The 57,671-nt window shown below is 28.1% G+C and carries 50 protein-coding genes (1 of these 50 running past the window's edge); 16 read left to right on the top strand and 34 right to left on the bottom strand.

All coding sequences use genetic code 11. From position 1 onward, the window contains the following. On the bottom strand, window positions 1–356 hold the 5' portion of the coding sequence (locus ON24_RS08125; RefSeq protein WP_040682594.1) for an SIS domain-containing protein. Its footprint begins 661 nt before the window's first position; only the first 356 of its 1,017 coding nucleotides appear in the window; its start codon is at window positions 354–356; its stop codon lies beyond the left edge, outside the window. Between the two features lie 276 nt (window positions 357–632). Further along, window positions 633–1,535 (bottom strand): AEC family transporter, encoded by a 903-nt coding sequence (locus ON24_RS08120; protein WP_016358088.1) that lies wholly within the window; start codon window positions 1,533–1,535, stop codon window positions 633–635. Between the two features lie 361 nt (window positions 1,536–1,896). Between ON24_RS08120 and ON24_RS08115 the strand changes: the two genes are divergently transcribed. Then, window positions 1,897–2,532: a DUF447 domain-containing protein gene (locus tag ON24_RS08115; RefSeq protein WP_016358087.1), complete on the top strand. Its 636-nt coding sequence runs from the start codon at window positions 1,897–1,899 to the stop codon at window positions 2,530–2,532. 319 nt (window positions 2,533–2,851) lie between these two features. Here ON24_RS08115 and ON24_RS08110 read toward each other — a convergent pair whose 3' ends face one another. Beyond that, window positions 2,852–3,370 (bottom strand): GNAT family N-acetyltransferase, encoded by a 519-nt coding sequence (locus ON24_RS08110; protein ID WP_016358086.1) that lies wholly within the window; start codon window positions 3,368–3,370, stop codon window positions 2,852–2,854. 521 nt (window positions 3,371–3,891) lie between these two features. On the opposite strand from ON24_RS08110, the gene ON24_RS08105 reads away from it, so the two are divergent. The 5 genes from ON24_RS08105 to ON24_RS08085 all read left to right on the top strand — a co-directional run bounded on the left by ON24_RS08105 (window position 3,892) and on the right by ON24_RS08085 (window position 9,026). Beyond that, window positions 3,892–5,505 carry an ABC transporter substrate-binding protein gene (locus ON24_RS08105; protein WP_040682593.1) on the top strand — a complete coding sequence of 538 codons (1,614 nt, stop codon included), beginning with the start codon at window positions 3,892–3,894 and terminating at the stop codon, window positions 5,503–5,505. A gap of 166 nt (window positions 5,506–5,671) precedes the next feature. Beyond that, complete coding sequence (locus tag ON24_RS08100) at window positions 5,672–6,607, top strand: ABC transporter permease (RefSeq protein WP_369751283.1); 936 nt, start codon at window positions 5,672–5,674, stop codon at window positions 6,605–6,607. Next, window positions 6,594–7,451: an ABC transporter permease gene (locus tag ON24_RS08095; protein ID WP_016358083.1), complete on the top strand. Its 858-nt coding sequence runs from the start codon at window positions 6,594–6,596 to the stop codon at window positions 7,449–7,451. Before ON24_RS08100 ends, ON24_RS08095 begins: the two co-directional genes overlap by 14 nt. An 11-nt stretch (window positions 7,452–7,462) precedes the next feature. Further along, entirely contained in the window at window positions 7,463–8,413 is a 951-nt protein-coding gene (locus tag ON24_RS08090; RefSeq protein WP_016358082.1) for an oligopeptide/dipeptide ABC transporter ATP-binding protein, read from the top strand. 1 nt (window position 8,414) lies between these two features. Beyond that, window positions 8,415–9,026 (top strand): ABC transporter ATP-binding protein, encoded by a 612-nt coding sequence (locus ON24_RS08085; RefSeq protein ID WP_040682590.1) that lies wholly within the window; start codon window positions 8,415–8,417, stop codon window positions 9,024–9,026. Between the two features lie 333 nt (window positions 9,027–9,359). Here ON24_RS08085 and ade read toward each other — a convergent pair whose 3' ends face one another. From ade to ON24_RS08035, 10 genes are all read right to left on the bottom strand, one after another. Next, a complete protein-coding gene (gene ade / locus ON24_RS08080) occupies window positions 9,360–11,108 on the bottom strand; it encodes an adenine deaminase (protein ID WP_040682589.1) in 1,749 nt (582 codons plus the stop codon). 491 nt (window positions 11,109–11,599) lie between these two features. After that, the gene (locus ON24_RS08075) at window positions 11,600–12,829 is read right to left on the bottom strand and encodes an ornithine cyclodeaminase, nickel-pincer nucleotide-dependent (protein WP_040682588.1); all 1,230 of its coding nucleotides are present in this window, start codon (window positions 12,827–12,829) and stop codon (window positions 11,600–11,602) included. 308 nt (window positions 12,830–13,137) lie between these two features. After that, entirely contained in the window at window positions 13,138–13,668 is a 531-nt protein-coding gene (locus ON24_RS08070) for a beta-class carbonic anhydrase (RefSeq protein WP_040682587.1), read from the bottom strand. Between the two features lie 373 nt (window positions 13,669–14,041). Further along, the gene (locus tag ON24_RS08065) at window positions 14,042–15,232 is read right to left on the bottom strand and encodes a hypothetical protein (RefSeq protein ID WP_040682586.1); all 1,191 of its coding nucleotides are present in this window, start codon (window positions 15,230–15,232) and stop codon (window positions 14,042–14,044) included. 477 nt (window positions 15,233–15,709) lie between these two features. Then, the gene (locus ON24_RS08060) at window positions 15,710–17,623 is read right to left on the bottom strand and encodes a site-specific DNA-methyltransferase (protein ID WP_040682585.1); all 1,914 of its coding nucleotides are present in this window, start codon (window positions 17,621–17,623) and stop codon (window positions 15,710–15,712) included. Window positions 17,624–17,640: 17 nt separating this feature from the next. Further along, complete coding sequence (locus ON24_RS08055; RefSeq protein WP_040682584.1) at window positions 17,641–20,640, bottom strand: type III restriction-modification system endonuclease; 3,000 nt, start codon at window positions 20,638–20,640, stop codon at window positions 17,641–17,643. Between the two features lie 135 nt (window positions 20,641–20,775). Next, a complete protein-coding gene (locus ON24_RS08050; protein WP_040682583.1) occupies window positions 20,776–22,170 on the bottom strand; it encodes a site-specific DNA-methyltransferase in 1,395 nt (464 codons plus the stop codon). Window position 22,171: 1 nt separating this feature from the next. Continuing rightward, the gene (locus tag ON24_RS09430) at window positions 22,172–22,663 is read right to left on the bottom strand and encodes a DNA methyltransferase (RefSeq protein ID WP_040682582.1); all 492 of its coding nucleotides are present in this window, start codon (window positions 22,661–22,663) and stop codon (window positions 22,172–22,174) included. A 280-nt stretch (window positions 22,664–22,943) separates the two neighbouring features. Further along, window positions 22,944–23,750, bottom strand: a complete 807-nt coding sequence (locus tag ON24_RS08040) for a DUF4391 domain-containing protein (RefSeq protein WP_040682581.1) — start codon at window positions 23,748–23,750, stop codon at window positions 22,944–22,946. A 54-nt stretch (window positions 23,751–23,804) separates the two neighbouring features. Next, window positions 23,805–27,044 (bottom strand): helicase-related protein, encoded by a 3,240-nt coding sequence (locus ON24_RS08035; protein ID WP_040682603.1) that lies wholly within the window; start codon window positions 27,042–27,044, stop codon window positions 23,805–23,807. A gap of 838 nt (window positions 27,045–27,882) precedes the next feature. Here ON24_RS08035 and ON24_RS08030 point away from each other — a divergent pair. Further along, window positions 27,883–28,731 carry a pyridoxamine kinase gene (locus tag ON24_RS08030; RefSeq protein WP_040682580.1) on the top strand — a complete coding sequence of 283 codons (849 nt, stop codon included), beginning with the start codon at window positions 27,883–27,885 and terminating at the stop codon, window positions 28,729–28,731. Window positions 28,732–29,092: 361 nt separating this feature from the next. Here the strand turns inward: ON24_RS08030 and ON24_RS08025 are convergent, their stop codons facing one another. The 3 genes from ON24_RS08025 to ON24_RS08015 form a co-directional block, all read right to left on the bottom strand. After that, window positions 29,093–29,449, bottom strand: coding sequence for a DUF1304 domain-containing protein (locus tag ON24_RS08025; RefSeq protein ID WP_040682579.1), 357 nt, complete (start codon window positions 29,447–29,449; stop codon window positions 29,093–29,095). Between the two features lie 48 nt (window positions 29,450–29,497). Next, complete coding sequence (gene speB, locus ON24_RS08020; RefSeq protein ID WP_016358073.1) at window positions 29,498–30,403, bottom strand: agmatinase; 906 nt, start codon at window positions 30,401–30,403, stop codon at window positions 29,498–29,500. 313 nt (window positions 30,404–30,716) lie between these two features. After that, the gene (locus tag ON24_RS08015; protein WP_016358072.1) at window positions 30,717–31,124 is read right to left on the bottom strand and encodes a translation initiation factor IF-5A; all 408 of its coding nucleotides are present in this window, start codon (window positions 31,122–31,124) and stop codon (window positions 30,717–30,719) included. 458 nt (window positions 31,125–31,582) lie between these two features. Between ON24_RS08015 and ON24_RS08010 the strand changes: the two genes are divergently transcribed. From ON24_RS08010 to hemC, 4 genes are read left to right on the top strand one after another with little or no spacing between them, the layout of a single operon-like run. Continuing rightward, entirely contained in the window at window positions 31,583–32,056 is a 474-nt protein-coding gene (locus ON24_RS08010; RefSeq protein ID WP_016358071.1) for a pyruvoyl-dependent arginine decarboxylase, read from the top strand. 41 nt (window positions 32,057–32,097) lie between these two features. Then, window positions 32,098–33,939 carry a bifunctional NADP phosphatase/NAD kinase gene (locus tag ON24_RS08005; RefSeq protein ID WP_016358070.1) on the top strand — a complete coding sequence of 614 codons (1,842 nt, stop codon included), beginning with the start codon at window positions 32,098–32,100 and terminating at the stop codon, window positions 33,937–33,939. Between the two features lie 47 nt (window positions 33,940–33,986). Then, window positions 33,987–35,429 carry a coenzyme F430 synthase gene (cfbE, locus tag ON24_RS08000; RefSeq protein WP_040682578.1) on the top strand — a complete coding sequence of 481 codons (1,443 nt, stop codon included), beginning with the start codon at window positions 33,987–33,989 and terminating at the stop codon, window positions 35,427–35,429. 52 nt (window positions 35,430–35,481) lie between these two features. Further along, a complete protein-coding gene (gene hemC / locus ON24_RS07995) occupies window positions 35,482–36,357 on the top strand; it encodes a hydroxymethylbilane synthase (protein ID WP_016358068.1) in 876 nt (291 codons plus the stop codon). 424 nt (window positions 36,358–36,781) lie between these two features. On the opposite strand, the gene ON24_RS07990 is transcribed toward hemC, so the two are convergent. Together ON24_RS07990 and ON24_RS07985 are read right to left on the bottom strand one after the other, a co-directional pair. After that, window positions 36,782–37,396, bottom strand: coding sequence for an orotate phosphoribosyltransferase-like protein (locus ON24_RS07990; protein ID WP_016358067.1), 615 nt, complete (start codon window positions 37,394–37,396; stop codon window positions 36,782–36,784). A gap of 14 nt (window positions 37,397–37,410) precedes the next feature. Further along, window positions 37,411–38,373 (bottom strand): Gfo/Idh/MocA family protein, encoded by a 963-nt coding sequence (locus ON24_RS07985; RefSeq protein ID WP_016358066.1) that lies wholly within the window; start codon window positions 38,371–38,373, stop codon window positions 37,411–37,413. 696 nt (window positions 38,374–39,069) lie between these two features. On the opposite strand from ON24_RS07985, the gene ON24_RS07980 reads away from it, so the two are divergent. Continuing rightward, complete coding sequence (locus tag ON24_RS07980) at window positions 39,070–39,309, top strand: hypothetical protein (protein ID WP_016358065.1); 240 nt, start codon at window positions 39,070–39,072, stop codon at window positions 39,307–39,309. Between the two features lie 375 nt (window positions 39,310–39,684). On the opposite strand, the gene prf1 is transcribed toward ON24_RS07980, so the two are convergent. From prf1 to ON24_RS07920, 12 genes are all read right to left on the bottom strand, one after another. After that, complete coding sequence (gene prf1, locus ON24_RS07975) at window positions 39,685–40,920, bottom strand: peptide chain release factor aRF-1 (protein ID WP_040682577.1); 1,236 nt, start codon at window positions 40,918–40,920, stop codon at window positions 39,685–39,687. A 233-nt stretch (window positions 40,921–41,153) separates the two neighbouring features. Next, window positions 41,154–42,026, bottom strand: coding sequence for a heavy metal-binding domain-containing protein (locus ON24_RS07970; protein WP_040682576.1), 873 nt, complete (start codon window positions 42,024–42,026; stop codon window positions 41,154–41,156). 17 nt (window positions 42,027–42,043) lie between these two features. Then, window positions 42,044–42,367 (bottom strand): heavy metal-binding domain-containing protein, encoded by a 324-nt coding sequence (locus ON24_RS07965; RefSeq protein ID WP_016358062.1) that lies wholly within the window; start codon window positions 42,365–42,367, stop codon window positions 42,044–42,046. A gap of 47 nt (window positions 42,368–42,414) precedes the next feature. After that, complete coding sequence (locus tag ON24_RS07960; RefSeq protein WP_040682575.1) at window positions 42,415–42,606, bottom strand: DUF2116 family Zn-ribbon domain-containing protein; 192 nt, start codon at window positions 42,604–42,606, stop codon at window positions 42,415–42,417. A gap of 10 nt (window positions 42,607–42,616) precedes the next feature. Next, a complete protein-coding gene (gene pyrH, locus ON24_RS07955) occupies window positions 42,617–43,294 on the bottom strand; it encodes a UMP kinase (protein ID WP_040682574.1) in 678 nt (225 codons plus the stop codon). Between the two features lie 227 nt (window positions 43,295–43,521). Beyond that, the gene (locus ON24_RS09025; RefSeq protein WP_050553608.1) at window positions 43,522–44,145 is read right to left on the bottom strand and encodes a hypothetical protein; all 624 of its coding nucleotides are present in this window, start codon (window positions 44,143–44,145) and stop codon (window positions 43,522–43,524) included. A gap of 182 nt (window positions 44,146–44,327) precedes the next feature. Next, the gene (locus ON24_RS07945; RefSeq protein WP_040682573.1) at window positions 44,328–44,675 is read right to left on the bottom strand and encodes an XkdF-like putative serine protease domain-containing protein; all 348 of its coding nucleotides are present in this window, start codon (window positions 44,673–44,675) and stop codon (window positions 44,328–44,330) included. A 320-nt stretch (window positions 44,676–44,995) separates the two neighbouring features. Next, on the bottom strand, window positions 44,996–45,208 hold the full coding sequence (locus ON24_RS07940; protein WP_016358660.1) for a hypothetical protein: 213 nt from the start codon (window positions 45,206–45,208) through the stop codon (window positions 44,996–44,998). Then, on the bottom strand, window positions 45,205–45,555 hold the full coding sequence (locus tag ON24_RS07935; protein ID WP_040682572.1) for a hypothetical protein: 351 nt from the start codon (window positions 45,553–45,555) through the stop codon (window positions 45,205–45,207). The genes ON24_RS07940 and ON24_RS07935 overlap by 4 nt, the downstream gene beginning before the upstream one ends. 86 nt (window positions 45,556–45,641) lie before the next feature. Beyond that, window positions 45,642–45,854, bottom strand: coding sequence for a hypothetical protein (locus tag ON24_RS07930; protein ID WP_040682571.1), 213 nt, complete (start codon window positions 45,852–45,854; stop codon window positions 45,642–45,644). 39 nt (window positions 45,855–45,893) lie between these two features. Continuing rightward, window positions 45,894–47,894 (bottom strand): MJ1255/VC2487 family glycosyltransferase, encoded by a 2,001-nt coding sequence (locus ON24_RS07925; RefSeq protein WP_040682570.1) that lies wholly within the window; start codon window positions 47,892–47,894, stop codon window positions 45,894–45,896. A gap of 140 nt (window positions 47,895–48,034) precedes the next feature. Next, on the bottom strand, window positions 48,035–49,180 hold the full coding sequence (locus ON24_RS07920; protein ID WP_040682569.1) for a hypothetical protein: 1,146 nt from the start codon (window positions 49,178–49,180) through the stop codon (window positions 48,035–48,037). Between the two features lie 117 nt (window positions 49,181–49,297). On the opposite strand from ON24_RS07920, the gene ON24_RS07915 reads away from it, so the two are divergent. Beyond that, window positions 49,298–50,116 carry a sulfite exporter TauE/SafE family protein gene (locus ON24_RS07915; protein WP_040682568.1) on the top strand — a complete coding sequence of 273 codons (819 nt, stop codon included), beginning with the start codon at window positions 49,298–49,300 and terminating at the stop codon, window positions 50,114–50,116. Window positions 50,117–50,509: 393 nt separating this feature from the next. Here ON24_RS07915 and ON24_RS07910 read toward each other — a convergent pair whose 3' ends face one another. From ON24_RS07910 to dnaG, 4 genes are all read right to left on the bottom strand, one after another. Beyond that, on the bottom strand, window positions 50,510–51,442 hold the full coding sequence (locus tag ON24_RS07910) for a transcription initiation factor IIB (protein ID WP_016358054.1): 933 nt from the start codon (window positions 51,440–51,442) through the stop codon (window positions 50,510–50,512). Window positions 51,443–51,525: 83 nt separating this feature from the next. Then, complete coding sequence (locus ON24_RS07905) at window positions 51,526–51,807, bottom strand: Gar1/Naf1 family protein (protein ID WP_016358053.1); 282 nt, start codon at window positions 51,805–51,807, stop codon at window positions 51,526–51,528. A 266-nt stretch (window positions 51,808–52,073) separates the two neighbouring features. Beyond that, window positions 52,074–53,066, bottom strand: coding sequence for a site-specific tyrosine recombinase/integron integrase (xerA, locus tag ON24_RS07900; protein WP_076621417.1), 993 nt, complete (start codon window positions 53,064–53,066; stop codon window positions 52,074–52,076). 193 nt (window positions 53,067–53,259) lie between these two features. Then, window positions 53,260–54,543: a DNA primase DnaG gene (gene dnaG, locus ON24_RS07895; protein ID WP_016358051.1), complete on the bottom strand. Its 1,284-nt coding sequence runs from the start codon at window positions 54,541–54,543 to the stop codon at window positions 53,260–53,262. Between the two features lie 818 nt (window positions 54,544–55,361). Between dnaG and ON24_RS07890 the strand changes: the two genes are divergently transcribed. The 3 genes from ON24_RS07890 to ON24_RS07880 all read left to right on the top strand — a co-directional run bounded on the left by ON24_RS07890 (window position 55,362) and on the right by ON24_RS07880 (window position 57,450). After that, window positions 55,362–56,132 carry an RraA family protein gene (locus ON24_RS07890; protein ID WP_050553607.1) on the top strand — a complete coding sequence of 257 codons (771 nt, stop codon included), beginning with the start codon at window positions 55,362–55,364 and terminating at the stop codon, window positions 56,130–56,132. Window positions 56,133–56,376: 244 nt separating this feature from the next. Next, window positions 56,377–56,991: a biotin transporter BioY gene (locus ON24_RS07885; protein WP_016358049.1), complete on the top strand. Its 615-nt coding sequence runs from the start codon at window positions 56,377–56,379 to the stop codon at window positions 56,989–56,991. Window positions 56,992–57,054: 63 nt separating this feature from the next. Next, window positions 57,055–57,450: a DUF1284 domain-containing protein gene (locus ON24_RS07880; protein WP_160162424.1), complete on the top strand. Its 396-nt coding sequence runs from the start codon at window positions 57,055–57,057 to the stop codon at window positions 57,448–57,450. Window positions 57,451–57,671: the final 221 nt, after the last annotated feature.

The raw sequence follows: 57,671 nt of genomic DNA, 5'->3' as shown, positions 1-57,671 counted from the left end.
GAAATAGCTACAGTATCAATACCATATTCCTTTGCCCTTCTAAGTGATGATAGAGTATCACCAGTTTCCCCAGATTGTGAAGTTAAGATAACTATAGAATTCTCATCTTTAATCAATTTCTTATTATAATAAAATTCAAATCCTGTAAAAACTCGAACACTTAATGTTGAAACCATCTCTAAAGCATCTCTAACAGAATAACATGTTGAGATGGAACTTCCACAACCAACTAAATATATATTATCCTTCTCTAAAATTATTGATGAAACTTCATCCATTAAAGTTTTCTCTGAGTCAAAAGTTTTTCTTAAGGCTCCTGGTTGTTCCATTATTTCATCATACATTTTGTAAGCCATTATATCCCCAAAATTAATTATAAATAATAATAAATGAAAAAAATTTTAATAATTCGTAATATATTATAGGTAATAATCTCTAACCAATAATAAACATACTAAATATTTTTATAGATTATATTTAATTTGTCTTTAATAATATAAATAGTTTATAAAAATTACAAGATTAATTTATCTAATATTTAAATAGGAATTTATTTTATAAAAAAAGTTTTAAGATTTAGTTAAATAAATAAACCTCAATTCAAAATAAAAACCAAGTAAAAAAAAAGAAATTTAAATAAGGGATATTAAAATAGGAAGAGTTACTAAAGATATTAAAGTATCCAAAACAATGATACTTGATGTTAGCTCAGTGTCTAATTTAAATTCCATAACATATGAAATAGCCAACATTGCAGAAGGCATGGCAGATTCTACAAGAGCAATTGTACTATTAAAACCTGTTAATCCAAGTAGCTTTATGATAAAAAATGCTATAAATGGATATAAAAACAATTTTAATACGGTACCTGTTAATGTTAAACCTATCTTATCCCTTATATTATCAAATTTCATTGATAAACCTAATGACAAAATAATTAATGGTATTGTCATGTCTGCCAAGTACTTAATAACATTTGATAGGACAGGGCCTATTGAAACGTTATAAAATGAAAACACAACCCCTATAATTAAAGCCCATAAAACTGGAAACCTGATAATCCTTTCAATAGCTTTCCCATATGATCCGCCAAACTTAATTACAAACATTAAATAAACAACAACCATCATTAAAACATCAGTAATATTAAAAAAAATTGCCCTTAATAGACCGCTTGAACCAAAAACACCACTAATAACAGGAAAACCTACGAAACCAGTATTTCCCATAATAACAACAGATATTATTGCCCATTTCTGCTTGTCTGGTAAATCCATCAATGTTAAGATATAATATGAAATTATAAAACATATAAAAGCAGTGATAAAACCAACAATTGGAAATTTACCCAGTACTGGTAAAAGAGACATATTCTCAGAATACAATGAATTAAAAACAAGACATGGCATTGCTAAATTAACAACCACCTTATTAATGGTAACGCCTTCACTTTCACTTATAAAATCAGAGCGCTTAGCTATAAATCCTATTAATAATATTACAAAAATTGTTAAAAAGGTTGAAATTATATCCATTAAAAGCCTCATTATAAAAATAAAAACGATTCAAGTTTTAAAATAATCATATATACTTATTGAATAAACATATAAAGAATAAATGATAATCTCCATTAAAAAATAAACACCTTCAATCCTTAAAAGAATTTGAAAGATAAGGTTAATATCCTTAATATTATACTATATAAAAACTATAATTTAAAGGTAGCATTACTTTAAATATCAAATTTTTTAAAAGGGAATTACTTTCCAAAGTATTTTTAAAATGTATTATTTAAATTATAAATAATAATTGTTAAAGTTCCGGATTAAATAAAAAAGATTAAAACTTTTAAGAATTAAATATTTAATATAAATTTAAAAAAATACTGTGAATAATATGACTGTTAACATTAAAAGAGTTGGAATGGAAAAGGGAAGCCAATATGAAACGATAATAACAACCATATCCCCAGATGGCAAGAAGAATGCAGCACCAATAGGTACAATTGCATATAGTGAAAAGGAGGTTATGTGCAGAATATTCAAAACAAGCCATACAGCCCAAAATATTTCAAATCAGAAGGAGTTTATTGTAAATATTACAAGCAATCCGGTGATTTTCACTTTAGCCACCATAGGTAATCTTCCAAAGGAGTATTTTACAGATGATCAAGTTCCGATATTGAAGGACTGTGATGCATATCTTAAATGTAAGGTTAAAACATTAAAAGAAGCACGTAAAAAGAATGATCCTGTTAATTCTGATTCCATGTCATTAGTTATTAAAGCAGAGGTTTATGATATTGTTCTAAATAAGAAATGTCCCAAAATTGCAAATCGCGGATTTTATATGTTAATTGAATCCCTTGTAAACTACACACGTATCGACATAGTTAATGACAATATGAAAGAATATTATCTAGAAAGATTCCGTGAAGATGAAAGGGTTATAAAAAAGGTAGGTACTTCTGAAGATAAAAAGTCTATAGAGATACTTAAAAACCAGTTAAAAGATATGGGATATGATTTATAGCATATTATAAAAAAACTCAAAAATTAAAAAATGACAGAATTTATAGTCTATAACAAAAAATAAAGTCTTTAAAAATCTAAAAAAAAATGAATAAAAAAAGAAGTAAGAAAATGAATATTATTTATATTATAGAAAATCAAAAAAGGGAAGAATGAATATAAAATTCCAATTAAATAAAAGTTATAAAATACAATATTAAGATTTTTTATGATGAACTTTAATCTTCAATTAGGTAACAATTTTTTTAAATTTTTTAATTTAATACATAAAATGTATAGGTTTTAGAGAAAATGTTATTTCAAAGGTATATATTATAGGACTATTTTGAGCATAGGGTTTTTTCCATGTGAACGGTTCCTAATTCATTAGGGACTTTTTGTGTGATTACATACTGATTTTTTAGCCAAAAAGGTAAAGCTCCACAACTATCTTTTTGTGTATGTAAATATATTTCCTTATACCCTTCTTCTAGGCAGAAGTTTTCTATTTTTTCAATCATTTTAGTTGCAATTTTACAACGACGATACTCGGGATCTACAAAAACACGGTAAATACTGGCGGTATTCTCATGTGTATAATGTTTGTTTCTTATATGATAATCTTTATCATATCCCCTTATGGCTGCTGTTGCAACTAGTCTATTTGTATCTCTATCTATTGTAATAAAAAATGTACTTTTTTTGGGATTTATATAATATTTATCCAAATCCATTATATCATAATGATACTCAGGTACATAATTCATTTGATATGAAATTTTTATCATTTTAAATAAAAAATCTTCCACATTATATTTCTCAATTAATTCATCATTTAATTCAAGAATATCCATATTCATTCTTAAACCTCTAATAATACAAATTGATTAAAAGTTATTACAACTTCTATTTTCTATTCTGTAAAAAGTAATATAAATACTTAACATTTGTATTACTTTTATTTTAATAAGGGGCTTTTTAGTAATAATATCTAAAATCAAAAGGAGTATTACTTTTTTAATTAAAAAAAGTTGAAAAGTAATAACTTTGAATAAAAAATCCATCAGATAATAATTTTTAAAAAAAAAAAATTCTAATTTTTAATATATTATTTAAAAAAAAGTAATACTGATTTAAATATAAAAATCTGGTTTTGTAATAATTTTCAGAAATTTTAAGGAAAATTAATACTTTTTAAATATATTTCATAGATTTTGTAATAATTTTAAAGATCAATAGAAAATAAATCAAAAATGTTTAAATAGAAAAAATAAGAAAATAAGATTGATATTAATAATTATAAATAAAGTAATACTTTTACAATATATCAAAAGATAAGAGTAATACTAAATTTTTAATATCCCGTAAAAGGAGGAAAAAAATGGATAAAAAAATTAAGATAGGCATAATAGCAATTATAATCATTGTAATAGCTATAATCGCTGCTTCTTCTTATCTTGGTAATTCCAGTGACAATAATGCAACACATATTGTTGTGACTGTACCTGGACATGCTGGTGAGCCTGAAGCAGGATTCAACCCATTGACTGGTTGGGGATGTGGACATTTAGATTTCAATCCCCTAATACAAAGTACCTTATTTAAAACTGGTTCAGACGGTAATTTTACTGGAGATTTAGCAACCGATTATAAAATAAGTTCTGATGAATTGATTTGGACAGTGAATATTAGAGATAATGTGAAATTCTCAGATAATACTAGTCTAACTGCAAAAGATGTGGCATTTACATTCAACGAAGCAAGATCTAGTAATTCACAATTAGATATGTCCAATTTAGATCATGCAACCGCTTTAAATGATACAAGTGTAGAATTTAAATTGAAAAAACCACAATCTTCTTTTATCTATGATCTTAGATATGTAGGTATTGTAAAAGCAGACGGTTATAATAATGAAACCTATGGTTCAAACCCAATTGGTTCAGGACCATATAAATTAAAACAATGGGATAAAGGCCAACAAGCAATATTTGTAGTAAACGACAATTATTATGGTAAAAAACCATACTTTACACAAGTGACCATGCTATTCCCTGAGGAGAATACGGCATTTGAACTTGTTAAATCTGGAAAAGCTGATGTCGTACAGGCACCATTCTCAAGCTTGAATCAAAGTGTAGACGGATACAATCTTGTAGATTATTCCAGTCCTAGAGCACAAGGTATTGCATTACCATACCTCAATGACACTGGTTTAAAAACCGAAGGAGGTAATCAGGTAGGTAATAATGTAACTGGAGATCCTGCAATTAGAAAAGCATTAAATGTAGGCATTAACCGTGAAGAAATTGTTAAATCAGTATACAAAGGTCATGCAAAAGTAGAATATACTGGTGTAGATTCACAGAAATATGGAAACCCTATTGGAAAGATACAGGACAATAATCCAGAAGAAGCTAAAAAGATTCTTGAAGATGCTGGATGGAAAGATAGTAATGGGGATGGCATTAGAGAGAAAAACGGAGTAAATGCAAGTTTCAAAGTTTACTACTCATCTAAGGATCAATCAAGACAAGCTTTAGCAACTGTTATTGCAGAACAGGCAAAAGATTTAGGAATCAACATTGAATTAACTGGTGCTGATTGGGATACAATATATAAAAATATGTACAGCCAAGGTTCAGTAATGCAACAATCATCCGACAACCCATATAAAACAGAATATCAACAATTCCATAGTAAAACAAACTTTAGTGAAGATGATTATATGAACCCTGGTGCTTATAACAATTCAGAGGTAGATAAATACTTAGAGGATGCATTAAGTCAAAACCCTGATCAAGCAAACAGTTACTGGTCAAAAGCTGCCTACATTAATAATAATAGTGGATTTGCTCCAAATGCAGATGCTCCATGGTTATGGGTAGCAGACTATGATTATTGTTATTTTGTTAAAAATACTGTAGATATGGGTACAGCACCTACTATGGGTCAAGATTATATGGCGAATATTGTTGATTGGAAACGTAAATAATTAAATTAATTTAATTAACTTCAATAATTGATAGTTAAATTAAAAATTTAATTATTTCTTCTTTTTTTTTAAAATTTTATAAATTTTTTCATAATTAGGAGGATAAATATTGAATAAACGAACTATAAAATTTATTCGAAATAAAACCATCCATTTTATTGTATTGATGATTGCAGTAGCAATATTTAGTTTTATATTATTAGATTTATCTCCTATAGACCCCGTTAATGCATATTTACAAAATGTTCCAGTTAGTAGCACTCAAAGAGCCGCATTAGAAAGTTATTGGGGCGTAGGACAGCCAATGTATGTTAAAGTTTGGAATTGGTTAATAAACTTATTGCAGGGAAATTTAGGAACTTCTTTAATTTATCGTATACCTGTTATTGATGTAATCCTTGAGAAATTCCAGGCATCTATTGTATTAATGTTTTTATCATGGCTTATTAGCGGTATATTCGGATTCCTACTTGGAGTAATTGCAGGTAAAAACAAGGATACATGGATAGATAAAATCATTAAAGTATATTGTTACATTTTACAGTCTGCACCATCATTTTGGATAGGTTTAGTGATTTTAATCATATTTGGTGTAGAATTAGGATGGTTCCCAATTGGACTTGGAACACCAATAGGAACCTTAAGTAATGATGTGAGTATTTGGGATTGGATATCAAGTTTAATATTACCAACATTAACATTAAGTCTTGTTGGAGTTGCATCCATAGCACTATACACAAGAAATGAATTGGTGAATGTTCTTTCATCAGACTATATTCTTTTTGCAAAAGCAAGAGGAGAATCCGGATGGAAACTTATTGAAAGACAGGCATTAAGAAATATCTTACTTCCTGCATTAACATTACAATTCTTATCATTTAGTGAACTGTTTGGTGGAGCAGTTCTTGTAGAGCAAGTATTTTCCTATCCTGGAATCGGACAGACTGCAGTAGCGGCAGGACTTCAAAGTGATGTACCATTACTATTAGGTATAGTTTTAATTAGTGCAATATTTGTATTTGTAGGTAACTTAATTGCAGACATATTATATTACTTTGTTGATCCAAGAATTAAGGAGAATGATTACATTGAGAAGGAATAAAAATCAAAATGGACCATGGGTACTTTATCATGCAAACCTCAGAACTAAAACCCTTGTAATAATAATCATTGCTTCATTAATTCTAATTAGTGTATTTTTAAGCAATTTCCTAATTGACCCCAATAGTTTAACAACAGATTTTGCAAATATTAACCAAGCACCATCTTTCGAACATATATTCGGAACAGATTGGATGGGCAGAGATATGTTTACACGTACATTACTTGGATTAGGTCTAAGTATTGGAGTAGGAGCTTTTGCTGCATTAATAAGTACTGTTGTAGCAATTATATTAGGCATTTTATCCAGTGTCAATAAAGTTGCAGATGAGTTTGTAGCTGCAGTAATTGATTTATTCGGTTCAATTCCACATATTTTACTAATCATACTAATTTCAATTAGTTGTGGAGGAGGTTACTACGGTGTAATCATGGGTGTAGGTCTAACTCATTGGACCCCACTTGCAAGAGTATTAAGGGCAGAAATTAAACAGATAAAAACAATGGATTATATTAAATTGTCTGAGGAATTTGGAAAATCCAAATTATGGATTGCTAAAGAACATATTTTCCCTCTAATAATATCCCAGATTATTGTTGGAGTAATATTGATGTTCCCACATGCTATTATGCATGAGGCAAGTATTTCATTTTTAGGATTTGGACTACCACCACACCAACCTGCAATTGGTATTATCCTTGCAGAATCAATGAACTATTTAAGTACAGGAGCTTGGTGGTTAGCATTCTATCCAGGATTATCATTATTAATATTAGTATTATTATTTGATCTTATTGGTGAGAATGTGAACAAATTATTAAATCCCCAAAGTGCACAGACATAAGGAGATTGAATATGGAAAAATTATTAGAAGTAAGACATCTTTCAATATCATTTAACCAATATTTTAAAGGTTTAGAACAGAGAAAACTAAAGGTTTTATCTGACTTAAGTTTAGATATTTATGAAAATGAGATTTTAGCTGTTCTTGGAGCCAGCGGTTCTGGAAAAAGTTTACTTGCACATGCAATCCTTGGAATATTGCCTCCTAATGCCAATGTTAAAGGAGAGATGAAATATAAAGGTGAAAGCTTAACGCCCCAATTACAGGAGACAGTTAGAGGAAAGAGCCTATGTCTAATTCCACAATCAGTTAACTATCTAAATCCTTTGATGAGAGTTAAAGACCAAGCAGTTGGAAATATTGAAGATGAAAGTAAGAAAAAGGCCATTTATGAAAAACAGAGAAAAATCTTTGAAAATTATGGCTTAAAACCAGAAGTAGACGAGATGTATCCATTCCAACTTTCAGGAGGAATGGCAAGAAAAGTTCTCATATCCACTGCATTACTTAACAATCCAGACACCATAATTGCAGATGAACCAACACCAGGTCTTGATGAAAAATCTGTCAATGAAACCATTAATAACTTGATTGACTTAAAGGACAAGGGAACAGGTATTCTACTAATTACACATGACATTAATACTGCAATAAAAACTAGTGATAGAATAGCTATCATTTATCTCGGATATGTAATTGAGATAACCAGAACAGAGAACTTCAAAAACAATGGTGAAAACCTTATGCATCCCTATACCAAAGCATTATTTGACGCTTTACCTGAAACCAATTTCAAACTAACCAAAGGACATCAGCCATCATATATGCATATTCCGAAAGGATGCCCATATCAGGAAAATTGCAGTTTGAAAACTGAGGAATGTGTAAATGAAGTTCCAAAATTAAGGGAACTTAATGGTAATATGATAAGATGTAATCATCCACTAACAGGAGAGGAATAAAATGAATATCCTTAAAGCCGAAAATATCTCATTCGGATATATTGAAAAAAGACCAATTTTAAAAGGCCTTGATTTTGAAATGAATAATAGTGAGGTAGTAGGATTATTTGGTGATAGTGGTTCTGGAAAATCAACATTCTGCAAGATTTTAACAAGATTCATTCAGGATTATTCCGGCAAGATTACAATTAATAATAATGAAATTGAAAGTGGATTTAATCCAGTTCAACTTATTTTCCAACATCCCGAGAAGGTTATGAATCCCAAATGGAAAATGAATAAAATTATTAGGGAATCCTGGAATCCGACAGATGACATCTTAGATGAATTTGGTATTAAAAAAGATTGGTTTGACAGATATCCTTCAGAACTATCTGGTGGAGAGCAACAAAGATTTAGCATACTTAGGGCATTAAATCCAAAAACACAATTTGTTATTGCAGATGAAATAACAACAATGTTAGATGCAGTAACACAAGTACAAATCTGGGAAAGCCTACTTAAAATAGCAAAAGAAAAACAGGTTGGAGTTCTAGTGGTAAGTCACGATTATAACTTACTTAATAGAATTACAGATAGAATTGTATATTTAGATAATATTAACAATATATAATTCTATTATACCTCTCTTTTTAAAATAATAGAATCAAAAATTTTGATTTTAATTAGTAAAAACTAATTCTACCTCAAATCATATAAAACTAATTAAAAAAAACAAAAATTAATAAATAAATAACTAATTCTACCACCAATCATATAAAACTAATTAAAAAAAATCTATAAATTTGCTTAATAAAAACTGTTTTTAATCCAATTAGTTAATCATTAGTCTATAAAAATAAGTTTTAAACTATCAAATTATAAATTTAGAAAAGAGATTATTTCAATACAAATAAAATTTTAATAGATAAAAGATAAAAAAAAAGTAAAGAGTAATAATTAAAGATTAATTATCCTCATCAACTATCAAATCTACAAATTCAAAATTATTAGAATCAAATAAACCTTTGTCTGATAATTTAAGTGAAGGAAGTACTAGAAGTGCTAAAAAGGACATCGTCATAAATGGCGCTTTAAGTTCACAACCAAGAACCTTTAATATATTTTGAAGATTCTGCAACTTTAATGATACAGTTTCAACATTATCATTACACATTAAACCTGCTAAAGGTAATTCCAAGATTTCTTTAATATCTTTTTTCTGAGCGACTACAGCAAGTCCTCCCTGGTTTTCTCTAATAATATTAACTGCCTTAGCCATGTCTCTAGTATTGGTTCCAACCACAACTATATTATGAGAATCATGAGCTACGGAAGAGGCAAATGCACCATCCTTAATATTGAATCCCTTAACAAATCCATTTGCAACAGTATCCTGTCCATATCTATTTGCAACGGCTATCTTTAAAATATCCCTATCTACATTTTCCTGAACAATATGATCCATTACATCCAATTCTTTAATTGTTTGATCTGTAATTAAAGAACCGTCTAAAACCTTAATTACACGTGCTTTGACAGTACCTTCCTTAAGTTCAACTTTTACATCAAAATCCTCTGGTGATTTTTCTGATAATCTAAAGGTGTTTTCAAGTTGAGCTGGAGGTGCATTAAATAAAACATGCCCATTATCATATACACATTCACCGCCAACAAATGTTTTTAAAACATTGAAATTCTTAAAATTATCAATCAAAACAAAGTTTGCTCTTTTTCCAATTGAAATTGATCCCACATCCAGATTATAATGTTTTGCAGGATTTATTGTAACCATCTTAATAGCCTCAATTGGGAAGACATCCAAATCAATAAGTCTTTTTACAAGTAAGTTTAAGTGACCCTTCTCCAAATCAACGGGATTTTTATCATCAGATACAAGGAAATCGAATATCGGATTTTTAATAAGGATATTGAAGTCAGAATGGGATAGGTTAGAACCCTCTTCGGTATTGGCCCAGAAGATTTTTCTATCGTTTAGATTTAAGATATCGTCAAAATTTTTAGCAGATGATCCCTCACGGACCATTACCTTCATACCTAATTTCTTTTTTTCAATAGCCTCATCAAAACTTGAAGATTCATGGTCAGTAGATATACCTGCACCAATATAAGTTTTTAAATCTTCACCTGAAAGAAGTGGAGCATGACCATCCACTGGTTTATTTAGTTTCTTGGCATATTCAATCTTCTTAAATACCTCTTCATCACCTGCAAGTACACCTGGAAAGTTCATCATCTCCCCGAGTGATACCACATCATCAAATCTTAAAACCATTTTAACTATTTCACTATCAAGAACCGCACCGGAGGTTTCAAAGTTGGTTGCCGGCACACAGCTTGGTGCAGCATAGAAAAAGTCAAAAGGGACCGTGTATCCATTTTCAATCATGAAATTGATTCCTTTAACACCTAGAACATTAGCAATTTCATGATCGTCAGCTATAACTGAGGTAGTACCATGACGTATACAAGCCTTTGCAAAATTTGCAGGTGTAAGCATTGAACTTTCAATGTGGATATGACTGTCAATAAATCCCGGAAGTAAGATGCCCTCAAAATCCAAATCCACATCTGTAGGATCACTTGTAACAATCGGAATTACATCTTTAATATATCCATCTTCAATATATATCTCGGCAGGATACATATCATTAAATTCAACATCAACCATATTTGCAACTATAACCTTTTCCATAAAAATCACTTAAAAACTTGAGAGTAAACACATCTTAAATTAAAATAATTTATATTTAAAATTCATTAAATCGTTATAATCTAAAAATCTAGTTTAAAAATAAAACATTTAATTTGAATAATCTAAAGTTAATTATAATTATATTTTTATATTAAAAAAAGTTTATTACCTTATATTAAAATTAGTATGAAAGGACCTGTTTAGAAATTAGAACTATAAAATTAACAAGATTTGAATTAAAGTTTTTAATAAATTGTTTCAATTGAAAAATAGCTTTTAATTAGAAAATTTCTTTAAATAACTAAAAACTTAAATTTTTTGTAATATTTTGAGAATATAAGAAAAGTTATATGTTAAATCTAAAAAAAATAAAACTCAAATCTATTATAGACATTTAAGAATATAAGAAAAATTACATGCAAAAAAAAAAAAATTAAAATAGAAAAAAAGTAAGTAGTCAAAAATTGATATATTATTAACTAAATTAAGATTTAATCCTCATCGTCCTTGTGAAGTTCATCATATAAAACTGGTAGGAAAGCACCTACATCAGTTACAACACCAAGAACTTGAGCACTACCTCTATCTGCAAGTTTAGTTACAGTGGATGGATTGACATCAACACATACACTACTTACTCTGGAAGGTAACATATTACCTACAGCAATAGAATGTAACATGGTTGCAACCATGAATACCATATCTATTTTTTGTACATATTTACGCATCTCATTTTGTGCTTCTTGGCTATCGGTTATAACATCTGGAAGAGGTCCATCATCACGTATAGAACCTGCAAGTACATAAGGTACATCATTTTTAATAAGCTCATACATTATACCGCTTTTTAGGGTTCCATCTTCTACAGCTTCTTTAATAGAACCTGAACGATTGATTGTGTTAATAGCCCTCATATGATGAGAATGACCATTTGTAACAATTTCACCTGTTTCAACATCAATTCCTAATGAGGTACCATACAATGCTATTTCAATATCATGTGTTGCAAGTGCATTTCCCGCAAATAATACATCAATATAACCTTCTTTAATCAATTTTGCAACAACCTTATTAGCACCTGTATGGTCAATAGCAGGTCCACCTACAAATGCAATCTTTCCCCCGCGAGCTTTAACCTTCTTAACCTCATCTGCAATATCCTCAACAATACTCATTAAAGGTTTCTCAGATGAAACTTCACTGTTCATAAATTCAAAGTTGTTGGTTTTTCCTCTTGGTTTTTCAGGTGTAGAAACTTTAACACCTTCAATTCCAACAACAATTTTATCTCCCTTTTTAATTGCACCTAATGGTCTGCAGTATGCCTCTTCTTTTTCTTCATCGATTACAATTGCACAATCCATCTCAATATCCTTTACAACTAACCAGTTACCTTTATATAAGACGTGAGTTGTGTGGTGAGTAGTAGAATAAAATCTTTCCGGAAGAACATGATCAGCTGGTGACTCTTCTAAATTAACTTCTTCTATTCCTGCAATTGATACACCAATAGCTGAAAGTTCATCTAGAATTTGATTCAATTTTTCAATTGATTCTGCATATACAATTAGTTTAGCCCTGGATATATCGGTTTTATTTTTACCAACCTGAATATCTACAGTATCAAAATCTCCACCACGGTCCATAATTATATCAAATGTTTTAGGTAAAATATTTGAATCAATTATATGACCTGAAAGTTCTATTTCACGTTTAAACATTTTTATTCTCCTACATAATTTATTCAAAAATTAATTATAATGAAATTTTAGTTCTTTCATATATTTAAATATTTATAATATTAGGAAATTTTTAGTAATTTTATAAAAAAATAGTAGAAAAGCAAAATAAACTGAAATAAACTATAAGATCAAATAGATTTCTTAAAAACAGTTAAAAAAGTAATGATACATATTTGAATAAAAAATAAAAAAATCGAATTTTGTATTAATAAAAAGAGTTTTAGACATGGATAAAAAAAATATTTGAAAATATTTATCAACATACTGATGAAATTATACCTAAATGCTTACTCTCTTCCATCTACCAATACTTTTAATTCGCCACTTACAATATCAATTATTAACCCATGTATAGGTACCTCATCTGTAATCAATGGATGGTTTTTAATTATGTCAACCGTTTTTATAACATTGGATTCCTCACCATCTATTGCGCCAATCCATTCCTTAATGTCAACCTTATCAATTTCCTCTTTGGAAATTCCCATCTCAAGCATTTTATTGATTATTTTCTCCTCATCTGCATGTGCCATTCCACAATTAGTATGGCCTATAACCATCACCTCCTCAGCCCCTAGGGAGTAAATGGCTGCTGCAATTGATCTGACTGCATCTTCACCAACAATGGTATTTCCTGCATTTTTAATGATCTTTGCATCTCCTCTTTCAATACCTAATGCTGGTTCTAAAAAGTTAACTAATCGTGTATCCATACATGTTAATATTGCTAATTTTTTCTTAGGAAGATGTCCCAATTCTTCACCTTCAAAGTTCTTAGTAAATTCCTCATTTGCCTTTAAAACTTCATCTATCATCATACTACCACTTCATAATATCCTAATATAATAGAGTTTTTTATTATATTTATTTTAATAATATTTAAATTTTTATGTTTTATTTTCAGAACTAAAATATATTTGTTATATGTTTAGATAATGATTCTTAAAATGTTTAAAAAATTTACAAAATAAATTGAAACTGTATTTTTATTTTTAAAAAAACAGACGAATTTTTAAAAACTTTTAACAATTATTGGATACTAAATATCATATTAAAAGATCGAGGATAATATTTTAAGATATAAATTAAGTCTTAAAAAAACTTAAATTAAGGTATAACTATTAAACTACTAATATCTCCAATATATTATTAAATCAAAGCAGTATAAAAATAAAAATAAAAAAAGTAAAATTATATTAAAATATTATATTTACCTGTTATAAGGTTAATTGGTAAATTAAATTTACCATGAGAATCAGTAGTTTTATAATATTTAATATTTTTCAAAATAATTGTTACAGTTGCATTATTTATAGGTGTTTTATTTCCAGTAATTGGGTTTATTTTATAAAGGAATCCTTCAAGATTAGTTCCATTTCTATAATATTTAACAATATTATTTGAGACAATTAATGTTTTTAATCCAATAATTGTAATTGTTGCCTTTTTAGAAGATTTTTCATAACCTTTTGTACCATTAAAATTAACTGTTACTGGATATTTTCCTGGATTTAAATTAATATTAATAGATATTATTCCTTTTTCATTAGATTTAGAATAGTACTTACGATTATTAATTATAGTAATAATATATGTATTATTTAAAGGGTTTTTGTTTTCATCTGTAATTATTGCTACAAAATTAGTGTTATTACCATATAATTTTATTAAATTATCTGCTTTAATTGATGTTTTTAACTTTTTGATAGTGATTTTTGAACTTATTTTGGAAGGTTTATAATTATAATTACCATTATAATAAGCTGTCACAGTGTATATCCCTGCACCATTGGTAATAGGTAAACAAGCAAAACCTTCTTCATCAGTAACCTTATAATATGTCCTATTTGATATTATAATTTTAATATAAGAATTTATTAATGGATTTCCTTTATCATCAGTTAATTTAACAATATAACTTGAACCATCATTATAATCCATAATTAGATTATCTGCAGTCATTTTAGTATCTGTTTTATTATTAGTAATTCTAATTATTGCAGAACATTTACTTGTCTTAAATCCATAATAATTAAAGATACAGTTAGCAACATAGGTTCCTTCTTTATTATATATTGTTAATTCTGCCTTATTATTTTGTATTGGTCTCCAATATGTATCATTACCAATATCAATACGAATATATTTACCTTCAACAGATTTATCTGATTTAATATAAACAATAAATTTAGATCCATCATGATATTTCATACTAAGATTATTAGCACTAAGTGAAGTATCAACTAAATCATTATTTGATGATAATCTATTAGAAGATTTTTCATATTTAGTATTATTATCAGAAATAATACTTTTATTTTCATATATTGATTTTGTTTCTATTGCATTATTTGTTATATTATCAGTAGTTGTTGTTTGCATAAGATTGTTTGTGTCTGTATTATTTGTGATATCTGTTGCACTTATTAAACTAGCTGATAAAACAATGAAGAATATTAAAAAAAGTAGTAATAATGCATATTTATTTACATTATGCTTTTATTCATATTTTCATCTTTTATCTATTTTTTTATAGAATTGAATTTAATCAATCCTACAATTAATAAATTGTAAATAAAAGTATAAATAGTTTTGTTTAGTTTTATATTAATTAAATTATTCATATTTTTATGAATAAAAATAAATTAAATGAAATAATTTAATTTAAAGAAATATTTAAGGTTTTTAAAAAAATTAAAAAATAAAAAATAATTTAAGATAAAATAATATACCTTGTGTAAAACTTTTTATTAAAAAAAGGTTTGTTTAAAAAAAAATAAAATAATATTAAAAAAGCATTTAAGATATTATAAATTTCTTTAATTTTATACAAATTAAATATATAACAAAAACACAATTTTATATTGTTATAAATTCTTCAATACCATTAGTTCTTAAAGTTTCTTTAATATTAGTTTTATCAGAATCAGATGCAAAACCATTATCCTTAAATACGACACGAGTAACTTCAGAATCTTTCTGAAGCTCAATTATATCCCCAGCAATATCAGAAGTTATATTATCATCAAGACAAATAAGCAAAGCACCAAAACCAACAGAATAAACCAAATTATCTGACAAGTCTATTTTTTCAACAGGCAAAGTCAAATCAAGACCATACTTCAACATAACCTCATAAACCAAATCCAAATCACACCTATCAGACTTAATATTATCCTGAGAACTAAGCAAAGTCTGCTCAAGATTATCAAAATCAGGATCCCACTTCTCAAGATTACTAGAATCCAACTTAAACACCTTAAAACCAATATCTAAATCAGAATTACCAGACTCCTCAACAATCATATCACCAGCACGACGAATTCGCTCTTTACCTATCTCACAAATATTCCTATAACCTGCCTTAAAAGCCTCAGACTCATTATTAGATGGATAAGGTAATTGAACCATTATAAATTTTTGATTATAATCATATTTATTATTCATATCCATTACAGAATGAGCAGTTGTTCCAGAACCTGAAAATAAATCTAAAATAATAGAATTTTTACTTGAAATGATTCTTAGTATATCTTCAACCAAATAAATAGATTTAGGAAAATCAAATACTTTTTCTCCCATTAACTTTTTCAAAACATTAGTCCCATTAGCTGTTGCATTATACTTTTTATCTACCCAATGAGTTGTTAAAACTTGTTGTTCTCTAATTTTATAAAAAATATTTAATTTACCAGTATTTTTATCTATTTCTGCTTTTATTTCATTATTAGATAACTTATCATTGAATCTATTAGGTAATACAATCCATGCCCTTTCTTTACCTTTATTATCAATTGGTAAAACTTTTATATAATTATCATTTTCATTTAATGTAATTTCAGTTAAATCATCACTAACATAAATTGGATAAAATGCTTTAGGTTTTTTATTTTTAGTTGTATCTCCTCTTATAAAATTTTTCCATTTGAAACGACCCATATCATCTCTTTCTTTAAACTCTTTTAACTTATTATCACTTAAAACAACCTTATTAAATTCAACAAAATTCTTATTTTTAGAATAAACTAACATATATTCATTTGAAGCAGAAAAAAATTTAGCATGTTGTCTACCTTCGGGTTTATGAACAACTGTTATAATACCTAATTTATTTTCTTCACCAAAAATTTCATCACAAATATCAATTAAATTATTTAATTCATAATGGTCAATTGCTAATACAACACAACCATCATTAGATAAAAGATTTCTTGCTAATTTAAGACGAGGATACATCATATTCAACCAATTACTATGAAAACGACCATCAGACTCAACATTAGTACTCAATTTAATACCATTGCTCTCTCTATCTCCTTTTATTTTAGAAGTTTGACCTGTAATCTCCAAATAATTTTTTAAATTGTCTTTATAATCATTTTTATAAATTATGTCATTACCAGTATTATAAGGAGGATCAATATAAATACATTTAACCTTACCATAATAACTTTTCTGAAGTAATTTAAGAACCTCCAAATTATCCCCCTCAATATACAAGTTTTGAGTAGAATCCCAATCCTTAGACTCCTCAACACAAGGCCTTAAAGTACCAGTAGACTGCTTTTGAGACTCACGAATAGCATCAGTTTTACCCGGCCAAGTAAAATTATACCTCTCATCACCAGTATCAACATTTTCACCAAGAAGCAATTCTAATTTTTCAAAATCAATCTTACTCTCCTCAAAAACTTCAGGAAAAATCTCTCTTAATTTCAAAATATTATCACTCAAAACATCCTCAGACTTACCATCTAACTTACTCTCAATCATAATACCACACTCTTAATTTAAACACAATTTGTTTTAAATTTTTTATAACTATCAGCTACATCATATTTTACACCACTCTTAAGTGCTGCAAAATGTTTCCTACCACATTTAATTTTAGCTGATTCAGTAGGTCTTAAAGAACTAGAATCTGTGTTACCTTTAGTTTCAATTACAAAGTACATTTTTTTCTGACCATCATCATTAAGAAGAATCGCCCAATCCGGATTATATCCACCAATTGGTGTATTAATCTTAAACCATCCAGGAAGTTTAGTATAAATAAGGACTTCCGGATCCCTTTCAAGATTTTCTGCAAATTCCTTTTCAACATCACTATCATATACTACATAATCATATACAGAACGTTCACTTTCAATCATATTCTTTTCAAGATATCCGAAAAGTTCATCATTAGTAAATAATTCTTGTGAATAATAATCATCTAATTCCGTATATTTAATACCATCAACCAACAGTTTGTTCATTTCACGTTTAATTATTTTAAGTGATTCCTCCATATATTCTTGAGGATTTCTTTTAAATTGATTAAGAGTTTTACTTTCAATTAAAACATTTACAATAGTTTTTCTTGTAAGATATGTCTCGTTTTGAAGGAAAGTGATAATATCTGGAAGTGCTACCTCCTCTTCTTCAGTATATACCACAGAAGAGGGTATTTTACCATCCTCATTTACATTAACACCAGAAGCATCAATTGTTAAACCAGTTTTTGTATAAATTAATTTAGGTTTTTTAACATCAAGTTCTTCACTTAATGCAGAACTACAATTATCAACCAATTCATCAGTATTAAAATCAACGGAATAAGATGTTTTATGTTTTATTTTATCCCAAAACTCCTTAAAATCATCAGATAAAAATACTCTTTTGTTAACCTTAACCTTACGTTTCTTATCTGCATTTTTTATTGGAAGTTTTTTAGTACGGCTTGAAAGAACTTCAACAATCTGATTTTTAATTGAAGCATATTTTTCAGGAACATCAACAGTACCCTTATTAACAGCTACTTTTAAAGCATCCTGAACTTTACCTCTACCATTAATATAATTTTTAAGTTTAAAATGATTAAAAAGTTCTAATGAACCTTGTTTATCAATAGGTTTAACTTCACCTTTATTATTTTCCATAGAAATATGTGCAAATGCATACTCATCAATAACACCAAATTTAATACCTGTTTCCTCTTCCATTTCACTTTGTAAAGATTTAGCAAAATCTTCATAACTTTCATTTGCCATAACCGTTAAAATATTAATAGAATCATCATGTATACGTTCACCCTCTTGATTTACACATAACCTTAAACCTCTACCAATCTCCTGACGTTTTTTCATAGTTGAGGAAGTTTCATTAAGAGTACAAATTTGGAAAACATTAGGATTATCCCAACCTTCCCTCAATGCAGAATGTGAAAAAATAAACTTAAGAGGAGAATCAAAACTCAATAATTTTTCTTTATCCCTCATTATTAAATTAAATGTGGATTCATCATCTTTATTTGCCCTTAATTTACCTTTTTTGGTTTCATGACTATCTTTAACTTTACCTTTTTTATCTACTGAAAAATAACCATTATGAACTTCTTCTGCTTTAAGTGTTAAATCAATATCATTATATAAAGTACTATATTTAGGTTTTTTAATAACTTTCTTATATTCCTCTTCAAAGATTCTAGCATAAGGACCTTTAATTGGATTCCCATCCTTATCATACTGTCTATAATTTGCTACTTTATCAATGAAAAATAAACTTAATACTTTAATTCCACGTTTATTCAATATTAATTCTTTATCAAAATGTTCTTCAATAGTTTTTCTAATTTGTGCTCTTTTTAATGTTAAATCATCAACATCACCTACAGATTGACCTATTTTTAAAATTAAATCCTTAGGAGTAAATGACACATATTCATTTCCTTCCCCACAATATATTTCATCAACAGTATAACCATTATAAATATCACGATTAGTTAATTTAACTTCAGATAAATCATCACCATCATGAACAGTTATTTTTTTACGTTTAATTGAACCTTTAACATTAGCATCAATTTCAAGTTGAGCTGTAATTTTATTTTTATTGTTTTTTACTGAAATAAGTTTAATATATGCCTTATTATGATAATCTAATGATTCAAAACCTGCAACTTCAATTCCTTTAACAAGATGTTGTTCAAATGCCTCAACAGAATCTAATTTATAAACTAAATTTTGAATTTCTTTATGAGTAGCAGAATATCTTAATGTACATAATGGATTTAAATAACTTATTGCCTCCTCACCTTTTCCACCCATAACAGATTGAGGTTCATCAATAATAACAATAGGATTAGTCTCAGCAATTAACTCAATAGGTTTATAACCATTTAACTTATCTTGCTCTCTATGAATAATATTAGTATTATTAGTTTTTTTAGAAGAATCTAAACTACCTTTAGTGAAACTCTTATTAAATGAATCAATATTAATAATCATAATCTGAATATTAGAACTTACAGCAAAATTTCTAACCTGTTCTAATTTAGAACTATCATAAATAAAAGAATCATAAATCACATTATCATATAACTCTTTAAAATGATCACGAGTAATTTGAATTGTTTTAAATACTCCTTCTTTAATAGCAACACTTGGCACAACAACAATAAACTTAGTAAAACCATATAACTTATTTAATTCAAAAATTGTTCTAAGATAAACATAAGTCTTACCAGTACCAGTCTCCATTTCAATATTAAAATCTAAATGTCCTTTTTCCAATGAATCACTTAGAGCAAGCTTATGATATTGTTGTACCTTTCTTAAATTTTTTAAAATATCTTCAGTACTTATATCCAATTTATTTCCTACTCCCTGACCATTACCTACACCATAAATTCCTTGTTGACCAGTTACAGTAAAATAAGACAACATAGAATTTTGACCTTTAAATAAATCAGTAACCGCTTTAACAGCTTCCTTTTGATATTTAAGATTAGAATTAAATTTAAGTTTCATTCTATCACACAATATACAACATATTAAAAATAAATTTATAAAATTATTAAAAAAATTTAATCAAAAATTAAACTAATTTTATTACAACATTACAAAATCCAATTATTAAATTCAAAATATTTTATTGTTTAATTCTTAAATTGTTATAAATTCTTCAATACCATTAGTTCTTAAAGTTTCTTTAATATTGGTCTTATCTGAATCAGATGCAAAACCATTATCCTTAAACACAACACGAATAACCTCAGAATCTTTCTGAAGATCAACTATCTCATTAGCAATACCAGAAGTAACATTATCATCAAGACAAATAAGCAAAGCACCAAAACCAACAGAATAAACCAAATTATTAGACAACTCAATTTTCTCAACAGACAAAGTCAAATCAAGACCATACTTCAACATAACCTCATAAACCAAATCCAAATCACACCTATCAGACTTAACATTATCCTGAAAACTAAGCAAAGTCTGCTCAAGATTATCAAAATCAGGATCCCACTTCTCAAGATTACTAGAATCCAACTTAAAAACCTTAAAACCAATATCTAAATCAGAATTACCAGACTCCCCAACAATCATATCACCAGCACGACGAATACGCTCCTTACCAATCTCACAAATATTCCCATAACCTGCATTATACGCTTCTGATGACTTTGGTATTTTTTCATCCAATTGAATCATGACATAATTCAATTTTTTCTGCATTGTTGAATTATATTTCAAAACTGCTTCGGCCATAGTTGCACTTCCACTGAAAAAGTCTAAAACAAGTCCATCGATAAATGGACAGCTTAATCTTAATATAATATTCAATAAATTAACAGGCTTAGAATAATCAAATATCCTATTTAATTTGAAAATTTTTTTTAAATCAGCGGTGGCAGACAAATTATCTCCAAACATTTTACCTTGCCAAAAATCTATTGCAGATTGACCTTTTTTAATAGCATCTCTTTTATAAACTTTTTTACGTGGTTTTCCATCCCCATTATTTGTAAATACAATTCTTTCTTCCTCAAGTAAATTTTTAAAAGTTTCTTTTGTACCTAACCATGTTTCATTATATGATTTACCTGTAGGAGTTACAATTTCATATTTAGAACCTCCTTGACCTCTACTTGCACACCAAGGAGTTGTGCTCCATTCTCCTTTAGGATCATTATCTGGATTAGTATATGTAGAAAGCCTTTTATCACTCAAAGGTACTTTTCCAAATGATTTCAATTTTTTTAATACTTCATAAGACTTTGAATAAACCAATATATATTCTTTAACTTTTGCAATCATTTTTGAATCATCATTTGGTTGATTTGAACGTCTTCTCCAAGAAACACAAGATTGAAAATTCTGTTCACCAAAAATATCATTACAAATTTTTTTAAGATTATCAACCTCATTATCATCAATACTAATAAAAATAACACCATCATCTTTTAATAAATTCCTAGCCAACTTAAGACGAGGATACATCATATTCAACCAATTACTATGAAAACGACCATCAGACTCAACATTAGTACTCAATTTAATACCATTGCTCTCTCTCTCTCTCTCCTTCTACTTTAGAAACCTGACCCGTAAGCTCTAAATAATTTTCCAGATTATCCTTATAATCATCATGATAAACAAAATCCTTACCAGTATTATAAGGAGGATCAATATAAATACATTTAACCTTACCATAATAACTTTTCTGAAGTAATTTAAGAACCTCCAAATTATCCCCCTCAATATACAAGTTTTGAGTAGAATCCCAATCCTTAGACTCCTCAACACAAGGCCTCAAAGTACCAGTAGACTGCTTTTGAGACTCACGAATAGCATCAGTTTTACCCGGCCAAGTAAAATTATACCTTTCTTTACTTGTATCAATTTCATCGTAATTTCCTAAAGTTTCTTCTAGTTTTTCAAAATCAATTTTATCTTCATTAACTATTTCAGGAAATAGTTTCTTAAGTTTCTGAATATTATCATAAACAATATCCTCACTTTTACCATCTAATTTAATTTCTTCCATAATTATACACCACAATAAACATTAATAATACTTATCATATTAAAATAAATTATTTAAAAAGTGATTTAATGAATTATTTTATTCTAGAATTCAACTTTTTAAAACAAATATTTTTAAGTTAAAATAAATTTATTTCATAACTTTTAAAAATTTAAACTGAATATATAAATGTTAATTTTATTAAAAAAATAAATTCAATATTATATTAAACTCTTTAAAAATATAAATAATAAAATTTAATAATCCCATATATTAACAAGAAATATATATTAATAAAAATCTATTTAGAAAGTTCTGATTTTAACTTTATTACTTTATCATCTAATAAATTAATTTTCATATTTAAATCAACTTTTTTATTAAATTGAGACTCCTTTTTAATTTTATACTTTAAATCAGTAATTTCATTATTTAATTTAGTAATCTCCTTATTAATCTCATTAACTCTTTCAATAGAAACACTAACATCTTTTCCTGCATTAATTTTACCATTATAAATAATAATTGCATTTATTATATCATCATAAAAAGTATAAGTATTTTTAAAACTTAAATTGTCCAATTTTATATTATTAAAGAAATCTTCTGAAAAAGTATTCATATTTTCTGTATCAATCCAATTTGTGCTTATCAACTCATCAAGAGTTATTCTATCTTTATCTATAAGACTATCACTTATATGTGATGCGAATAATCTAATATATCTATCATCATATTGAAAGCTTAATACAATTGGATATGGAATAAATCTAAGAATAATATCTGCAATTCTATTAATTTTACCTTCTTCTTTTAATGAAAAACTATTAAATTCATTGTCATTTTCGATTTCATGAAAATTTTCAACTTTTAAATTAATATTAATAAATTCTATTTCAAGATAATCTCGATTATCATCATGATAAGGTTTAAGTCTAATAATACCATCATCTAATTTATAAATCCATTTCATTTGCTTTACATATTTTGTAAATACCTCCTTATCTGACTTAACCAATCCACATGCTCCAAATATATCCTTTTTAGATATAACAACATTCATTAAAGCGCTTTCTGGAATATCTGTTAATTTTTCTATTAAAAGCATAATATTACCTATATTTATCAATTTATTAGATTTAAAGAAAATGTAATATAAAAATTATTTAACTATTAAAAATGTTATTAATTCGAATTCTTCTAAACCATTAATATCTTGTTTTACTGTAACCGTTCCTCCTTTAGTAAATAGACTTTTTACACCAGTTTCCTGTTTTTTGCCTAAAATATCTTCAATTGCATCTACAAGTAATGATGAATATTTCTCCATGTCTTTACCATCATTCGTTTCATTATTAAATTCTTTAACTAGATTTTCAATTACTGTATCTTTACCAACACATAATTTTTTATAATAATCCATGACTTTTTTTGATTTTATATATGAAAATTTAACTTCCCCCTCTTCTCCAATATAAACTAAATAATATGGACTTAATGGATTGCGCTCACGTGTTTCTGTTGTTCCAGTAACTTGTCTAAGTAAAAATATTACCCCTGGATCCAAATCTGCTTTTAAATCATTAGAAATATTAACAATAGAATAAATACCTTTAGGTGCTTTTTCAAGTTCACCTTTATGATTTTTCATATAATCCATCAATTGTATTTTAAAATCATTAAATGTTAAATCAGTAATAGAAATTGAATTAGAGATATCTTCAAGATCAAGAACTCTATCTTGAAGTTCTTCAAGTTGTCTTCTACGATAATCTAAATCATTCATCTTTTGATTTTCACTTATAATGTTTTCTTCACCTGTAGCACTAACATCCACCATTACCATTTTTGTTTTAACCCTTTTTTCAAGATCAATATATTCATCAAGTTCCATATTTGGCCAGAAATTTATAAGCTGAATTTCCTTATTTTTAGAGCCAATACGGTCAATTCTTCCAAATCTTTGAATTATACGTACTGGATTCCAATGGATATCATAATTTATAAGACAATCACAATCTTGTAAGTTCTGACCTTCAGATATACAATCAGTACATATTAAAATATCAATGTCTTCTTTGGCATCAGGATTAATACTTTCTCTTTCTTTAGAAATTGGTGAAAAATTTGTTAAAATATCATTAATATCCCCAGCAGTAACAGATTTAAGGTTAGTTTTATTAGAATCAGAACCAGTGATAAGTGCAGTATATATTCCAAATTCATTAAATGCCCATTTATGAATATTTTCATATAAATATCTTGCAGTATCAGAAAATGCTGAAAATATAATTATTTTTTTATTTCCTGGATTAAATGGTTTTAATTGTTTTTTACGTATTAAATCTTTTAAATCGTGTAATTTTCCATCTCTTTCAGGAGTAATTTCTTTAGACACTTTTAATAAATTTTTAAGTTTTTCTTTATCTGATTTTAAATCATCTTCCCATTTAATTAAATCCATATCCTGGAACAATACTTTTGTTTTACTTCCAAAAATAATATCGTCATATTCTTCATCACCATCAGGATCAATTAGATTTATATCCAAATCAGGATTATATTCAATTCCCCCTTGTATTTTACTTAAAACATCATCAATTTTATATAATAAACGAGTTATACTTAGTCTAAATGATTCAATTGAACTTTCCATACGTTTTAATAAGTTAATTCTCATTAATTGTACAATACTTGTTTCCCTATCTAATTGTCTAAATTTAGATTTTCCCAATTTAACAGTAGTATCATATTTTTCCTCATATTGATCAAGTATACTTGGATAAATATAATTCATAGGAGAATAGATACCTAAATTTAACTTAGATATTTCATTATTAATCATTGCAAGTGGTGGAAATATATTTTCTGTATCTAAATCAGGTTTTATATTAATTGGAGTTTTTCTTTCTGGAAACTCACCTATTTCATCCAAATCATAATATTTTTCAATATGTCGTCTTGAACGTGCAATAGTAAGGGTATCTAAAAGTTTAAAATAGTCTAGATCAATACTATCCAAAAATTCTTTACCTGATTTTCTATCATCGGGAATCTTAGACCATTCATTAAATACTCTTTGTGCTTTCCTTAAAGTATTACTAATACTAGGAATACCAACATCATCAAGAGCATTATCATTATCTTCTGTTATAAAAGCAATCTGATTTTTAATATCAGTCATCTTATTATTAACTGGAGTAGCACTTAACATCAATACACGTGTTTTATGTCCTCCTTTAATAACTTCATCCATTAATTTTTCATATCTCGTCTGTCTGTCTTTAACTGCAGGATTATTTCTAAAATTATGAGACTCATCAATAACAACAAGATCATAATTTCCCCAATTAATAGTTTTTAAATCCAAATCCCCAGATTTACCTTTTTCACGACTTAAATCCGTGTGATTTAAAACATCATAATTAAACCTATCATCTACAAAAATATTTCTTTTATCATTTTGTGTATAAATTGTCCAATTATCCCTTAATTTTTTAGGGACTAAAACAAGAACCCTATCATTTCTTAACTCATAATATTTAATAATTGCAAGTGCAGTGAAAGTTTTACCTAAACCAACACTATCTGCTATAATACAACCGTTATATTTTTCAATTTTATCAATTGCACCAATAACTGCATCTTTTTGAAATTTATATAGTTTATTCCAAATCTTAGTCTCTTTAATAGGATTACCTTTCCTTACAATTTTATCTTCGTCAAGTGCATCTAAATCATTACTAAAAACATTGTATAATGATAAAAAGTAAATAAATTCCGCAGGATTTTCTTTATGCATTATACGCATTTGATTTAAAACTTCCTCTTTCACATCAACAAGAAGATCATCGTCATTCCAATACTTTTCAAATTGTTGAAGAAAAGAATTAACCACACTTTTACCATATTGACAAGTATTAATATCCTGTCTTTTAGAAGGAGTAAGTCCTAAACCAGTAGTAGTGAAATCAACAGTACCATTTATAGCAATATCAGAGTTATCATTATTATCAACACAAATCATACGAAGTTGAGCTTCATTAATATTTTTAAATGTTTTAAAATCAGCTTTACTTTTAATCCAATTATAACACTCGCGAGATATTGAACTCATAGTCATTTCATTCTTAAGCTTAATTTCATATTCATTACCAAAAATATCATTATTATCAATATAATATTCCCTTGCTTCTTTTTCTTTATTTTTAGTAAATGTAGGTTTAGTGTAAATAAAACGCATATTGTCAATTTTATTTAAGTCTTTTTTAAGCATATCATAAGCATACATAGAAAAATAAGCAGAAATAATAGATAATTTAGAGCCCTTTCTTAGACTATCTTGAAGTTCTTCATAAACAAAACCCATACTCTTATTATCTAATATTTTTGGAGCTTTCATTTCCACCAAGATATTCACCTAAATTAAAAAGTATTTCAATGTTAAAATATTTGAAATAAATAACTAATAAAGGTTTATATATGAATTAACATAATTCAAACAAAAAATTATGAAAACAATATAAAAGAAATATAAAACATTAAAAATTAACCCAACAAAAAACAGAAAAAATAAAATAAATATAAAATATTAAAAATTAATTTAATAAAAGGAGGTTCTCCAAAATTATTTTTTTTTATGATTTTTATTAAAATAATATTATGTGGAGTTTTAATTGTTTATTGTTGATGTTCTTTAGCAGAATAAATGCAATCTTGTTTTTTATTCTTTTTTGTTAATTAACAGACGTATTTATAGTTTTACAAAGTAAAATATATAATTTTCTTATTTAATTTTATAAATATCTTATTTAAATTATTTTTAAAACAGCTTCATGACACAAAATAGGATTTCAACAAATCCATATAACCATAATATTAGAATATTGAAATAAATAGATAATGAAATTTTATAAAAAAATTTAATCCCATACATTATATTAATAAAGGAAATTTAAATATATCCATATTAAGAAGATATTTGAACCTTATTTCCTTCAATAAAAAATTAATATACACAAAAATAAATAATTTGAAATAATTTAAAAATGCAGTTTAGGAATAGTTTAATATTTCATATAATAAATAGGAAAATATTTAAAACCTATATTTCCACCAATAAAATATTTCTAATTTTCTAAATGATACGGTAATAATTCATATAATAAAATACACTTTTTTCTTTTAATATTTAAAAGAATAATCAAATATTAATATTATAATCTATTAAAAATAGTATTATGTTAAATGAGAAAAATGAAAAAAAGATTTTGACAATACAAGATATATCTTGTTATGGGCAATGCTCAATAACAGTTGCACTACCAATCATATCTGCATTCGGAATCGAAACTGCAGTCCTTCCATCTGCGGTTCTATCTACACATACATCAGGTTTTTCAGGATATACCTGCAGAGACTTAACAGAGGATCTTCCTGCTATTCGTGAACATTGGGAAAAAGAAGGAATATACTTTGATGCCATATATACTGGTTACATTGGCTCAATGGAACAATTGGAGTATATAAAAGAAATAATAGATTCAAGATTAAAGCCTGACGGACTTGTATTTGTTGATCCTGCCATGGCGGATAATGGAGAATTTTATCCTGCATTTAACCAGGAATTTGCTGATAAAATGGGTGAACTATGTAAGATAGGAGATTACATCCTTCCTAACACCACTGAGGCTTGTTATTTATTACATAAACCTTGGAAACCAGATTTCTCAAAAGAAGAAATCTTAGATATGGCAAATGAACTTTCCGACTTTACAAAGAAATATGTTATCTTAAAAGGAGATAACCACATAGAAAATAAATTGGGAACAATTGTTTTAGATAAAAATAGCCCTTCTTCTACAGAAATTGTATACAATGACAAGATAGATTACATTTCCCATGGAACCGGTGACGTTTTTGCCTCAGCATTTGTAGGATCATCACTTATCGGTAAATCACCATCCAAATCAGCGGAAATTGCAGGTGAATTTACTAAAAGGGCTATCGAGGAAACAGTTGGTGATCCAAACCATAGATATGGAGTAAAATTCGAAAAGGTAATTCCACATTTATATGATTTGTTATAATTTAATAGACGATAAAATCTATTAAATTTTTTTAAATTTTACTAATTATTAGATATTATTATTTAATTTTTAATTAATCAGCAGAAATTAAACAACATACCCATTTTCTTCTTTAAACATTATAGAACACTTTTTTAAATCCTTAACTAATAATCAAATTAATTAACAGATTATTTATTCTCCTTACTATCACTATAAGGGAACTTAACAATTTCATCATCAATATAACATATAGCAATATTGAAAATTTACTACTGAAAAATAAAAAAATAATTAATTAGAGACAATAAGTAATTAAACAAGGAATTAACCTATAAAAAAGTTAAATAAATAAAAAAAAGTAGTTAATTAAGAAATTAACCTATAATAAACATGTAATTAAGGTAAGGATTGCAAGACCACCTTGCATTATAATAATTTTTGGATTACTTGTAAAGCCACCATACAATGCAACAAGAATAATATATGCCATTAAACAGATAAGTGCAACTTTACTTGTAAACACAAATACAGAAATTAAGATCAAAATTGCAAGTAAACCATTATACACACCCTGATTTTTAAAAAGTGTATTAACAGAACCTCTTTCTAATTCAGTTCTATCCATGCCAAAGACTTTGGAAGTTCTATCTGAGGAAGTCGCAAAAGTCTCCAAATACATTATAAATAAGAATTCAATGGCTACAAGTGTAGCTAATATTTCAGTTAATAGAAACATGATATCTCCTTTTTAATTAATACAAATTATAAAATATAAATAATTTACTTAACTCCTTAAAGATAAAAAGTCATAAATTATTTTAGCCGCATTAATGGCAGTTATATCACCTAGCCTATCAGATGCAACCTCCATAACATCAAAACCTAAAATATCTTTATCTTTTAAACATACCAGAATATCCTGGATATTTTCAGGTGAAAGTCCACAGGGTACAGGATTGCCCAAGGAAGGAGCATATGCAGGATCAAGTGCATCCATATCAATTGAGATATAAATCGGATTGTCAATAGCCTCCAGATAGTTAAGTAGATAAGTAAAGGATTTTCTTAGATCGTCTGCTTTAAAAGAGGTGATTTTATCCGAATGTTCATCTACAAATTCCTCTTCCTCCAATGATGAGGATCTTATTCCAATCTGAATAATCTCCTTTGGATTTAAATCAAATACCCTATGCATAATAGTTGCATGCGAATCCTTTTCGCCTTGATAATCATCAATAATGTCCCTATGTGCATCAACATGTACTATAATAATATCTGATAGATCATTTGATTCCTGATTGTTTGCTATTGCAGATAAGATTCCTTTAGTGGCACTATGTTCTCCACCAATAAGAATCGGCCTGATGTTATTATTAATTAAATCGGATACAACATCCTCAAGTAAATCACATGTCTTTTTACAATTGCCTGGAATCGCATTAAGGTCCCCAAAATCATAGAACACAGTATCCATCTCCTTGTTAAGAATAGTATTATAATATTCAAATGAATATGATGCTTCCCTTACAATAAGTGGACCATATCTTGAACCAACATGATAAGAAACAGTGCTGTCAAATGGAACCCCTATAATACCCCATAAATTATCATCATCCTGAGGAATATTATCAAAATCAACCTCTTCTTGTGAAAATGCAAATTTACAAGGTTCATGCATGCCAAATATCATTAAAACACCTTAAATTAAGTAAGATCAATTAAAAAATTAAAAAATAAGTAAAAAAAATGAATTATTTTTTATAATAAAAAATAATTAAAAAAGCCCTAAGTTTTAACTAGAACAATTCGAATCGAATCATTTAAATAGCCAAATATTAATGGATTTAAAATTGAATTAATTAATATTTACTAGTTAAAACATGTTAAAATTTTAAATTGAATAGATATTTAAACCAATAGATAAATTGAAAATATTAGATTAAATTGTTAGATATTTAAACTAATATCAAAAGTTGAAATTAATACATTAAAAATTATGGAATCTAGTAACTAGGTGCTGAACCTTTAGTTCTCATAATTTTCATGTTACCCATAGCTTCAATATATTCTACTTCAATACCTTCAACAATTTTATCAGCCAATTCTTCAGGTAATGGTAATTCTAAAGTATCGTAGTTTTCCATATCCATGATTTGTACAGTAGTACCTTGGATAGATAAAACTTGACCTACTCTTTTATCAATTATAGGAATATCAACTTTACTGTTTACAGGTTTGGTTAAAGTTCTTTTTTGACCGTCAAAAACACCGATAGCTTCTACTCTAGCTTTTGCAGCTCCATGTTTACCAGGTGAAGAGGTACTTAAACCTACAATTTTACAAGGTTCATCATCTAATACTACATATTTACCTACTTTTAAAGTTTTTACTTCTACAACTTTAGTTGCCATAAAAATTTCCTCCAAATAAAATTAAATAATTTTTCCTAATATTAATAGTTGATTTTAAAATAAAAGCATAATCTTTACAATAAAATCAGAAATAAGAATTAATTTATTAAAAATTAATCTTGACTATGAAATATAATATTATATTATTATATTAGATTTATTTTTATATAAATGTTAGTACAAAACAAAGAAAGTATTTAAATGGAACCTAAAAAATCAAAAATAGATGGCCACCTCACAGTTAAAAATCATAACATAAAGTCTTTAATTATATGTAAATAACTAAAAGAAAATTATAATTTATTTAGAAAAATAAAAAATAATAAATTTCATAAAGAATTCCTATAAAAAAAGGAATATAAAATTTTATTACTATAAAAAATCATATTATATTATATTTAAATAATGGATTTTCATATTGTATTCCATTGAATCATGAAAAAAATAAGGATGAGATAATGAAGGTTTCTATCGTATCAGGAAAAAGTGAAGGTCCAACACGTTTAAATGCATTTGATAATGCATTGACAGATGCTGGAATAGGGGATGTCAATTTAATAAAAGTGTCAAGTATGTTAGAGAAGAAAACATCCATTGTAAAATTACCTAAACTAAAGGCAGGTGCAATGGTGAATTGTGTTCTTTCTAATATAACTTCAAGCAATCCTGGAGAAACAATTACCGCCTGTGTAGCTGTTGCCATTGGAGATAATTTAGGTTGTGTAGTTGAGACAACAGGAGTTAATGTATCAAATCAGGAAAATAGAAAAGAAGCAGTGCAAATGGTAAAATATATGATGCGTAAAAGAAATGAGAAGATTAATCAGATGATTGTTGAGGATTCAACACATACTGTTGAGAACATTGGTTCTGTAGTAGCCTCAGTTGTATATCTTAATGATGATATTATTGAAAAGGATACAGAGGAATAAAAGTTTTATAATATAATTATTTATCAAATGAAGGGTTTACAATGAATTCAGAAGAAATAGAAAAGTTAAAGGAAATCTCACTTGCAATTATTGAAAATGTGGAAAATGCTGTAAAAAGTCATTTTGGAAAGGAGGAATCTGGAAGATTTGTAAAAATGGGGGCCGATGGAACACCTACTTCCCGTATTGATTTAGCTGCTGAGGATCAAGTAGTTTCATACCTTAAAAATCAGGATTTTATTTGCTACTTAATTAGTGAAGAAATCGGAGAGTTAAAATTAGGTCAGGGAATGATTAAAGAAGTTAACTTAACTAATGAATTACTTAAAGATAAAAAATCTGATGCGGAATATATCTTTTTATGTGATCCATTAGATGGAACCAGTAACGCTATTAAAAACATACCTTCATTTGGTATCTCCCTTGCAATAGCAACTGTTCCCGAAGGTAGACTTGCAACACTTGAGGATGTTGTCATAGGAACAACCAAAAACTTTGCAAATGGGGATATTTGCCAAGCTGTAAAAGGTCATGGCGCATTCTTAAATGGAGAGAAAATGAAACCATCAAGTGAAACCGACCTTGAGAAGATGTCACTTGGAGGATTTACAAAAAGTAATACAGTCTCAGCATCAAAATTAGTGGATACAGCAAGAAGAATGAGAGTTTTAGGTTCAGTTGTACTCGAGTTAGGTTATATTGCAAGTGGCCAATATGATGCATTCCTCGACTTAAGGGGCAGTAGAATTATTGATATTGCAGCAAGCCAGCTAATTGTAAAAGAATCTGGTGCTATTGTTACCAATAAGTATGGAGAAAAATTAGACAATAAATTAAGTATCTATGAGAAGGTAGTGATAGTCTGTGCAGGTAATGAGGAGCTCCATTCCAAAATAATTAAAATAATAAATAATGACGAGACCTTTGATATTAACTCTGTAGCAATCATATCACGTATAGACGATAATAAATCCATGTTGTTCTCTGTAAAAATCATGAATGAGTTGATGGATAGGGGAATCAATATAGTTATAGAAAGTACGTTAGCCAAGAAACTACAGAAACTCAAAAACAATCCGGAACTAATTGAAATTATTAAGGAAATTCAAGGAGAATCACCTAAAATTAAAGAATATTTGAAGGACATAAACTTCAATATAAACTTTAAGGGATTAGCTGAAAAGCTCGAAGATTTAAGAACAGATCTTGCAATAATTCTAGGTGGAGACGGAACATTACTTAGAACACAATCCCATCTTACAACCGAAATTCCAATATTCGGTATCAATTTAGGAACCGTGGGATTTTTAACAGAAATTGAAGTATCCGATACCTTTAATGCATTAAACCAAATATTAAAAGGGGATTACTATAAAGAAAGTAGAAGCCAACTTATTGTATCCCATGAAAACCATCAATATACAGCATTAAATGAAGTTGTAATAATGACAAATAAACCTGCCAAGATGTTACACTTTGAAATTTCCGTTGATGGAGAAATTGTGGAGGAATTAAGGGCAGACGGCCTTATAATTTCAACACCAAGTGGATCCACAGCATATTCCATGTCTGCAGGAGGACCTATCGTGGATCCTAAAGTTAAAGGATTTGTTATAGTTCCTATTTGCCCATACAAATTAGGAGTCAGACCGTTTGTGGTTTCCGACACAAGTGAAATACGTGTAAAATTAATAAAAAGGGGTAAAAGTGCTGTCTTTGTAATGGATGGTCAAATTACTGAGAAGGTAAATTATATGGAGGAGATAATATTTAAAAAATCTCCAAAAGATGTTACTTTCATTAGAACCAATAACAAATACTTCTATAGTAAGGTTAAGGATAAATTAAGTGAAGGCGGAATCAAATCTAATGACAACACGTAATTAGATTTACACCTTCTAATTTTTATTAATAATTAAAAAGTGAAAAAATGAATTATCTTGTAGTTGATATGACTCATGGAGGAGTTAAGATTGCAACTAAGCTTGCAAGTGAAAATAGTGAAAATAATGTCTATGGATATGACATTTATAGAACTTTAGATAAAGATGGAAGACGTGAACTTAAAGCAAATAATGTCCATCTAATTAAAAAAATTACAATATTAAAGGATATTGATGATCTTGTTGTGATTTCACCCATCCATTGTCCACTTCAAAAACAGGATTATATAAAATCAATTAATAGAAACATTAAATTTTACACTCATCATGAGGCCGTTAATTTAATTCTTAAAGATTGGAAGGGGAAAATGGATAAAAAACCTGTAATAGAAATTACAGGAGTCAAAGGAAAAACAACCACCTGTTTTATACTAAAAGAAATATTGGATAATTCTTTAGTCCTAAGTAGTCTTGGTGCATATCTATTTAAAGAGGATAAGGAGATTCTACTTAAGAAAAATATAAGTATAACCCCTGCCAATATCATTGAAACCATAGACATGGCAAGAAAGATTGCCCGACCCAAATGCAGTTTTGAAAATGACGGGAATAGCTCTAAAGAATATATCAATTATGACAATGCAATATTTGAATCCTCACTTGGAGCCTGTGGAATGGGAGACATTGGCATACTTACAAATATCATTGAAAACTACCCTATTGCCAAAGGTAAATCTAATGCCCAAATAGCTAAAAAACAGATATTTAACTGTAGGAAGGTTGTGATTGAAAAGAATACCCTAGAGGAGTTTTACCCGGAATTTAAAAACTCCGATAAAGTAATTAGCTTTGGTTTAAATAATGATTCAAATGTTAAAGCAAAGAATACCAAATATTCATTGGATGAGACTAGCTTTACAGTAGAATATGATTTAGACACGATAAATGATGAAAATATAAAAGGACAATTCAATGTTAAAAGTTTCGCACCTTCACCATACCATGTTTTAAATATTTTAGGAGGCATTACGGCATGTCTTGTATTAGACATGGACATTAAAAGAATACAAGAGGGTTTATTAAAGTTCAATGGAATACCTGGTAGAAGTTCCATTAAAAAAATCGGAAATTCCACCATTATCGAGGAGATCAATCCCGGAATAAATACCAAAGCAATTGAAAAATCTATCAATATGGTTAAAGACAATCCGTCATATAATATTATAATTGGTGGAAAATATGGCATTACATGTGAGGAGATTGATGAAGACAAACTTATAAAATTGTTAAGTTCTAAAATTAATGAAAACCCCTCACTTAAAATCACACTTTGTGATGAGTTAGGTAATTCTATCTATGGTAAAATCAATAATTTTAATGGAATCAACTATATTGAAAAACTTGATGATTCTATTAAGGAAAGCATAAATGAAGATAAGAATATATTATTAGTTTATAGGTCAAACTATAAACAAGTATTAAAAAGATAAAAATTTTGGTTAATTGTTTTAACCATGAATAAATAATTAAAGGAGATTTAAGATGAAAGTTGGAACTAGAGGAAGTCAATTAGCATTAACACAGACAAAACAAACCTGTCAATCCATTGCCAACATTACTGGTGAAAAAATTGAAGTGGACATTATTAAAACTAAAGGAGACAAGATTAAAGACTCCCAGCTTTATAATATGGATTCAAAAGGATTATTTACTAAAGAGCTAGACAAAGCCGTTCTTGAAGAAGAGGTTGACTTTGCAGTACATAGTCTTAAGGATGTTCCAACAGAACTTGATGAAGATCTTACAATAGCTGCAATCCCATTACGTGAAAAGGCCAATGATGTATTCATATCTAATAAAAACTGGGAAGATCTTGAAGAGGGTTCTAGTTTAGGTTCCAGTAGCCTTAGAAGAGAAGCATTCTGTAAATATCACGAAAAAGGATTTAAATTCAAACCATTAAGGGGAAATGTTGAAACAAGAATTAAGAAGGTACTTGACGGTGAAGTAGACGGAACTCTCATGGCCGAGGCAGGCCTTATAAGACTTGGACTTACCAAATACATCAAAACAGAATTTCCCGTAGATTACATTACTCCTGCAGCAGGTCAGGGAGCAGTTGCAGTCATCTCAAGAAAAGATTCAACTGAAGTAAATGAAACCCTTAAAAAAATAGATGACTATAACTCCAATAAGAGGGTTCTTGCTGAGAAAACCGTTCTTTACGAATTAGGTATTGGCTGTCAATGGCCACTTGGCTCATATGCAAAGATCAATAGTAAAAGCCAATTAGAACTCTATTCAATCCTACTAAATGAAGACGGTGAAATATTACATCAAACTACTCAAACTTCCTCATTACGCACAGCAAAAGAGTTAGGTGTAAAAGTAGGTAAAGAGTTATTAGAATATTTATAATAAAACTTTTCTTTTTTTAACTATTTTTAATCTTATCTTACAATAAAAATTACTTTTTTAAACACTACTTATTGTATAATTTTTTTTAAAAACCACACTCATCATAAAAAACTACTTTTAAAACTTGTTTTATTATAATAATACTTTTTAACTCCAATTATTATAAAAAACTAATATTAAAAACCCAATTCAGCATAAAAATTACTTTTAAAATTTATTTTATTATAACGATACTTTTTAAATTATACCAATATAAAAAATTACTTTTAAAAACCCAATTCAGTATAAGAATTGCTTTTTAAACAATTTAAAATTAGATTAGATAAACACATGTAAAATATAAAAAATAGCTAAGTTTGAAAATAAAAAATCGATAAGAATTTAAAATAAATAAAAAAAATAGTTAAAAAAGATTAAAATTAATTTATCTTAATCTAGAAAGACTAATAATTGATTTAACAGGAACACCTAAAATGTCAGTTAAACCTGCCTTATCAATTAGAACTGTTATAGCAACTGGCTCTCCACCAAGATCCTGAACAGTATTTACAACTTCATTCATAGTTTTTCCACTAGTTATAACATCATCAACTATTACAACCCTTTTTCCATCAACAGATGCAAAATTAGTGCTGATAGTTCCACCAGCGCTTATGTCATCGTCATCAACCTTAGCTTTCTGTGGGTGGAAAACAGCTAATGAAGTTTCTAAACCCATTTCATATGAATAATAATCAGCCATGAAAGTTGCAAATGGAATACCACTAGCCGCAACACCTAAAATCACATCAGCTTCTCCTTCTTCAAGAGCCATGTCGCTTAATGCTGCAGATACATATTTAAGTCTAGTGGAACTACCTCCGAGACTGTTCCAATTTACTGCAAAGTCAACTGGCACTTCACTACTATGTTTTTCAGGAGTTTGAAGATTTAACCATCTTGCAGTATCAATTGATACATTTAATTCATCAGCAATTTCACCAGTAGTTAAACCACGTGCCCTAAGTTCATGAGCCTTCTCAATAAGTTCATCATTCATATAATCACCAATATTTAATCATCTTCTAATTCTTCAAGAGTAATTGGTTTTTTAGTTTTAGAAGATCTGTTTGCTGCAATAACCATCTTAAGAGCATTGAGACCATCTTCACCAGTAATGACAGGTTTTTTATTCTCAGTTACAGCATTTAAAAATGATCTTAATTCTTCCATCAATGGTTCCTTATGTTCAATTTGTATATCCTGAGCAAATTTACCACGTACATCAATACTTTGATCTATATAATCCACATTAATAATTCCATCAGTACCTGTAATGGAAATCTCTCTACGTTTATATGGAGTTAACCAGTTAACTTCCAACATACCGGTCATTCCACCAGCAAAGTTAACCATAATTTCAGCATGATCCTCATATTCACAGTTGTTTAAAATACTGCCCATTGAAGCATATACCCTTTTTACATCCTGGTTAAATAAATAGTACATTATATCTAAATCATGAATAGCTAAATCTATAGCCACACCCACATCTTTTATCCTAGGTGGATAAGGACCAACCCTTTTTGCAGAAGCTGAAACAATGTCTCCAATAACATCATTATCAATTAATTCCTTAGCTTTTTGAACAGCTGGATTAAATCTTTCTACATGACCAGTTCCTAAAATAACACCTTTTTTATGAGCTGCTTCAATCATTTCTTCTGCTTCTTCTAAAGTAAAAGCAATTGGTTTCTCTACAAGAACATGTTTACCATGTTCAATAGCTGACATTACAACATCATGATGATGAGTAGTAGGAACACAAACACTTACCACTTCAATCTCAGGGTCTTCTAATAAATCATTATAATCAGTATAAGCCTTAGCATCATATTTTTTACTTACTTTATCTAAAGTCATTTCACTTACATCTGATACTGCAATAAGATTTGCATTTTCTAATTTATAATAAACACGAGCATGGTTGTATCCCATTGCTCCGACACCTATAACTCCTACGTTAATGTCTTTCACATTATGCCTCCAAAACTTATAACTTATAATATTATTTAATTTTAAGATATTTAAATATATTTAATATTAGAAAGACAATATAAATAAAATTAATTAATTAGATTAAAATGGATATTTTCTAAAGATAGAACATGAAAACTCTTTAAATTAAAAAATCAACACTTAAAATTAAGATATTTAATTTGATTTAATCATTGAAAATTAAAAAAAATAAGACACCACCAAGAAAAATGATTGAAAATTAACCATTCTACATATTTATTGAAAATATACCCTATCTTAATGAGATAATAAAAGAATATCCTCAATTTATCATTTAACCTTTTTTTAAGAAAAACCAATTTAAATTCTTGATTGAAAATTAAAAAAAAATGTTTTAAAATTTTAAAAAATTTTCATAAAATAATTATAGAGTAATAAAAAAAATAGACAAATCCCTTTAAGAATCAGAATATCAAATAAAAATTAAGATTTCAATTTTAAAACCTGAATATTTTTTAATAGAAAACCGCCCCTTTCATAATTTATTTATTAAAACTACTAAAAGACATATGAAAATTAATAGATTTTTAATTGAACAAAATTATAAACAAACTTTATATACTATGACATATACACTATTAAATAGAAAAAAACTAACACAATTATTAAAGAATTAAAAATTTTTATATACAAATAATTTTTAAGAGGGATAGGATGAAAGAATATAAAGAATTTAAATTAAAAAATGGCGAAATAAAAGCTGTGGATATTAATATGTACAACAATATTAAAAAGGATTATACACAGAAAAACATGAAGAAGAACTTCTTATTCAAAAAATACAATGATAGTTACAATATTGACAAGTTTCTTTTCTCAGCAATCCTAAATGATATCTATAAACAGCACAACAATAAGAATCCAACCAAATACATCAACATCAATTGCATGTAAATATAAAACTACTTTAAAATCCTTATAATTTTTAATTAAAAATAATAATAAAGTTTTTAACTTTATTTAAAAACCATTTCATTTTAAAAACAATTAAAAAAAATATACTGCTTTTATTAATCAAACAATAATTGTTTTATGAAATAGCCTAAAATTAAAACATTAATTTTATAAAGTAAATATTATTAAAAGAAGCCTAAAAAACAACTGATTTTATAAATAGGGAAAAATAATTAAAAAAAAATCTAAAAATCTACTAATTTTGCTAACCCTATAAAAACTATTAAAAAAAGTCTAAGAAATTAAAAAAATCTATTGATTTTACCAAGTTGATAAAAACCATTAAAAAAATAGAAAAATTAAAAAAAAGAAGAATTAATTAATATGATATCTTAAAATAGCTGCAATTCCACCAAATGCACGGTATAACTGCATTCCCTCTTCGGTTTCTGTAGAAATTAATTCAACAGAAGTACCTACCTGTTCAGCCATTTCAACAAAAGTATCAACAAGATCCTCTCTTGATTCTTCCTTCATTTGTTCATTACAATTATCACATTTAAAATCAAGATCCGCTTTCTTACGAGGTGTTACCTCGGTTGACCATCCACATTGAGGACAGGTCATTTTAACACGTTGCAACTTAAGTCCCTCGGATAAAAGAAGTGTATCTACCGCACCAATTTGGAGATTTCTTCTAACCTCTGCTTCACCATAACTTGCAAGACCTGATTTATCATTGATTAATTCTTTTAAAAATCTTTGGACAAGTTTCTTCTCTTTAATTACGTCTAATTCTTCTAAGACATCTGAAGATTTATCAATAACTTCACGAATACCAAATTCACCAGTATAGGAAGTATCTACAGTAGTGATAACCTTATCCTTGATTTCATATTGCATAAAGTCCCCTTCATAGAAATCAATTTTAGTATTACCAGGTCCACCTAAGATGACCCCTCTCAAATCATCCTTGATTGGTAAAAATGCATCGTTTACATGACGACCGATCCTTTTAAGGAATTCTCTTGCGGCATCTTCAATAACACGGTCAAACCTTCTCTGTGATTGACCACCTGCTTTATGCTTACCAGGTACACCACTAGTTAAATGTGCTACAATGTCAATACGTTTACCCTTTAAGGTTGCAATGGTAGCCTCTTTCCTATCAATTACAGCAATACCGTAAACATCCCTATCGGATACCATTTCTATTAGAGGATCTAGGAAAAATTGGCTATCACAAATATACCAGTAGGTGGTAATTTCCTCAGGTGGTTCAAAGGTATAGGTTTCCATTTTCTCAGTACCAGGTCCACCTCTAGGAATCATTCCTGTGAAAATAACCAGTCCGTTTTCTGGAGCCTGTTTATATAATTTTATTTTCTGAATAATAACCTCAATAGCTGACTGAACGTTTTTTCTGGTGGATTTACTTTTAATGTTAGAACTTTGTCCTAGTTCATCCCTCATCTGTTTAGCAACATCACTGATTTGTTTATCATGAGGTATATAAACAGAAACTAACTCAGTTCCCCTACCTTTCTTTTCAGATAAGTTTTTAATCATTTTTTTAAATTCATATAATTCTTTTGAAGATATATCTTCCATAGTAATTCTCCGTAAAAAGTAAAAATAATAATAAATAATAATCAATAATCAAATTATCCAATTGGACAATCTAAAATATAAACTTATTTTAAAAAATGAAGTTTAATAGAAAAGAAACTATTTAAAAAAAATTAGTTTCCTTAAAAATATAATAATATACTATCTATTTTATCAACTTAATAAATATATGTATATCTAAAAATTTTAAGGAAATATAAAAATTAAATATTCAATTATTCCAAAAGAACACCGGTACCCTTTGCAACTATGTGGAAACTGTCACCAATTAACTCTCCAACAATATTATACTCGATTTCCAAATCAAGTACACCATTTCCACCATGATCTTTAATTTCCTTAGCCAACTGTTTAAGGGCCTGATCTTTAGCCTCTTGAAATCTGATGAGTAAAAGATTCTCCTCGTTTTTAGTTTTAATCTCAAAAAATCTATTCTCATTGGGAATAATTACAGACCCCTCAAAAACACCGATATATTCCTTAACATTAACCTGCCATGGATGGGTTGTAGTCATAAACAACACACCTAAATCATTTATGTTAGTCTCTTCCAGATTAGTTGCAAAATTGTCAACTGTAAGTGCAGCCCTTTTAGGTACAAATTCCCTGCCTATCAGTTTATAAAATATAGGCACTATTGTATAATACAGCTTGTCCGTCCACTGTTTAAAGAATCCGAATAGATATGAAACAGATCCAATAACCACTACCAAAAAGAAATAATTAATCAATGTCGGAAATGCAGCCTGTAAAATTACTATTATTGCTCCAACGCTAATTCCATTAACCCCAAGTGTTGGATTTGCAAGTATAAATCCATGGATAACGGTTACAAAAAATAGAAGATATGCACTAATAGCACCAGTGGTCTCATCCATTAACTTAATAGAAAGATAAGTCTCAGCATATCCCGCAAATAATGGAGCAAAAACAAATGCCAGATTCCAACCAAAGATATCAATATGGAATCTAAAACTAAGTGCATAAGTTAAACAGCCAATAAAGGTTCCAAATACAATTGAAATAACTGCCTTTCCAATCTCTTCAGGATCCTTATTATTTTTATTTAATTTATCTATTAAGCTCATTAAAATTCACATAAAAATTAGATATAAGATATGGCAGTTCCATAAGCGGTTACAAGAATTGTATTACCCATAGTTCCACCAAGATTTGCATAATTGATTTTAAGACCAATTATTGCATTAGCTCCAAAGTCCAGAGCTTTATCTTCCATACTTTTTAAAGCAATCATTCTTGCTTTCTGGATTTCCTCTTCATACTTGGAGGTTCTACCACCTACAACATCACGTACACCAGAGAATAAATCCTTATATACATTAGCTCCAATTAAAGCCTCCCCGGTGACAATACCATAATATTGTTTGATCTGTTTACCCTCTAAGGTATTAGTTGATGAAAGAATCATAAAATCACAAATTTGAAGTTTTATAAAAAATTAAAAAAATATTAAGTTTATTTAATTACAACAAAATATAACCAGACAATAATAAATACAACTAAAAGAATGTAGATTATTTTTTGATTTCTTTTCATTTGATTTTGTCTTTTGTTTAATACTGCCTCACAATCTGGTGAGCAAGCTTTTTCATTTAATGGAATTGGTGTTCCACAGACTGGACAATGTTTATGTGGTTCTACTGACATTTTATCACCCCTAATCAGATATTACCCTAGTACCAATAGTTTCCCCATTTACAATCTTAACTAAATTCTCGGGATCTTCACCATTAGCAATAACGGTTTCAAGTTTAGAACGTTTAATCATTTGAGCTGCAGTCATATCGAAGAATTCATAAGTACCTGCTTTTACATCTTTACCTTCAAGGAATTTTACAAGGTCAGATGCGTGAATCTCGCTGATTAATTTTGCATCCTCAAATTTATTAGGATCCTTATCATACATACCATCTACAGATGTTAAATTAATAAGTAAATCTGCATTAATATATTCTGCCAAAATAGCTGATACCGCATCAGTACTGTGTGCAGGTTCAGTACCTCCCATTACAATAATTTTACCAAATGCAGAATATTCCAAAGCCTCTTTAAAGTTTTCAGGAACTTTTTGATATGCACTATCACCTAATGCAGAAAGTAATAATTGAGCATTAATCCTGGTTACCTCAATTCCTATTGCATCACTTTGAGCTTCTCCACAGCCTAGTTCCCTTACAACACTAATATATTCTCTTGCAGGTTTTCCTCCACCTACGACAACAAATAATTCATGTTCTTTAGATAAATCCTTTAATATATCACTATAAATCTTAAACATCTTAGCATTATAATCATGTATTAAAATAGATCCTCCAATTGCAACGACTATTTTCATATATTCACCAAAAAAGAATTTTATAAAAAAAAATTAAATAAGTTTTATCTTAAATATTTATTTTTTTAATAATATTTAAATTTTATATTAATTGTAAAAATAATTATACATTTATAAAAAGAGAATTTAAATCAAAGATTTAATCAGAAATTAAGGTTTTTAAGCTGTTTTCTACAGCACTATAAGTTAAGATTAAATTAGGAAAATTAAAGGAAAATTAAATAATATTAAATTATCCAAATTAAATTAATTCTATGATGATGTCTTTGGGAGTTACTATAATCCTCGTAATATTTCTCATAATCATAAGCTTCATTTGCAGCATCTTCATCAGCAGCATATTCTTCATATGTTGAATTTATAAGATTAACGAATTCATCCCCGGACATTTCTGATTCAGGAGTACTGCTAACTATATCCTTTATAGCTGGAGTTAAATTATTCCCATTGTAAGATAATAAATACATCTTATCTCCAGTATTAAAGAATATGCAAGTTACATTATGTTTAACAGAGTTTTTATAGGAATTAGTGACAAATGCATAATGTCCATCAATATCAGCATATTCATAAGAGTTTAAATTACTATAATATAACTCATCAATAAGGTTACTTCCGAGATTCCTTTTATCACCTAAAGATAAAATACCAAATTCAAATACATTTCCAATAACATAACTATTATTAGTTAAATTTCCAGATTGATATTGTTGAGGCAATGTAAAACTAACATTATCTACCTTAATTGTTTTTAAATTAGAACTATTGCTATCTGCACTATTTATAGCGGTACTTGCAAACAGTAAAAGAATAATTAATGATAATATTAATATTGAAAACTTCTTATTCATACCCTTTTATATAAGTTTAAAAATTATTATATTTTTCTATTAATCATTTTATCTAGAATAAAATTTTAAAATAAGAATTCAAAAAAGTGGAAATATATAAGTTAATTTTAAAAAAGTAGATTTAACCAAAAATTATTATAAAATATTTATAAAAGATATTAAGTTTAAATTGTAAACCACATCTATTCAACCCCTTCTCTTTTCATTTCTTCAACACTACGATATGGTGCTGCAAGTATACTGAAACCTGTATATTCACCACCACGAATAGCATCCTGGATTTCAGGATCAGTAACATCAACACTAACAAACCACGTTCCTTTAGGATAAGTGTTACCTAGAAAGTGAATTTCATCATCGGTAATGTAGGATTCCAAAATAGAACCAACACTCTGTAAAGTGTGTTGAACATCAATCAGATTTACTTGCCTATTAAAGATTAATGATACTTTTCTTATTGTTTCTTCATCCAGAACATCACCACCACTATCAGGTATGTCTGGAATCAAAACGGCACCTTTCAAAATCATGACTAAAATCAGACTCCCCCAACTTTAAAATTTTAATTAAAAAAAGGTTTATTTTCAAAAAAGGAGTATAAAAAAAAGAATAATAGCAAATAAAAAAAAGGGAAAAACGATATAAAAAAGATTAATGGAGTACTTAAAAAAAAATGTACAATGAAATTAAGAATCTTCAAAAAAAAGATAGATAAAAAAATAGAACAATATTATTTTTTTCTATAATTTCCACAAAAATTTTTTTTTATTTACCATGGTTTTTATACTTCAACATATAAAAGTGGAAAATTAGAAAACACAAAAAAATAGGTAAAAAAAAGAGTTAATGATTAATCTTGGTCATTGTCATTTAATTTTTTCTTCTTCTTAAATATTTCTGATGCTTGATCCATTAATCTGCTGATTTCCTCAATATCTTCAAGAAATTCTTCATCAGTAAGTTCCCCATTATTATATCTCCTAGTTAAATCAAAAATTGGTTTATCATTAAAAGAACCTGGATCAGTGGTTAATATATTTTTTTTAATATGTTCTGGTATCATTTTCTTATCCTCCTAAACTCCATATATTCGTTTAAAATTGGATCATTAATATACTCATTCCACATTTTATTAGTTTGACCTATTTCTCCTTTATTGGCTCCTGCTAAAAAGCCTATTGCGAAATTATTTCTTAAAGCTTTGTCTATTTCCTCGGTGTATGTAAATTTTTCTTTAAATTCAACAATGAAAATGTCATTTGGGGTGTACACATGCATTTCAACAACATTAAATTGACTATGTTCTGAAATAACTTTAAAATCTGCATAATTAAATGGTTGTAAACCCAAATGGTTATGTGATACTATCAGTTCATCATCACCATAGTTTTCATTTTTAAAGAGATTCACATTATTTATTTTATTATTTGTTTTTATTTCCCCGGCTTTACCTGTTGTTTTATTAAATATAAATCCATATTCATATTTTGCATTTATTATCTTTTATCAAATTTTAACATTGAATTTCTTATGTTTCTAGGCATGTCCTTTGGAATGTTATCCTCAGTTAAAGGTATATGAGGATAGTCTAAATCATTAAATTTATCTAAACTTCTAAATGATTTTTCCTTGATATCTACTTTGTTTTTTATATTAAATAATTCTTTTGATTCTGATTTAACATTAGAAACATTAAAATGAGCTAACATTATTTTTGATGTATTATATAAATGAATTAAATCTAAAACTTAAGAATATTTATAATATTTCTCAATATCCCGATACAACTCATTGAAGATTGCAGAGTTATCTGTATTTACAACTTTATTTAGATTTTTTTGATATTTATCAAGGTTTGATAGGAAGCTTTTAATGTTTTTAGACTCCATATCCTCATGATATTCACCATAACCTAGTTTATCCACATAAAAACCATTTAAAATCTGCTCAAAATTACCCAATGCAGGCATACTATAGATTGGTTTTTTAAGGTAAATGGCTTCACTGATTAAAGTAAAGCCACCATTGGTGATAACCGCCTTAGCAGTCCTTAAATCATCATAAAAAATATCCTCATTAAATGAACGATAGGTTAAATTTTCATCTACCTCATCCTTATTAAATCCATAGACTATAAAATTCTCATCAATCTTTTTAAGTCTTTCCATAAGCTTATAATTAGAATTACTAGTTTGATAGACAATTACATGATCTTTAATCTCGGGTTTAAGTTTCATTATATCTTCCCTTAAGATTGGAGGGTATATAACGGAATTCCTGCCCTCCTTTATTGGAGGATTAAAGAAACTTGTTAGAATATGTATCTTAGCGTCATGAACATAAACCTTTATAACGGCTTTGGCTTTAAGCATGTCTATTTTATGATAAGGGGGATAGTCAATCTCAGTTTCAGTGATCATATGAATATTGTCAAGACTTATCAACGGAATATTTAATGTATTTGCCACAATATTACAATAATTTTCAAAGTCAGTCACAATAATTCCCGGCTTAAGTTTACGTGCAAGCTTGAAAATCGTGTCATAGGCCTTTTTAATGTTAGAAGGACTTTCCTTCATACATTTAGTGAAAGTTGCAATATCATTTACGACATTATCCTCATAAACAGTATTATATACTCCGATTTCATATACATTATCAAATTTAGAGTTCAAATAGGTATATGCCCTGTTACCTGAGAAGATATAAACATCATATATCTTTGTAAGACGTTCCAATATGACTCCACTTCTAATTGCATGACCCATACCTTCCCCACATACACAATAAAAAATAATTTTCTTTTGAGACTCTACAAGACCATTCCCTGATTTTATAAGCACCTGAGAATTTTCTATTGAGGCATCACCTGTTTTTTTATTTGAGGATTCTTTTTTTGGAAGACTTATATTTCCTTTTGTTTCAGACTTGTTAAATTTATTTTTAGAACCTCTCAATTTACTCATACCATCATTTTTAGAGACATTGCTCTTATTTGATGATTTTATATGAATCGGTTTGGTTTTCTTGGATTTGGATTTTTTATTACCACCATGTTCAAAACTATAACCTAACTCATCTGCAGATGTTCTTTTTCCTCTAAAATCATTTACAGTACTTTTACCATAGGTTTTAATAAGTTTTAATAGACCGTCTTCCTCAAGTCTACGTGTGGACACTATAACTTTCGGTTTTCTAAGAACCTTAAACTCTGAGATTGCTCCAATTCTTTCAATATAATCGGTATCTTCCCCATAATCTAAGGATTCATCAAAACCATTAACCCTATCATGTAATACCTTTCTTGTTAGAATACCATAACAGCCTGCACCATGAGGTTTGATATTTTCAACAGACTTCATAAAGGTATTTGCAAAATCGTGTAATGCCTTATATGAAAATTTATCTGAATCGGGAATCATTTGAGATATTGCTATTCCAAGACCTTCCCTATTAAATTCCTCGACTGCATCTTTAAGGTAATCCTTAGAAAGCTTTAAATCAGCATCTAAAAATAACAATAAGTCCCCTTTAGCAACTTTAGCACCATTATTCCTTCCAACTGCAGGTAAACCCCCTTCAACAACAATACAACCATAATACTTTGCTACCTGATAGGTTTTATCTGTTGAATTAGCATCTGCAACTATAACCTCATAGTCTTTAAAATCCTGGGAGTGAATACTTTCAAGCAAACCTGGTAAGTTTTCTTCTTCATTATAAGACGGAATAATTATACTAAGTTTCATATTATCACAAAAAATATACACAGAAATAAAATTAAAATGAAATCCCCTAAGGATTTCTAAAACAACTAATATAATATTATAATTTAAACTATATTAATCTTAATAAAAAAAGGAAAAATAAATATTCCTAAATTTGATTTCTACAGATAGGAATATGCATTCCATGATATAGTATAGGCCCTACATTTTTGATTTAATGATCTATCAAGACTATTTAATAAGACCATCTCATTATAATCAGGATTTAACCTATAAATGTCACGGTCAGTACTATGTACAACACTGATTACACCATAATTGTTTAAATCAATTGAATCCTCAGGCTCTAAGATATTTACTTCATAATATGCCGTGTTTGCTATTGCAAATATAAATGAGAATCTTAGAACCAGGAAGATAAATAATATCAAATGAGGCAACATTATTTTAAAATAATGTTTAACCTTCCTTCCACTGAAAAATTCCGCTTTAAATAGGGACAAATCATGTTTAATAGTTTCAAATAGAGACTTTCCACTATCAATCCCATTATTTTCCCTTTTTAAACTTTCTTTATCTGTATTTCTACTTAAAAGTGGAGATATATGATCAATTAAATACTCATTATACATTATAATTAACATACAATACCAGCCTGCAACAGCAGGTGTGGAGAATAGGCCGCCATCCATTATACCAATAATGCCTAAACTAAATAAAGCAATCATTAATAGTTTTGGAAATATAGTTCTGTTTTCCATTGATTTAATCATTGTAATAAACAACACAGGCACTAAGATAAATGTAGCCTTTACGATATCCGGAATATAAGGAGCTAAATTGTTTCCAACATGAATGCCTGAAGGAATATTTGGAATAAACATTACAACAATGGCACCGAATATGGATTTAAGAACATGTGAATGTAGAATACTTGTTGATGTCATTTTAGGTTCAACAATCACCAAGGTTGTATCCAATGGCAGATTCATTGAAAGTCTTATATAAATCTCGGTTAAAATTCCGACACAACCTAAAAAAATCATTATGACAAATGATAATTTAAGATAGAAATCATTAGACTTGTTAAACCAATTAATATTATGTTTTTCACCAAATCTTGAAAAGATTAAGAATAATCCGAAGATTCCGAAATATAATACATCCTTACCCTTTGAAGAACCCATTAAAAAAGGTTGTAAAATAGGCCTTATGATTATATCTAAAAAACTTGTAAAATATATCAAGCAGGCAAAGATAATCAAAACGAATCCTGCAAGATAATAATTATCAATATTCCTCTCCATTTTATCAACAAATCTAATATTTTAAATGAAATATATTTTATATTTCTTATAATAAATAGTATAAATAGATTATATAAATTTTTTATACAAATTGTTTTAAATTAAAGGGTGTTTTAAATTATATTCACAACAACATATATCCTATTTTTAATAGGAATTGGAATAATTGTAGGTTTAGCAGCAGGACTATTAGGTGTTGGTGGAGGATTTTTAATGGTTCCTCTACAGTATTTTGCACTTCAAACTATTGGCATACCATCAGATCTTGCATTTAGAATAGCTTTAGGTACTAGTTTGACCTGTATCATACCAACATCTCTATCAGGAGCTTATACCCATATTAAAGAATCCAAAATTGATATCTTAAAGCCGGGAATAATGTTTGGTGTTTTCGGTATTATTGGTGGATTTATAGGAGGAAACATCTCCACAATCATACCTACAAGGGCATTAGAGATTTTATTTGGATTACTTCTTATCGGTATCGCAATTAACATGTTTCTTAAAAAAGACGATACAGAAAACGAACCCAAATTAAAGTTAAATTACCTGACTGCGGGAATTATTGGTATAGTTGTAGGATTCTTTGCAGGACTTTTAGGAATCGGTGGTGGAGTCTTTATTATACCGATATTAACCATGTTATTTGGATTTACAATGGTTGAGGCAATTGGAACATCTACCATATTTATACCATTCTCCTCCATTGGAGGTTCAATATCATATATGTTATCTGGATGGGGTGCAAATATACTTCCATACTCAATCGGATATGTTAATCTAGTTAATTTCATATTAATAATAATATTTTCCATACCAATGGCCCATTATGGGGCTAAAATAGCTTATAAAATTAATGAAAAACATTTAAGAATATTGTTTGCAATAGTATTAGTCATTATAAGTTTAAAGATGCTTAAGATATTACCATTTTAATATTTTAAGCTTATCAACTTTATAAAAACTATTTTTTAATTATTTTAAACTAATTTATATAACAACTAAAACATGATTAATATTATTTGAAATAATCCAAACTTACTTAAAATAAGCTAAAAACTAATTTTATATAAAAATAAAAACTAATTTACTAAAAATTAAATTTATATTATAATAAAGACTAATTTTACTAAAAAAAATAAACTAAAAACTAATTTTAAGAAAATGAGAATCAATTCTACTAAAAATAAATTAAATAAGATTAATTCAATCAAAAAAAATAGGTTAACTCTACAAATAAATTATAGAAGATCTCAAATTAATAAGTAATTTATAGAAATCTAAAAATAGCTAATTATAGTAAAAATATTTAAAAAATGGAAAATGGGCTTATAAGGTTACGCCCATTTCTAATTGTTCAGTAAGTTCTTTATATCTGTTTCTTATTGTAACTTCTGTAACACCTGCAATTTCCGCAACATCTCTTTGAGTTTTCCTTTCACCTAAGAGAACTGATGCAATATATAATGCAGCAGCAGCTACACCAGTAGGACCTCTTCCAGAAGTTAATCCTTTTTCCATTGCCTTATTAATAATATCAATAGCTTTAGATTGAACCTCTCCAGATAAACCTAATTCACTAGCAAACCTTGGAACATAGTCTACTGGTGAAGTAGGTGGTAATTTAATATTCAATTCACGAGTTAAGAATCTGTAAGTCCTTCCAACTTCTTTTTTAGTAACACGGGAAACTTCAGCAATCTCATCCAAAGTACGAGGTACTTTACATCTTCTACATGCGGCATAAAGTGAAGCAGCTACAACACCTTCAATACTTCTTCCACGTATAAGTTTATTATCCACTGCACTTCTGTATACAACAGATGCAGATTCCCTTACACTTCTTGGAAGACCAAGTCTTGAGGAATCCCTATCTAATTCACTTAAAGCAAATGCTAAGTTTCTTTCTGTAGCACCAGAAATCCTGATTTTTCTTTGCCATTTTCTTAAACGGTACCATTGAGCCCTATTTCTTGCAGGAATATCTCTTCCATAGATATCTTTATTCCTCCAATCAATCATTGTACTTAAACCCTTATCGTGAATGGTATAAGTGATAGGTGCTCCTACACGAGTCCTTTTATCTCTTTGCTCGTGGTCAAATGCTCTCCATTCTGGTCCCATATCAACAAGGTTTTCATCAATAACGAGTCCACAATTTGCACAAACAACTTCTGCCCTCTCATAATCACCAATTAATTGGTCTGATCCACATTCTGGACAACGAGTTTGCTTATCTATATCAAATACATCATGCTGCATTTGTTCTTTTTCTGAAGTATTATTATCAGAGATACCATTTCTTGAAATTTGTTTGGATCTTCTGGTTCTTTTAATACTTTCTTTTAGTTGTTCTTTTTCCGTGGTCTCCTCCCCCGTTTACGCTTTTTATCATTTGAAACAAATAATTTTTCACCTGAATTTTTCATAATCCTATCTCGATTAGCAGACCTAAAAAGATTAATAGAAATATATGGATTCTTAGTCGGTCCAAAAACAGTATTTACCTTACCAATCTTGTTTTTATTATTGTCAAAAACCAAAGCACCAATTATTGGAGTTTGTTTTCCCCTAGCAATTAATTTTCCAGATTTTGCAATATGTAAACTATTACCTAACACTTTCATAAAAAATCAGTTAAAAAAATATTTAAATTCCAATACAAATAATACATTATGTGTCATCATATATAAAGTTTTCGATACTTTTATATATAAAAAATATTCATTAATAAAAAACTTACGATTAAAGAATAAACAATAAAATATATAAAACCAGGCTTTTTACACCTTATATTTATATTAAAATATTGATTATTAATTATATAATTATGTTATCGGGATTAATCAATACCCTATCTTAACTTATGACAGATACTGGGATATGCCTAAAATCAATCAAGATCACCTCTTGCTTTATCATATATATCCTTAACAGATTCCATATCCACACTGGTGTATATTTGAGTAGTTGAAAGGCTTGCATGACCTAATAATTGTTGAATAATCCTAATATCCACACCATGTTTCAATAAATGGGTTGCGAAGGAATGTCTTAGAACATGGGGAGTAACCTTCTTTTTAATTCCCGCCCTTTTAGCATATTTCTTAATCATCATCTCAACATAACGTGAACTTAATTTATTTCCCTTATTATTATATATTAAAAGAGGGTTATCAGGATTTTTTAATTTGAGATATTCTTCAAGAAGATTTCGGCATTCCTCATCAAATAAAACAATTCTATCCTTATCTCCTTTACCTCGTATTCTCATTGTACGGGTTTCGAAATCTATATCATTTATTTTAAGATTTAAAAGTTCGCTAATACGTAAGCCTGAGGAATATAAAACAGTCAATATAACTTTATTTCTCATTTTAGTAAATTTCTGAAGATTCGTATCTTCCCTATCCCCATCAACTGATGAGATAAGTTTCTCTACCTCATGCTCATTTAAAGACTTAGGAAGGGATTTAGTTCTTTTAGGTGTTTCCACATCATATAAATAATAGATATTGTTAAACTCCAGAAATTTTTTAATTGTAATGGTCACAAGATAGATATAATTCTGGGAAACTTCCTTATCTCTTTTTAGATATTGAATATAACGTTTAAACGATCTTAAAAATTTTTTATCATCAGTTAAATCATCCTGAGTTTTTAGAAAATCTATAAAATTATTAATTATTGTACTATATGTTTTTATAGTATTTCGGGAGTAGTTCCTAATTTCCAAATCAATAATATAATCCTCACATAAATCATTAAAATTATATAAATCCAAAATGCTTATTTTATTACCTTCAGCATCATATTTTGGAAGATTTAATGACGTTAAAGAGGGATTGAAAATATTTACTTCTTTTGATTTAGAAAAATTTACCATAATATCAAGTTCTTAAATTGATTTTAAAAGTTTTACTTCGTTATACCAATATATTTTTAAAGTATATAAAACTTGTTCAAATTGAAAAGTTTAAAAAAAAATCAGATTAAAACAGATTAAGATAAGTCAAAGTAATTATTAAATGTAAAAAAATAGCCAATAAAAATGAAATAAATAGGATAAATAATCCTATTTAGTGTAATGTAATAATTTTAACATCCCTTGGTTTTTTAACAATATTGCTAGCCTTAAAAGCTACAAGGTTTTTAATACCTTTTTTATATGAAGCGTCTACTAATCTCTGAGATACAATTCCATCAAAGACAATAGTCTCTGCATTGTCCTCAACATTTTGTACTTCATTATAGAGATCCTCAACACTAACCTCTTTCATAAGGTTTAATGCGCCATCCAAGATTTCACCAGTTCCACTGCCTTCAATTTCTCTAAGCATATCCTTCATCAAGCTGATTTCATCATCTTCAAGTTCATCATCTAAATCCGGTTCCTCAACAATATCTGAGTATCCATAATCATCATCCTGATGACGATTATTGCGTTTATTATACTTTTTGTTATTATGATTATTACGGGATTTGGATTTTTTGGATTTGTTTCTTGGAGAGTCCTGAACAGATAAAAGATTAGTTGAAGCTAAGAATTGTTCTATAGGAGTTTTATCTCTTAAAGCAGTGATAACTTCATCCTTTTCAAGATCTTCTACTTCCTTACCAACAGGTGCACGTGTTACAAAATCAACATCTCCAACTTGAATAAGTTCTTTTAATATTAATTCTCCGCCACGATCACCATCAACAAATGCGGTAACTGTTCGTTTTTTAGTTAAATCTGCAATTACTGGAGGAACATTAACTCCTTCAACTGCCACAGTATTTTTAATACCATATTTCAAGAGATTTAACACATCATTCCTACCTTCCACAACAATAATTGCATCAGAAGTATGAACACTAGGTCCTGCAGGAAGTCTTTCTTCACCAAATTCAGAAATCTCATGAACACGCATAGCTTCCCTAACTTCTTCAATCATTTGCATACTAGCAGGGGTAACGGTATCCATCATTCCTTGATAAATTTCTTTAGCACGTTCAACAACCTGTTGACGTTTTACAGCACGAACATCCTCTACTTTTTTAACTTTGATGTTTGCTTCACAAGGACCTACCCTGTTAATTGTTTCAAGTGATGCTGCTAAAATGGCTGTTTCAATCCTATCTAAACTAGAAGGAATAACAATCTCACCTTTAGCACGACCACTATTAGAATGAATAATAACCTGAATTCTACCAATTCTTCCAGTTCTTTGAAGTTCTCTCAAGTCTAAATCATTGCTTAAAAGACCTTCTGTCTGACCGAAGATAGCACCTACAACATCAGGTTTTTCTACAATCCCATTTGCATTAATTTCAGCATAAATGAGATATTTAGTTGTTGTTAACTCTTCACCTTTTGACATAGTAAGCCTCCTTTACGGCTTAATTTATAAGAATATAAGTTTAATTTAGAAGTTTGCTAAAAATTAAACTAAATAATTGTTTAAACATTTACTTAAAAGTAAATAATTCGATTAATTAATAAAGTTTATTAAAAATAACATGAATGTTATTAATGAATAAATGATTAAAATAGGCAAAAAAACAAAAAAAGAGTCCTTTAAATAACAAATATACCTAATTAAAAATCATAAAGTTCCGCCTATAATAGAACTTAAATAAAATCTTACAAGTTTATGACTACTTAATTAAACCCCAAATATCGAATAGGTAATTTAATTAAATATTAATAAAATATGAAAAACATTTCCAAAAAAATCTTAACACATCATAAACTACACCTTATTTTATTTAATATTAGCCAATATTAATTCTTAAATTTTAATAATCTTCAAGTGTTTATTAATAATTCCCTATTTAAAATATCCAAAACATCAAAACCCATTTATAAATAATAATATTTCAAATCGGAATAATATTTCTCTATTAAAATCAATTTTCTTAAATAATAGCTATCTATTATATGTTTCTCCTTTATTTTGTTAATTAGTGAATAATAATATTAATAATGAAAAAACTCTTTCGAGCATAATAATTGTTAAATTTTACCTAATATAATTTTTGCAAATACTCATATATAAAATTGTATATTTAAATTTTAATTGGGATTTTTAATTAATATTAAATCTTATAAAAACAAACTATTATATGACATATAATTGATTTATTCAATTATTCATAATTAAACAATCAAAAATAAAACTAACAATCAGGTGTTATAATGGCAAAAGGAATTAATGCTAATACAGTTTTAAAAATGGCTTCAAGGAGTAATAGGGATCTAAGTTTAGATGACATAAACCTAGATATTGACGATTTCTCAATAGATGATTTGGTTAAAAAGGAAGATAAGTCAAATATTGAAAATTACGAAAAACTCAATATAATCTTAGAAGATGCATCTACCTGCCAAGTTTCTGATGCATATAATAACCTTTATAGAAAGACTGGAGTTATCAAAGGTTTAAAATCATTAAATAACCATAGAACATATGGTAAAATCATTACTGCTTATACACCTGTAGAAGACTGGGGAACAGCTGTAGCCGGAATTGACATTGGCAGAAAAGGAGAGGTATTGTTTGTACAATCCACAGAAGGTCCACTAGCAGTATGGGGGGAGTTAGCATCAACCTGTGCAAAAGAGCAGGGACTTGTAGGTGTTGCAGTTTATGGAAAAATGAGGGATATCGATATATTAAAATATATGGACTATCCACTATTCTGTGTTGATACCTGCCCAAATGCCGGAACTGCCTTAGGCTATGGAAAACTTAATGTTGAACTTAATATTGACGGAGATTCAATCAAACCTGGAGATTTCTTCTTCGGAGATGAAAATGGAGTGGTTGTCATTCCACAGGAAAAGTTCAACGAGGTCATACTAGAAACACTTTCAATTAAACGTAAAGAAAAGGGTATTCTAAAACAATTAAGGGAAGGTAAAACACTTGCAGAAATTGCAGGTGTAAAGGATCAATTAATAGATTAATCCAGTTTAATAGATTTAACTAATTAAAATAAAGAAATGTTTAAAAAAATCAGTTTTAAATCTCATATATTCATTAAATAAGTATGTTAAATCTATTTAACTGATTAATACGAGCTTTAATAAAAACATATATAAATTATTTAAAACAATATATAATAGGTATAATATTTAAGATATATATTAAAACTTATTATTGGATATTTTACTATTAGTCGACTTTAATTATTATAAAAGGAGGTAAAATATGGTAAACAATACTATAGAATCTTATTATACAATAAGAAGCCAAGTATATAATCATGTGAAAAATGCCGGAACTTATGAAAAAGTTGGACTTGCATTTTTAATGGCTTGTTTTACTGGAATTGCAGCACAAATTGCAATACCTTTAACTTGGACCCCAGTTCCAATCACATTACAGACTTTTGCAGTTTTAATATCAGGTATGTTACTTGGAAGAAAGTATGGTACTTTATCACAGGTATTGTACTTAGCATTAGGTCTTGTAATTCCATGGTATAGTGGTATGACCGGAGGAATCGCTACATTACTTGGAACCAATTGTGGATACTTTATTGGATTCTTAGTTTGTGCTTACTTTGTAGGTTCAATCTCTGAAAGATATCCTCAATCCAGAAAATTCGTAGGTATGACTGGAACCTTACTTGTAGCTAACTTCTTAGCAATATATATTCCAGGTTTAATAGGATTATATTTATACTTCTACTTAGCTCAAGGAACAGCATTAACCTTAACCCAAGTACTTGTAATGGGACTTGTACCATTTATTATTGGAGATATACTTAAAGTATTAGCAGGTTCTGCTATATCACAGGTATTCCTACCAAAAGACGAATAAGAGTATAAAAAAATACTCTTAACTTTTTTTATTTTTAACTATTTTTTAAAGAAGATGACTTTAATGATTAATTTACGTGGACATCACCTTCTATGTCTTCAAGGTTTTCAAGGCTATGGATACAATGAAGAATTTACAAGGAACATGACAATAATTCATGAGAAACTAATGAATGATGAAGAATCCATACACCTAGTTAATGGATTAGATGATCTTTGTAAATATTGCCCAAATCTTAACAAAGATATATGTATCAATGATAGAGAAAATGAGAAAATTTTAAAGATGGACAAAATTGTAATTGACAAAGTCCTAAAAGAGTCAAACCAGAAAGAGTACAAAGCAAGTGAACTATTTAACATGACTAATAGAATTTTTAAAAGTTCCTCGGATATTAAAGATACATGTTATAGATGTAAATGGTATGATGTTTGCACATGGGCAAAATCCAAAAAATAAAGATCAATAGAAATTCAATGTTTATTACTTTATATGCTATTTTTAATAAATCAGAAAAATAAAAAATTGATTGAAAATCTTGAAAAAAAAGGAAAGATTTATATATTATGATAACAAAAATTATAATGTTCATAACAGAACATTACTAGTAATAGTAATATTAGTTCCGTAGGGTAGTGGTAATCCTTCTAGGCTTTGGACCCGGAGACGGCGGTTCGACT

This window comes from Methanobrevibacter boviskoreani JH1, assembly GCF_000320505.1.
In the GTDB taxonomy this organism is placed as follows: Archaea; Methanobacteriota; Methanobacteria; order Methanobacteriales; family Methanobacteriaceae; genus Methanarmilla; species Methanarmilla boviskoreani.
The sequence above is the reverse complement of the archived record's forward strand: the minus strand, read 5'-3'. Positions and strand labels throughout refer to the sequence as shown.

Excerpts from the sequence above, each read along its gene's own strand:
- ON24_RS08090 (WP_016358082.1), top strand. The coding sequence starts at position 7,463 with ATGGAAAAATTATTAGAAGTAAGACATCTTTCAATATCATTTAACCAA.
- ON24_RS08025 (WP_040682579.1), bottom strand. The coding sequence starts at position 29,449 with ATGTTTCTATTAACTGAAATATTAGCTACACTTGTAGCCATTGAATTC.
- ON24_RS08055 (WP_040682584.1), bottom strand. The coding sequence starts at position 20,640 with ATGAAACTTAAATTTAATTCTAATCTTAAATATCAAAAGGAAGCTGTT.
- hemC (WP_016358068.1), top strand. The coding sequence starts at position 35,482 with ATGAAAGTTGGAACTAGAGGAAGTCAATTAGCATTAACACAGACAAAA.
- ON24_RS08065 (WP_040682586.1), bottom strand. The coding sequence starts at position 15,232 with ATGCAAACAACAACTACTGATAATATAACAAATAATGCAATAGAAACA.
- ON24_RS07930 (WP_040682571.1), bottom strand. The coding sequence starts at position 45,854 with ATGTTAGCTCATTTTAATGTTTCTAATGTTAAATCAGAATCAAAAGAA.
- ON24_RS07990 (WP_016358067.1), bottom strand. The coding sequence starts at position 37,396 with ATGAATGATGAACTTATTGAGAAGGCTCATGAACTTAGGGCACGTGGT.
- ON24_RS08010 (WP_016358071.1), top strand. The coding sequence starts at position 31,583 with ATGAAGGTTTCTATCGTATCAGGAAAAAGTGAAGGTCCAACACGTTTA.
- ON24_RS07890 (WP_050553607.1), top strand. The coding sequence starts at position 55,362 with ATGGCAAAAGGAATTAATGCTAATACAGTTTTAAAAATGGCTTCAAGG.
- ON24_RS07960 (WP_040682575.1), bottom strand. The coding sequence starts at position 42,606 with ATGTCAGTAGAACCACATAAACATTGTCCAGTCTGTGGAACACCAATT.
- ON24_RS08070 (WP_040682587.1), bottom strand. The coding sequence starts at position 13,668 with ATGATGATAGATGAAGTTTTAAAGGCAAATGAGGAATTTACTAAGAAC.
- ON24_RS08030 (WP_040682580.1), top strand. The coding sequence starts at position 27,883 with ATGTTAAATGAGAAAAATGAAAAAAAGATTTTGACAATACAAGATATA.
- ON24_RS08100 (WP_369751283.1), top strand. The coding sequence starts at position 5,672 with ATGATTGCAGTAGCAATATTTAGTTTTATATTATTAGATTTATCTCCT.
- ON24_RS09430 (WP_040682582.1), bottom strand. The coding sequence starts at position 22,663 with ATGGAAGAAATTAAATTAGATGGTAAAAGTGAGGATATTGTTTATGAT.
- ON24_RS08040 (WP_040682581.1), bottom strand. The coding sequence starts at position 23,750 with ATGCTTTTAATAGAAAAATTAACAGATATTCCAGAAAGCGCTTTAATG.
- ON24_RS07880 (WP_160162424.1), top strand. The coding sequence starts at position 57,055 with ATGATTAATTTACGTGGACATCACCTTCTATGTCTTCAAGGTTTTCAA.
- ON24_RS08085 (WP_040682590.1), top strand. The coding sequence starts at position 8,415 with ATGAATATCCTTAAAGCCGAAAATATCTCATTCGGATATATTGAAAAA.
- ON24_RS08110 (WP_016358086.1), bottom strand. The coding sequence starts at position 3,370 with ATGAATATGGATATTCTTGAATTAAATGATGAATTAATTGAGAAATAT.
- ON24_RS07910 (WP_016358054.1), bottom strand. The coding sequence starts at position 51,442 with ATGCAGCATGATGTATTTGATATAGATAAGCAAACTCGTTGTCCAGAA.
- ade (WP_040682589.1), bottom strand. The coding sequence starts at position 11,108 with ATGGAAAAGGTTATAGTTGCAAATATGGTTGATGTTGAATTTAATGAT.
- ON24_RS08075 (WP_040682588.1), bottom strand. The coding sequence starts at position 12,829 with ATGTTTAAACGTGAAATAGAACTTTCAGGTCATATAATTGATTCAAAT.
- prf1 (WP_040682577.1), bottom strand. The coding sequence starts at position 40,920 with ATGGAAGATATATCTTCAAAAGAATTATATGAATTTAAAAAAATGATT.
- speB (WP_016358073.1), bottom strand. The coding sequence starts at position 30,403 with ATGATATTTGGCATGCATGAACCTTGTAAATTTGCATTTTCACAAGAA.
- ON24_RS07905 (WP_016358053.1), bottom strand. The coding sequence starts at position 51,807 with ATGAAAGTGTTAGGTAATAGTTTACATATTGCAAAATCTGGAAAATTA.
- ON24_RS07885 (WP_016358049.1), top strand. The coding sequence starts at position 56,377 with ATGGTAAACAATACTATAGAATCTTATTATACAATAAGAAGCCAAGTA.
- ON24_RS08005 (WP_016358070.1), top strand. The coding sequence starts at position 32,098 with ATGAATTCAGAAGAAATAGAAAAGTTAAAGGAAATCTCACTTGCAATT.
- ON24_RS08105 (WP_040682593.1), top strand. The coding sequence starts at position 3,892 with ATGGATAAAAAAATTAAGATAGGCATAATAGCAATTATAATCATTGTA.
- ON24_RS07925 (WP_040682570.1), bottom strand. The coding sequence starts at position 47,894 with ATGAAACTTAGTATAATTATTCCGTCTTATAATGAAGAAGAAAACTTA.
- xerA (WP_076621417.1), bottom strand. The coding sequence starts at position 53,066 with ATGGTAAATTTTTCTAAATCAAAAGAAGTAAATATTTTCAATCCCTCT.
- ON24_RS07965 (WP_016358062.1), bottom strand. The coding sequence starts at position 42,367 with ATGATTCTTTCATCAACTAATACCTTAGAGGGTAAACAGATCAAACAA.
- cfbE (WP_040682578.1), top strand. The coding sequence starts at position 33,987 with ATGAATTATCTTGTAGTTGATATGACTCATGGAGGAGTTAAGATTGCA.
- ON24_RS07970 (WP_040682576.1), bottom strand. The coding sequence starts at position 42,026 with ATGAGCTTAATAGATAAATTAAATAAAAATAATAAGGATCCTGAAGAG.
- ON24_RS07980 (WP_016358065.1), top strand. The coding sequence starts at position 39,070 with ATGAAAGAATATAAAGAATTTAAATTAAAAAATGGCGAAATAAAAGCT.
- ON24_RS08120 (WP_016358088.1), bottom strand. The coding sequence starts at position 1,535 with ATGGATATAATTTCAACCTTTTTAACAATTTTTGTAATATTATTAATA.
- ON24_RS08115 (WP_016358087.1), top strand. The coding sequence starts at position 1,897 with ATGACTGTTAACATTAAAAGAGTTGGAATGGAAAAGGGAAGCCAATAT.
- pyrH (WP_040682574.1), bottom strand. The coding sequence starts at position 43,294 with ATGAAAATAGTCGTTGCAATTGGAGGATCTATTTTAATACATGATTAT.
- dnaG (WP_016358051.1), bottom strand. The coding sequence starts at position 54,543 with ATGTCAAAAGGTGAAGAGTTAACAACAACTAAATATCTCATTTATGCT.
- ON24_RS08035 (WP_040682603.1), bottom strand. The coding sequence starts at position 27,044 with ATGAAAGCTCCAAAAATATTAGATAATAAGAGTATGGGTTTTGTTTAT.
- ON24_RS07940 (WP_016358660.1), bottom strand. The coding sequence starts at position 45,208 with ATGATACCAGAACATATTAAAAAAAATATATTAACCACTGATCCAGGT.
- ON24_RS08060 (WP_040682585.1), bottom strand. The coding sequence starts at position 17,623 with ATGATTGAGAGTAAGTTAGATGGTAAGTCTGAGGATGTTTTGAGTGAT.
- ON24_RS07945 (WP_040682573.1), bottom strand. The coding sequence starts at position 44,675 with ATGATTTTGAAAGGTGCCGTTTTGATTCCAGACATACCTGATAGTGGT.
- ON24_RS09025 (WP_050553608.1), bottom strand. The coding sequence starts at position 44,145 with ATGAATAAGAAGTTTTCAATATTAATATTATCATTAATTATTCTTTTA.
- ON24_RS07920 (WP_040682569.1), bottom strand. The coding sequence starts at position 49,180 with ATGGAGAGGAATATTGATAATTATTATCTTGCAGGATTCGTTTTGATT.
- ON24_RS08015 (WP_016358072.1), bottom strand. The coding sequence starts at position 31,124 with ATGGCAACTAAAGTTGTAGAAGTAAAAACTTTAAAAGTAGGTAAATAT.